Consider the following 57,671-nt stretch of genomic DNA (forward strand, 5'->3'; position numbering starts at 1 on the left):
CGTGCAGGTGGCGTGCCGACGGGCCTCGCCACGGGGTCGTGAGTGGCGATTCGGGTTCTAACCCGAATCGCCACTCACGACCAACCCGACCCGCTCCCGATCCGCCAGGCCGACATGCCGATCCCGCTCGGCTCGAGCGAGAACTTCGGCGGCTCGGGGGTGCTGAGGCGTTCCAGCTCCTCAGGCGTGTACCGCACGCATTTCCGGTGCCATTCCAGGATGCCGGCCATCCAGTCCTTCATGTTGTCCGCGTACCTGGTCAGCACCGCGCGGGCGTCGTCGTCGAGCGCGAGGTCGTCGCACATCCGCGGCAGGTCCTCGTCGGCGAGCTGCTCGAACTGGTCCATCCGCGCGTTCATCAGCCGGGCGGCGATGTCGCGGGCCTCGATCCGGTCGACCTCCAGGAAACGCTCGACGACGTAGACGAGGTTGTGCACCTCGCCCTCGTATTCGATCTCCTTCTGATAGGAGAAGAGGTCGTTGGCGAAGGTCGCGTAGTCCTGGGCGGCGGTGTCGAGTTCGAACAGCACCCTGTTCTGGTAGATCTCCGGCGGTACGACGTCGCCGAGCCGGAGCCGGGCGAGGCTCTTCGTCAGATCCGAACCGAACGTCCGCCGCCGCATCTCCACGTAGTCGACCGGGTCGGGGACGCGGTTCTGCGCCTGGTTCGCCACCTCCCAGACCCAGCTCGCGGTCATCCTCTCGATCGCCTGCCGGAACTCGGCCCGCGCGGGCGGGGTCAGCGGTCCGGCGGTGCGGGCCCACAGGTCCTCGAGGCCACGCTCGACCGGGTTCGACGGCTTCGGCACCGGCTCGCCGTCGAGCGGCATGAAAAGGGAAAGGCGGTCATTGCACAGTTTCGCCGCGACAGGGTCCCTTCTCATCCCGAAGACGACCGGGAAGTAGTCGTCGCCGTAGGTGCCCCAGGTCAGCCAGTCCGACGACAGCTTGAGCTGGTCGAGATCCGAGTCCGCGTGGATCATCGCGGCGCAGTGCGGCAGGTCGATGCCGTGCATCCGGCGCTCGTCCCAGATCCCGCCTTCCTCGAACATCCCCATCTCCCGCGCCCAGCCCGGCGCGTACTCGCGGGCCGCGGCGAGATGCGGGCTGGTGCGCACGGGGTACGGCATGCGGAATTCCGGCAGCGGCAGATGCCCCACCTTCGCGAACGGCGGCGGCGCCTGCTGCCGCACCCGCTGGACCAGCCCCAGCCTTCCCGGCGAGAGCCGCAGCGATCCGGTGCCGAGCCCGCTCGGCCCGTTGGCACCGGACACCGGGCCCTCGTTCATGTACCGGCTCGACCGCGCGTGCCATTCGTGACCGCCGGACTGCCAGTCCTGCAGGCCTTTGACATACAGGCCGACCCCGACCTGTTCGGCCAGTGACACGTCGCGTTCGGCCAGCAGCGCGGGCACTTCGACGAGAGCGGTGTTCTCGAACTGCTGCAGCCGCGAGGTCAGCAGGTCGTTGGTGAGTTCGGCGGCCTCCTGCGTCGGCCAGCCGAGGAACTTCTCGAAGACGAGGACGGCGTTGGAGTTCTCCCCCTCTTCGCGCACTTCTCGTTGGTAGGAAAAGAGATCGTTGCGAAGGTGGACGGCGTCGGCGAAGGTGTCGCGCAGGATCTCCATCGGCCTGGTCGCCGCGATCTCGTCCGGCACTTCGGCGCCGACGGCGTACTCGATCAGGTTCGCCGACCATGGCGCGCCGCCGACGCGACGGCGCATCTGGATGTATTCGATGGGATTCGCGATCCGGCCGCGGTCGATGTTGTCCAGTTCCCAGAGCGATTCGACCATGAGGTTGTGCGTGCTGGTGACGAAACGCCGCCGCCAGGCTTCCGACATCGAGGGAATGGTGCGCGCCCAAAGATCCTTGAGCCCGGCTTCGGCGGGATTTTCCGGTTCCGGAGAGGTTTCCCCCGGTCCGGTCATGAACAGTTCCAGCCGGTCCAAATATGCTTTCGCGCCCTCGGTGTTCCGGGTGTACTTGAATTGCGCGAGGAAATCGTCGTCGAAGAAGAACACCCAGACGTACCAGTCCGTGACCAGATCGAGGGACGGCCCGTCACAGTCCGGATGGGTGTGCGCGCAGAGCAGCGCGTAATCCATTTTCGCCAGCGCCTGCTCGGTCCAGACGACGTCACCGGACGGGGCGGGTGAATCGAGCATGCCCCTTTGCCTGGCCCACGCCATACTGTGCGTTCGCGCCGCTTCGAGGTGCGGATTCATCCTGGCCGGATGCGGCACGTAGAACTCGGGCAAGGTGAAAGCCTGCATCGGCGACGGCCTCCCGCGGGTGTCGGATATGCCCCGACGTTTCCAGCCCGCGGCGGTTCCGGGCAACGACCACCCGAGGGATTCGGTGTGCCATGGAGTGAATCAGTCCCAGATGGACGCCGAATCGACATACGGCGCGAGCAATCCGCTCAATACCCGGTCACCGTTCCCGTTCAATTCGTCCTCGGCGATCCGGCGGGCGACGCCGACCAGGAAATCGGCGGCCTGCACCCGCGGATCGGTCCGCGAATCCACGAACCTCACCCCGGCCGAACCCGGGCTCGACTCGATCCGGGCGAGCCGTTCACCCTTGAGCGACGGTTGTTCGTCGTGGACGAGGAACACCCGTTCCCCGCCCGCGCTCCAGTACTCGACGGCGCGGAGGATCGCGGGCACCAGCGGATCGAGGGGCTTGGCGTCACGCGCCTCGGCGACCTTCGCCCGCAGTTCCGCGGTGTCCCCGACCATCGCGAAGAACGACCCTGTCGCCGGATCCCGGCGGTTCCTGGTCCTCAGCACGTCGTTGAAGGCGGCGAGGAGTTCGTCGTCCGGCCGGACCTGGAGGCCGACGAGTGCGCGGAGTTCGTTCGCCAGCAGCAGTTTCTTGTCCACGAGGTACACGTGCGCACGCCCGTGGACCGGGCCGCGCGGGCCGAGGAACCATTCGAGGACCCGCCGGTGCTTCGTGCGGAGGAGGTGGTTGGCCTTGTACTCGAGCGCGGGCGAGCGGATCCTGCGCCGCAGTTCGGCCAGGCAGGCCGCGGCCTCTTCGGGGCTCAGCCGGACCCCGGCGTGCGCGAAGACGTCGGTCTGCCCGCCGATCAGCTTCTCGCCCTCGGACCCGGACTCGTCACAGGCGATCTCCAAGGGCACGTCGCGCATCGTGCCCGATCACGGCGGTTCCGTCGAACGGGTTACGCGGGTTCGGGCAACGGCTCACCGGTCTCGAGCAGCGTCTTGAGGCTCGACAGGATCGACGGCCAGCCGCCCTTGACCATCTCCAGCGCGGTGCTGCCCTGGTCGAAACCGTCGTGCACGACGGTCAGCTTCACCGTGTCGCCGACGGGTTCGAGGTCGAACGTGACCTTCGACCGCGACTCGGCCTGGAGCTTCGCCGACACGTCGTCGTCGAGGCCGACCGACTTGGCGAACTCCGGGGTGAAGGTGTGCCACGTGTAGGACAGCCGCCGGTACGGGTCGGACTCGAGGATGACCTGTTCGGGGTCTTCCAGCTTCACGCCGAGCTGCTCCCACGCCATCGTCGACCCGGGCTTCCAGTCCGAAGTGAACTCACAGCCCCAGTACTGCTTGGTGAAGACCGGATCGGTGAGCGCCCGCCAAAGCCGCTCCGGCGTCGTCCTGATGTAGCTGGTGTACACGAATTCGTCGGTGCTCATGGGTTGCTGCTCCAATGCCTTCTTGAGGTCGGCGAGCGCGTCGACCCGGCCCTGGTGGTACCGGTCGATCCAGCGTTCGGCGATCGCGTTGATCGGCTCCGCGTTCACGTAATGCAACTTCTCTCGGCCGCGGCGGACCGTGGTCACCAGGTTGGCCGCTTCCAGTACGGCCAGATGCTTGCTGACCGACTGCCGCGCCATGTCCAGCCCCGCGCACAGCTCGCGCAGGGTCTGCCCGTCGCGCGCGTTCAGGTCGTCGAGCAGCCGGCGACGGCTGGCGTCCGCCAGCGCCTTGAAGACCTCGTCCATGCCGCTCTCCCTGATATGCAGCCGTGCGGCTGCCTGTCTAGATTAGGCAGCCGCACGGGTGCATGTCAAGGACTCCGGATCAGAAGCGGCCGCAGTTCCCGTTGCCCGCCTGTCCGTTGAACACGCTCTTGAGCCACTCGGTGGCGTCGCCGGGAGCGGTCATCATGCCCAGGGCGTGGGAGAAGAACGGAGCCAAGGTCGCGAGGTCCTTCCACTGGACGTTGGCGCCCTTGCCGCACCAGTCCTTCGCCATCTGCTTGCCGACGGCGGCGGGGATGACGTCGTCCATCGGGCTCTGCTCCACCATGACCGGCATGGCGGGCTTGACGGTCCCGATCCTGTTCTCCGCGACGATCGCGTCGAACGGCGGCTGGGAAAGGAACGAAGAGACCGGCTGGCCGCTCTTGGTCAGCGAACTCGTCTGCTTGCCCATGAACTTGAAGATCGAGTCCATCGTGCAGGTCTGCCGGGCCTCCAGGAACAGCTGTGCGCCCGCCGGGTTGGCCAGATCCATCATCCTGGCTTCGGGGTAGGCCTGGTTGATGCCGATCAGCGCGTAGCCGAGGAACCCGACGTACATGCCGCCGTCCAGCGACTTGGCCAGCGCGGCCTTGTCCGCGGGCGGCGCACCGGAGTAGACGCCCTTGACGTTCAGCTCGGGCGCGTAGGTGGACGCCAGCTCCGCCGCCGCCGCGGCAGCACTGCCGCCTTCGGAATAGCCGGCGATGCCCACCGGGCCGTTGGCAGGCAAACCGCCTCCCGGCAGCCGCTGCGCCGCGCGGATCACGTCCAGCACGGTGTGCGCTTCGGACAGCCGGTTCACGTACGGATGCTCACCACTGCCTTCGACCCACGGCCCGAGGTAATCGGTCTGCGCCACCGCGAACCCGGCGCCGAGCAACGCGTTGACGAAACTACCCTGGAAACCGGACACCATGTCCTGCGAGCCCTCGCCCGCCAGCGTTTTCGAGGGCGCGCACTGTGGACCCATGCCGAAGGTGAACGGCGCGTAGGCCACGATCGGCCGTTCCCCGGGCCCGCTCCACGCGGCGTTCGGCACCAGGACCGTGCCGCTGACCGCGACCTGCTTGTTCTTGTTGTCCCGCGACAGATACTGGACGCGGGTGGCCTTCGCGCCGTTGTAGTTCGAGGGCTGCGACTTGAGCACGTCACCGTTCTGCCCCGCGGGCAACGGCGAAACCGGGCTGTAGACCGAAGTCGTGTCGGCGACGGCCGACGGCGCGTTGAGCGCCACCGCGACCAGCGTCGCGGCGACGGTGGCGATCAGGCCACGGCGAAAGGGAACGGACATACGGCAGCTCCACGGTGAGTCGGGACCGGGCAGGCGCCCAAGGGGAACCGATCGACCGCGGACTTTCAAGAGATGAAGACCGACCGGTCTTCAAGTTGTCAACCGCGGCCGACCGGCCGTTATCCGCTTTGTCACCGGGAAACGATCGGGCGGTTGATCGACGCGACGATCGCCGCCATCGCCGCTGTCTCAGTGCGGAAGGCCGTGCTGATCGTGGGCGCCGTCAAGGGTCCGCTTGATGACATCCAGACCACGGGACATCGCCTCGGCCATCGGCGCGGCCAGCTCGTCGGGGAGCACGTCGCGCGTCCACACCAACCGGCACCGCCGCTCGCCGTCGGCGAAGACCTGCATGGAGGCGCTGTCGTGCTCCGGTCGAACGCTGCCACCGACGACCGAGTAGACGATCCGGCGCGTGTCGTTATCGACGGTGACCCGCCTTTCCCGGACCACCGTGCCGTCGGCGAAGGTGACGACCCGGTGGTCGGTCTCCGCCTTGGTGTCCAGCGCGAACCCCGGTGCCATCCGCGAGGGCCCAGCGCCGAAGTCGCCGATCACCTCCCACACGTCGTCGGCACCGGACTCGATCACGATTTCCTTGCTGATGGACGCCATGTCCGTTCTCCCTCGGTCGGATGCGCTCAAGCCTGTCCCGTACCGGCCCCACAGGTCTTGAAGATCCTTGCGGAAACTGTCGGACCCTCCACCTAACGTCGGCGAGTGCTCTCCTTCGTCGATCTCGCCACCCGCCCGGAGTTCGCCGTCGCGACGGTCGACTGCCGGGACGATCACCGCGGCTGGTCGATCGAACGGCCGCGCGACGACGTGCGGCTCGTACTCGTGCGCCACGGCGGATTCCGCCGCCGGGTCCGCGGTGTCGGCACGGACCTCGACCACACCGTCGGCTACCTCGGGATACCCGGCGAGGAGGAACACTTCTCCCATCCCGCGGGCGGCGACCGGTGCACCTCGATCAGCCTGAAACCCGTGCTCTGGCGCACCCTGGCCGGCGACACGCCAGTGCTGGAGCGCTCGTCGCTGTACGTGGACGGCGCGCTCGACCTCGCCCATCGACGGCTCCTGGCCGCCACCCGCGCCGCCGACACCGGCTATGCGGCGGCCGAGGGCCTGGTCGGCCTGGTGGCCACGATCGTCAGCCAAGTCGTGGCCACGACCATCCCGGCCGTCGACCGGGCAAGCGCCGGCGACCAGGCGCTGGTGGCCCAAGCCCGAGGTGTGATCGGCGACGGCCATCCCGCCGCGGCAGGCCTGATCCCGCTCGCCGCCCTGCTGGGTGTCTCGCCGTACCGGTTGAGCCGGGTCTTCACCCGCGAACTGGGAGTGTCGCTGACTCATTACCGCAACCGGGTCCGCGTGGGCCGCGCGCTGGACCGGCTGGAGAACGGCGACACCAGCCTCGCCGTACTCGCCGCCGACCTCGGCTTCGCCGACCAAGCCCACCTGTGCCGAACCGTGCGCGCACACCTGGGACACACGCCGACCGCATTACGCGGACTGCTCGCCTGATGCCACGAAAGAAGTGACGGCTTTGGTGGGGCACCATCACCGCATACAAGGTCTTCGCTGGGACGAGGTCAGAAGCTTCTTCGACCCGGATCAGATGGGGGCGCTCCCCGACGTGTTCGTCCCGGCTGCCTCCGCAGAGGACTGGCAGTCGGTCTTCGATCTGGTCGAGACACGCGGTTGGCGGTGGGAATTTCGTCAAGGCGCCACCGCGTCGCCCCCGCCTCACGTCGGCCGAGGAGATCGACTTCGACATCGATCTGCGGGACTGCGGGGGCAGGCCGGCGTCGACACCCTCTGCGGGTTCCTCGCGGAGATCGGGCGGGAACTGCGCAAGCCGGTGCTCATGACGCCGGAAGGCGGAAGCCAAGCCCACCCGGTCCTCGGGTTCGATCCGACGCTCGACCGAGTGGTGTCGATGGCTGACCCACCCTCGGGCAGCTGACTCAGGAAAGAGGCGGAACGGCCATACCGCGCAGGTTGAACCGGATGCCGAACCGTTCCGCTATTCCGGGCACGGTGATTTCGGTGATCAGCTTCCCGGTGACGCGATCGAACCGCTTGATCTTGATGGGGGTCTCGCCGTCGAACGTCTCCTGCGTCAGGTTGATCGACCGGTCCGTGAAGATCGCCTGGCTGGACGAATCGCTGTCCGAGGTGAACCCGGTGTCGAACCGCGGCGCGGTGACCCCGGAGGCGATTTCGGTACTCATGATCCGGCCGTCGGCGGCGAGCCATTCGAGGTGGCCTTCCCGCACGGCTTTGGCGTCGTAAGTCTTCTGGGAGAACGTCTCGGGGTCGACCAGTTTCTCGGTGACGGGGCGTCCCTCGGCGTCGACCAGGGGCTGTTCGGCGTACTGACCGTTGCCGGTATTCCACGAAACGATGGTGATCCGGGGCTTGCCGTCGGCGTCGGCGTAATCGGAAAGGAACGTGATGACACCGTCGTGACAGGGCACGTGACGGTTGTGGTCTCCCGCGTCGAAGGCTCCTCGCCAGGCGAGAACCTTTTCCCGGCCTTCGGTTGCCGGGTACAGCTGGGAAAGCAGCTCCGGCTGCGCACCGGGATCGGCCTTCGAGCGCATGCCGGGAATCTTGGCCGAATCCGCGAAATGAGCTCCACCGTCGGTGGCGATTCCATTGAGGACACCGCCGCAAAGCGCGTTCATGAAGTAGTTTCCTTCGACCCGGTAGAGCCGGGAACCGGTCGAAGTGGTGACGGCCACCTGATTGGTGTAGCCGGATTCGGAGAAGCCTTCATTGTAGACCGAGACGAAACCCTTGTCGCCGGGCAAAGCGAAAGCCGACTGCTGATGCCCTGCCTTCTTGTTCTCGAAGCGGACCAGACCGTCCTTGCCGAGGATGTAGTCGCGGGTGTCGTCGCTGAAGAACAGCCCGGTCTCCGACCACGCGATATGCGACTCGGCCATGCCGCTGGTCTCGATCAGCTGGTTGCTTCCGTCGGCCCGCACCAGGACGAGATAGGCAGGCTGCCGCTTTTCCGGCGGGTTGTCGACCGAGGTGTCCGGGCTGAGGTAGAACGCGACGACGGTTTCGCCGAGCTTCACCACATCGGGATCGGTGATGTTCACCTCTGCTCCGCCATCCGGTGATGTACAGGCCGTCACGGCCAGAAGTGCGCAGGCGGCGAGCGCGACGAGTCGGGGGAGGCGCACCGGGCCGAATCCTCTCAGACGGTGGGCGGTGCGACCCGCACCCGGCAGGCCGCACCGTTCATCGAAACGTCGTTACTTGATGGTCTGGTAAACCACGGTGCTGCCGTCATCCTTGATGTTGTCGGGGTAGACGCCCAGCCCGCCGTTCTCGTCCAGGTCGATGTCGACGGAATCCTTGTAGGCCTTCCACACCAGCTCGGAGCAGTTCAGCTTCCCGTTGTTGTTGTACTTGTTGTTCGCGAAGTCCATGTCGTAGGCCAGACCGCGGAACTTGTTGTAGGCGTGGTTGGCTGCCTTGTCCCGGCTGGACTGCTTGGCGTTGACGGACATCTTGTAGATGGGGCCGCACTTTTTCAGCGTGGACGCCGTGACGGACCGGCTCGTGCTGCCCTTACCGGGCGCCTCGACGATCGTCTTCGTCGTGTAGTAGATGCCGACGTGGTTGTGCTTGAACACGGAGGTCTTGGCGTAGGAGTGGAAGACATCTCCCTTGTTCCGCGCGTTTCCGACCGTTTTCTTCGCCGTGCAGGCACCGTCGTCGGAGGAGGCGATGCCGATCTCGCTCGACGCGGCCGTTTCCGCGGCCTGGGCGGGCGCGGCGAGCAGGCCGAACATCGCCGTTCCCGCCATCACGGCGGACGCCGCGGACGAGACCAGAATTCTCCCGATCTTGGACATGGATATCCCCTCTTCAAGCTGTGGACAGACGAATTGTGTTCGCACACAAGACTTCCGATGGGCAGACGTCATCGGAATCGGAGTTGCTACCGGGCCCCCGTCCGTTGACAGACATGAACCTAACCGCTCGGGAGAGCCTTGGGAGTCCAGCGAACACCTGACAGACCAGGCCGGACCACGACGCTAAGGTGGGAGTCAGCACTTTCGTCGCGATGAAAGTGCTCCGAAAACGCGAGCCGCCATACTGCCCCTGCCGAAGGTCCGCCCTTCACCACCCGCCGGTGTCGGTCCCTGGAACCGGCCGTGTCGCGAAAGTGGCCTTCGCAACGTTGAAGGTTGCCGAAGTGGCTTTCGCAACCCGCCACCTTTGCCATACCCCTCAACAGATCACCGGAATCGAGGGCGGACATGACCGGACCGAAGGCCCGCGTCGCCCGGGCCGGAAGTGATCACTCACGCAGGACGTACCCGACCCCCCGCACGGTGTGAATCACGGGCGGCGGTCCGAGCTTGTGCCGCAGCTGCGCGATCAGCACTTCGAGCGCGTTGGGCGTCGGGGGCACCAGTTCGTCCCAGCCCGCATCGGTCAGGTCGCGTCGCCGGACCGGCTCGCCCGCCGAGACCACCAGCCGGTGCAGGACCGCGAACTCCTTACCGGTCAACGTCAACGTGACGCCACCTCGTCGCGCCTCGTGCCTGCCGATGTCCAGTTCGAGGTCGAGGAACACCAGCACCGGCGCCGCTCCTGAGTCGCCACGGCGGCACAGGCTGCGTACTCGCGCGATCAGTTCGGCCATCGCGAAGGGCTTGACCAAGTAGTCGTCGGCCAAAGCCAGCCCGGCGATCCTGTCGGCGACCGTGTCGCGCGCGGTCAGGAACAGCACCGGGACCTCCCAGCCGTCCCGGCGGCGTTCGCCGACGTAGCCGAGGGAGTCCCCGGCCGGCAGCATCCGGTCGAGCACGACGCAGTCGTAGGCATTGACACTCAGGGCCTCGTCGGCGTCAGGGAGGTCCTTGGCGACGTCGACGGCGAACCCGGAGCCTCGAAGTGAAGCCTCGACGGCTAACCGGAGATCCTCGTCGTCCTCGGTGACCAGTACACGCACCAGACGACCGTAGCGCGATCACCCGGCGAGCTCTATCAACCAACCGCGGTCCGCGGCCTTCGCACCGGCCTGGAAGCGGCTGCGCGCGCTGAGCCGGCTCATCAGATCGGCCACCATCCTCCGCACGGTCCGTTCGGAGATACCGAGACGGGCCGCGGCGGACTCGTCGGTGTAACCGTTCATCAGCAGCGTCAGCAGGTCCAACTCGCGCCGGGTCGGCCCCGACCCGGCATACGACGGATCGGGGGTGCGTGGCGTCGAGGCGCCGCAAGGCGTTCCGGAGGGCCGCCACAATCGTTCGAACAACTCGGCCACGACCATCACCACGCTGGGCGCTCGGAACTCGGTGAGCTCACCGCACCGGCCCCCTGGAAGCAACGCGAGCGTGCCGTCAACGACCATCGCGGTCATCGGGACGGACGGCACGGCGCGGATTTCGGCGCCTCGGGAGGCGAACATGTCCAGCCGCATGGCCGCCTCCGGGAGGTTCCTCGCCTCGATCGGCACGAGTACCCGGTAGCGCACGCCGCGCCGCAGGTTGTCGAGGTCCTCGGTGTGGAGCATCGGCTGCGGCCCGGCCATCGCCACCAGGACGAGCACCTCACGGATCGCCGTCGAAAGCGTCATGTCCGCACGCGTCGCCCGTCCGCCCGGTGGGGCGGGACGCGACCGGTCGAGTCCATAGTGGACGGTGTTCATGCCACTCGCTCCAGCTGCCTGGCCGAAGCCCGCTTAGGTCCCAAGTGGACGGTCATGGCCCCGGCGAGCGAGAAGTCCCGCACGCGCGTCGTGACGATGGCGGCGCTGCGGCCGGTCGCGGGCAGTAGTGCCGCCACCTGGCCACGGGCCGCGGCGTCGTCGAAGACCACCAGCACCCGCCGCCCGGCCAGCTCCGAGCGCCACAGCGCGGCTCGTTCGTCCGCATCGGCCGGGATCAGCGCGGGCGGGAACCCGAGGCCGCGCAACAACCGCTCCAGCACCGCCGCGATGGCCAGTGGCCGGGATCCGCCGTGCAGATCGACGAAGAACTGGCCGTCGGGAAAGCGTTCGCTGACCCGATGGGCCGCGGCCACCGCGAGCGCTGTCTTTCCCATCCCCGCCGCACCGGTGACGACGACCGCGGGCGCGCACCCGGTCAGTGCCCGGTCCAGGACCACGAGCTCCCGCTCCCGGCCCACCAGCGGCTCGACCGCCCGCGGCAGCTCCCGTCGCGGCCGGTCCGGTGCCCCGGAACCGTGCACCGCCTGGAACGCCTTCATCAGCTCGGGTCCCGGGCGCACCCCCAGTTCGGCGGCCAGGAGCCGCCGCGCCCGGTGGAACGTGGCCAGTGCCTGCGCCGGCCGTCCCCTCGCGTGTTCCGCCCGCATCAGCCGCGCCCAGACGTCCTCTCGCAGCGGGTCGTCCACGGTCAATGCCTGCAGCGTGGCTACCGCGTCGGCCGTCCGCCCGAGCCCGAACTGGGCCTCGGCAAGCGATTCCCGCAGCTGCCGGTGCAACTCGTCGAGCCGCTCGACGGCGTCGTCGGCAAGTACGTCCAACCCCTCGAACGGCCGCCCTCGCCACAACCGCAAACCCTGCTCTACCAGTGTCAACGCGGTTCCCGGCGTCCCCGCGGCCAGTGCCTGCGCGGCATCGCAGGCAAGAGCCGCGGCACAATCGGCGTCCAGCTCACCAGGGCCGACGTGCAGCCGATAGGCCCCGGCCCGCCCTTCGATGCGGGGGCCGGCGTCGTGTTCCGGCAACAGCCGCCGCAGCTGCCACATGTACGTCTTCAAGTTCGCTTCGGCCGAAGCCGGCGCGGCCTGTTCCGGCCATGTGTTCTCGATCAGCCGGTCCACCGCGACCCACGCGTTAGGCTGCGTCAGGAGCGCGGCCAGCACAGTGGCGGGCTTTCCGCCGGCGGGCCGCCCCGTGACTCCGTCGCGGCCACGCACCTCGAGTGGCCCCAGGACCTGGAAGAGCACCATGCTCGCACCCCCTCGCTTCGTGTCTCCCTACGATCGCGCCATGTACCTGAGGTTCCGATGACAACAGAGCCAACAGGGCCAACCGGGCCAAGCGGGCCGACGGCGCGCGTGCTGGTCGTGGAAGACGACGAAGACCTCCGTGTGGCGATCACCGCCGAGCTGCACGGGAGCGGCCTGCCCGTCCTCGAGGCCGGTGACCTGGCACAGGCCGACGCCGAGCTGGCCGCGGGCGGGTTCGCGTGTGCGGTATTCGATCGGATGCTGCCCGACGGCGATTCGATCGAATACGTCCACCGCCGCCGTCAGGAGGGCTGGGCGGTACCGGTGCTGTTCCTGACCGCGCGCGACAGCCTCGCCGACCGGGTCGCCGGGTTCGAGCACGGCGGCGACGACTATCTGGTGAAGCCGTTCGCGGTGGCCGAGATGAGCGCCCGTGTCCACGCGCTCTACCGCCGCGCGGGCGCCGGACGGCCGTCGGTGCTGCGCCACGAGGACCTCGAAATGGACTGCGCCCGGCGGCAGGTGCGTCGCGGCCGCACGCTGCTCACCTTGAGCGACAAGGAGTTCGCGGTGCTGGAGTACCTGCTTTCCCGCCCGGATCAGGCTGTTGGACGTGACGAGCTGATCGAGCACTGCTGGGACATGAGCACCGATCCGATGTCCAACGTGGTCGACGTGGTGATCCGGCGCCTGCGGGTGCGGCTCGGCGAGCCCGAGGTCATCCACACCGTCCGCGGCCGCGGCTACCGGATCGCGGACCGGTGAAGGGCTCCGCGGCCGATCGCCTCCGCCGCCTGCGGTGGCTGCTCACCTGGCTGTTCACCGGGCTGAACGCCGCCGGGCTGATCGTCTTCGCCTGGCTCGCCGTGAGCGCCGACCTGAAGCAGCGCGAAGTCCAACTGGACAGCGAGCTCGTACGCGTCACCGCACCGGTCAAACGGCTGATCATGGGCGAGGGTGACACCATCACCACCGCCTACGTCGGCCAGGACGAAGTGAACCGGCAATGCCCGCAGTTCGTGATCCTGCCCAGCGGCGCGGGCGGGTTCCCGCCCTACACGAGCGGCCGGACCTGCGTGCCGGTCGACGCCAAGCGACTACAGACTTTCGCCGACCTGTCGGTGCGGAACGGGGCCGTGCTCAACGGCTACAGCAGCGGAACCGCGGGCGAGATGGTCCGCGTCGGCGTCGAGCCGTTCCGCAACCGCAACAACCAGGAGTCGGGCGCCATCGTCGCGGTCGTCGACGCGCGAGACGCCCTCGCCGCGCATGACCAGCTGAAACTGCTGGTCATCGGCGGATGTGTGCTCCTGCTGGGTGCGATCGGCGTGACCGGGCACGTGCTGTCCGGACGCGCGATCCGGCCCGCGACCACCGCGCTGCAGCAACAGGAGGTTCTGCTCGCCGAGACCGCGCACGACCTCCGCACACCGGTCGCGGCGCTGCGCGCGTTGGCCGAAGCGGCGCTGCGCAACCCCGCCGAGAGCGACGAACTGCTGCCACGGACCGTCCGGCTCGCCGCGCGGATGGGCGGCATCATCGACGGCCTGCTCGTGCGTGCACGGCTGGCCGCCGGAGTCGAATCGCTGGCCATCCAGCCGGTGCGGCTGGACCAGCTCGTCGCGAGCGTCGTGGCGGAGACGCCGGCCGAGGGCGCGCAAGTGACGCTGGTGGCGGCGCCGTCGACTGTCTCCGCCGACCCGACACTGGTCCAGCGCGCGGTGGCCAACCTGCTCGACAACGCGCTGCGCTACGGACGGCGTCCCGGCTACGAGGCCATCGTGCACGTCACCGTCGCCGGTGGTCAGGTGACCGTCGCCGACAGCGGACCGGGGATCGACTCGTCCGTCGCGGAGGAGAAGTTCGACCGGTTCACCAGCGGCGGCGGGTCGAGCGGGCTCGGCCTGTCGATCGTGCGGTGGGTCGCGCTCGCGCACGGCGGCAGGCTGCGCGTCTACAACGCCGAGGAGGGCGGCGCGATCTTCGAACTGAAGCTGCCGGAAGGGCCCTGACCGCGAAATGTATCCGAGCGGCTCCATTCTGTACCTCGTTCTTCTATGATCGGACGGTGCCGGAGAGGGGATTCAAGCGGCGGCTGCCGCTCACTGTGCTGGCTGCGACCTGCGTGGCCCTCGTCGTCGCCGTCGCCACCGGAGCGGTGAAACCCGTCCCCGGCTTGGGGCTCACGCAAGCCGGCCATTGGGTCGCCAGCCCCGCTCTCGGCTTGGTCTTCCTCGTCAACGGCGCCAACCGGAGCGTGGATGCCCAGGCCGCCGTGCCGGGTCTCGAACCCGGCTCCGACGTGGTCCAGGGCGACACGAGCGCCTACGTGGTCGGCCAGCGGCGGATCATCGAGTTCGGCAAGTCCGATCTCACGGTGAGCCGCACGGTGGACCAGCCGGTGACCGGGGAGCGGCCGTTCCTGCTCGAAACCGCGGGCGGGCCCTACCTCGTCTTCCGCGAGGCCGGGCGCGTCGTCCGGCTCGGCGACGCCTTCACGTCGATCGACACGGGCGGCTCCCTCGGCGATCCGGTCGCCACCTCGGATGGCACGGTCTGGCTGCAGCGCACGGGCGATGGGAAGCTGTGCCGGCTGGCAAAGGGCGCCGGCGCCGTCGGGTGCACCGTGCAGGCCGCCCGCGGGCATACCGGTGCGCTGACCGTCGTCGGTGACACCCCGGCGTTCGTCGATACCACGGCGAGCACCCTGCAGACCGTCACCGAAGCCGGGCTCGGAAAGCCGCTGCCCTTGAACGCGTCGTTCAGCGCGGGCGCGCAAATCGCCTCAGCCGACGCGGCCGGACGGATCGCGGTCCTCGAGCCGGGCTTGCGCAAGCTGTACCTCCTCGACGCGAGCGGCCTGAGCGCCGGGCGCGATCCCGGCCCTCCCAAGACCATCGACCTGTCCGATGGCCAGTACTCGCGACCGACCGCTTCGTCGTCCGCTGTCGTCCTGCTCGATCTGACCCGCAACACCGTGGTCACCTACTCCCCGGACGGCCTGCCGCGGCACTCGATGCCGATCCCACCGGAGAACGGGTCGCCGAAGCTCTCGCGCGGCGAGGACAAACGGGTCTACATCGAAGGCGCGCAAGGCAACCACGTCCTGGTGGTCGATCCGGAGGGCACGGTCGCGAAGGTCGCGGTGACCGCCGACAAGCCGCCGGTCCCCCAGCCGACGACGGTGCCGCCGTCGTCGACGGTCCAGCTCCCCCCGCAGCGGGGGAACGGAGGCGACCGGCCACAGTCGCAGCCGAAACCGAAACCGCAGCCACCCGCGACGTCCCCCAAGGCGCTGGCAGCGAGCCCACCCGGCCTTCCCAGCGGTCTCCGCGCCACCTTGGCGGGCACGACGGCGAGCGTCACCTGGGGTGCGGCGGCACCGAACGGCGCGGCGGTGACGGGATACCGAGTGTCGTGGACGCCGTCGTCCGGATCGGGCGCGGGTTCGGCCGCGCTCGGCGGTGGCGCTCGGTCGACGTCGATCCCGAACCTGCGCGACGGCGTGACGTACACGATCGCGGTCACGGCGGAGAACCGCGCGGGACGAGGCGCCCCGGCCACGACGAGGGTCTCCCCGCCCGCGGGGCCGAAGCCGACGATCACCATCAGCCGCGGCAAGACCGGGACCTACGACGAGACGTGCGAGGCGCCGGCGTGCGCCAAGATCCGCGTGGTGATGAAGGGCTTCACCCCCGGCACCCGCGTCAAGGTCAGGCCGTGGTCGAGCGATCCGGACTACAGCAACGAGGGCCGCGGGTGCGACATCCCGGCCAGCGGGAACCTCACCTTCGAGGCGTTCGACTTCGGTCAGGTCGGCAACCAGGTGTGGGTGGTCACCGACACCGGTGTGAAGTCCAACGTCATCACCTGGAAGTCGGGCTAGCTAGCGAACGCAGCGGGCGCCGCGAACGCCCTTGCTCTCGCTTTCGTAGGAGTGCACGCCGTCGGTCGCCTGGACGACGAAGCAGTACTGCCGTCCGGGCTCGACATCGACCCGGTACGCCGTGCCGCTCTCGACGTAGTGAGTCTTCCGTGGCAGATCCACGCCCGCGACGATGACGGCGTAGTGCAGCGTGGATTCGGTGCTGCGCCAGGAGAGTTGGACGTACTTGCCGTGATCGACGGGATCGGCGAGGTCGAGCCGCACGGGATTGACGGTCGTGGCGGGCGCGCTGGACCCGGCGTCGGCGCTCGCGGGCGGCACGCTCAGCTCACGCGGCCGGTTCTGCAGCACGAAAACCACCGCCGCGGCGAGGACGACGGCCCCGGCCGCGACGCCGGCGATCAGCCGGGTTTTCCCCCTGCGGCGGGATTTCGCGTGCTCCGGGCCATAGTCGAGGATCGGCGCGCCAAGGGGGCGCGGAGTGGCCGCGGTGCCGGGCGTCGCGCCGAGCCGGGTGGCGACCAGGGTGGCGTCGATCGGGCGGGCACCGGGGTCACGTGCCAGCAGTGAGGCCACAAGCGGGCCCAGACCGGCGGGGAGGCCGGGCCGATCGATCGGCGCCGCCTGCCCGCTGAGCACGCGCAGGGTCAGCTCGTCCACGGTGTCGCCCGGCTCTTCCCGCACAGGGGAACGGCCGGTGAGCGCGAAGTACAACAGGGCGCCGAGGCCGTAGAGATCGGTACGTTCGTCGCGGGTGCCGTCGGTGATCGTTTCCGGCGCGAGGAATCCGACGTCGGAATCGCCGGGGAACGACTGCCGCAGCGCGAGCCCGAAGTCCGCCATCACCGGTGCACCGGACGCGCGGAAGAGGACGTTGCCGGGCGTCATCCCACCGTGGACGACGCCCGCCTGGTGCGCCGCGGCCAGCGTCGTCGCGAGTGCTTCGCCCAGGGAAAGCACGTCCTGGATGGAAAGCGGCCCGAATGTCCCGACGAGTTCGGCCAGCGATTGCGTGCAGAGTTCCATCCGGACGGCGAACCGGCCGTCGGGCAGTTCCTTCGCCTCGGCGGGGATGAGGACCGTGCCGAGCTCGCTCAGCGAGTCCAACGCGGAGAGTTCCTTCTCCAGCTCACCGCGGGTGCGACGGTCGACGCGACCGGGATACACCTTGAGCGCGAAGGCCTCGCCGGTCATCTCGTCCATCCCGGCCAGCACGGTGGCGGACGGGCCCTCGCCCAGCGGCACCAGCTCGTCGTCTTCCATCGTCCCCAGTCTGTCATCCGCGGGCCGTCGACGGCGAGCATGTCCGGTTATTGCCGCCTCCGCCCGATGTACCGCGGATGTATTCGTCATGGACCCCGGTGGGTCACTCTTGCCGCTGCGGCGGTGGTTTCCCCTCGCCCATGACCAAAGGAGGCGAACATGAAGCGGAATCTGCGGCGCGCGGCCGTCTACGGGGTGGCCGGACTGGCGACCGCCGCGATCGGCGCGACGACGGCGAACGCGTTGGTGGACAGCTCGACCGACAGTGCGGCCCCTGCCCCCGCACCGGCACCGGCGCCGGTTCCCGCGCCGGCGCCTGTGCCCGGGACCGCGCCGGTCGCGCCAAAGCCGGTGAACGTCTTGCCGAAGGCACACACGGCGCCCGCACAGCCGGCCGCGCCCAAGCCTGTGCATCACGTCAAGCCCGCTGCGGCCCATCGCGCGACCGTACCGGTCGCGTTGTCGAAGCCGCAGGTGAAGAAGGTGCGACAGGCGCCTCAGCAGAAACGGTTCGTGGTGCAGGCGGCGGCCAAGGCTCCGACGGTGTCTCCGGTGAAGCTGACCATCGCCCCTGCCACGCCGAAACTCGACACCGCGATCAAGGCCGTCGACGACGCGCGCAAGACCGTCAAGAACGTCGAAAAGACGTTGCGTGACGCCAAGAAGCGGCTCGCACAGTCCGAAAAGGACCTGAGGAACCTGCGCGAGTCGATGAAGCCGACGTCGGGCAAGAAACCTTGCCACGACCACAAGGCCAGGCACGACCGGATCAAGAAGGCCGACCTCCCCGGCGATCTGGCGAAGCGCCTGGAGGCCCTTCGCACGAAGGGAAAGACGACCTCGAAGTCCACGCACAAGTCGGGCAACACGGTCACGAAGACGGCGAGCTCGTCGGGCAACGGCGCTTCTTCGTGGTCCAGCGCGACGTCGACCAACGGCACCGTCTCCGCCAACGCCTGGTGACGCGATGACCGCCACGCTGGAACCCACCCGGTACATCGTGATCCCGCAGGACGTCTGGGAGCGCGAAGACGCGCCACCACCTCCTCTCGACGAGTTCGAGCCCTGCCCAGAAGATGAAGCGGAATACCCCGCAAGCGAAACCGAACCGCTGAGCTTGGGCGCATACACCGGCCTCGGCGGCGCTACGGGCTCGTTGGTCTTCGGCATCGCGGCGGGCGTAGTGGTGGCGTCACCGATGGGCTTGGTGGTCGGTGTGGCGGCGGGCGTCTTCGGCGGCCTGATGGGCCATTCATTGGCCGAAGAAATCTACGACCGGAAGCATTGAGCCGAGGATCGCGAAGGTCTCGGAGAGGGGGATCGGGAGTGGTAATGACGATTCTGACCGTCATTACCACTCCCGACGCGCAGAAGTGCGCCCGCTTCGACCAACCTCGGCATTGACCGAATGCGCAGTCGAATTCCCATTGGGTGCAGCGGCGCGAAGCGCGCCGAGAATAGGAGGTCCGATGGAAACCGCAGGACGCCCACTGACCAGGTCGATACTGTATGGCCTGTCAGGCGGAGCGTTGTCAGTTCTCTTTGTTCTCGCTGCCGCACAACAATCCGAGGCGGCTCCCGCCGCAGGTGGTAAAGGTGGCTCGGGCGCCCCCGTTGACCTGCACAAGGTGCGCGAGCTTGCCAAAGGTTCGGGCCAACGGCGGGAGGCTGAGCAGGCGCAGCGGAAAGCCGAGGAACCCAAGGCGGAGAAGCCGAGGGAGAACCCCGCACCACGCCGCACTGTTCCCGTAGGCGGCAAAGGCGGCACAGGCCAACCAGTAGACCTACGCAAAATACGAGAAATCGGCAAGAACTCGGACAAACGACGACAAGCCGAACAAGCACAACGCAAAACCGAAGAACCCAAGACAGAAAAACCAAGAGAAAACCCCGCACCACGCCGCAGCATTCCCGTAGGCGGCAAAGGCGGCACAGGCCAACCAGTAGACCTACGCAAAATACGGGAAAACGGCAAAAACTCGGACAAACGACGACAAGCCGAACAAGCACAACGCAAAACCGAAGAACCCAAGACAGAAAAACCAAGAGAAAACCCCGCACCACGCCGCAGCATTCCCGTAGGCGGCAAAGGCGGCACAGGCCAACCAGTAGACCTACGCAAACTGATGAAGGTCGGTAAGGATAAGGACCCGAAGGACCATGTCGCCGGCAACGTGCTCGACGAGGCCCGGGAAACCATCGTGGAGGGTTTGGAGTCGGTTCCGGCCGCTGTCGGAGGCTTCATTCGGGCGAACCAGGACGCCACGACGTGGTCCGAGGCTGATCCGGACAGTGAGGAGTGGCGCGCGGCCGACAAACGCATCAAGGAACGCGGTGAGGCGGTCGCCGCGGTAGTGCGAGATCCCGGCAAAGTGGTGGAAGAAGTCATCCGTCCTTACAAGGAGGACTGGAACAGCGACAAGCCGGAACGTGTCGCCGGCCGGGCGGCGGTCGACATCGGCACCATGTTCATCCCCGGTGTCGGCGTCAGCAAGAGAGCGCTCAACGCGACCGAGGCGTTGTCCGGAGGGCGGGGACCCGATGTGGGCACCATCGCCAGGCCGCGCCCGGACAGTGAGTCCGGCAAGGAATCGGCGACGGCAAGCCCCCCTACCCGCCCGGACAGTGTCACTGGGACACCGAACCAACAGAATCCGCCCGATCGAGCCGACAGTGCACCGTCGGCCGGCACTCAAGGCTCCGAAGCGGGCACGACCGCATCCGGGACAGCTTCCCGCTCACCGAACGATGGCGATCGGCGCGCTAGCAGGGTGCTCCCGAACCCGGTGACGCAACTGCCCACGCTGCCCCGCACCAATTCCCCTGCCCGTCGCCCGGCCGACACATCCCGGCGGGACACCGACACTCCGGCGTCGCGGACGTCCGACGCCGGCGAATCCAGGCAGCGGCCGAGCGACCGCACGCCGGAAGCCGGAAAGGCGCGGGACAAAGCAGACGCGGATACCCGGTGCCTTACGCCGAACAGCTTCGTACCCGGCACTCCCGTCCTGCTGGCCGATGGCACCTACAAACCGATCGAACAAGTCACCCTCGGCGACCGCGTACTCTCCACCGACCCCGTCACCGGCCTCACCGAGGCCCGACCGGTGATCGACCTCATTCCCGGCCAGGGCCTGAAGGAACTGGTACGGATCACCGTCGACACCGACGGCGACCGGGGTGACGCCACCGGCACCGTCACCGCTACTGACGAACACCCGTTCTGGGTCGCCGACACCGGCCGCTGGACCGACGCCGAAGACCTGGGCCGCGGCAACCTGCTCCGCGCCCCCGACGGCCGTTTGCTGGAAGTCGTCGCCGTGCACGAGTGGACACAACGGCAGCAGGTGCACAACCTCACCGTCGAGGGCCTGCACACGTACTACGTCAACGTCGGCGGCCAAGACGTTCTCACCCACAACGCGGGTGGCGAGGACTGCTCCAGCGATTCCGACCGGTCCATGACCCGGGAGCAATGGCAGGCGGACCAATCTCGCCGGCGTGCCGAGCGGTCGGTCGCCAACGTCGATCAACCGCTGGAGAACCCGCATCCGAACGCCGCGCAGGAGGGTCACGGTCACAGCAGACATGGCTACCAAACGACGGACGCGGAGCAGGCCACGCGAGTACGCACCGGCATAGCCCCGGATGGGCTGCCTGCGAAAGCCGGCCGCGCCTCCCGGTTCCGCAGCGCACAAGCAGAAGCTGAAGCGCTGGGGCGGGGGCGCACCGAGCTCGAAGCTCACCTCCGCGATGGCAAGGTGCCTTCCTACACTGATCCCGTGACAGGTCAACAGCTCTATGTGCATCCGGTTACCGGGAGACCGGTCCGGCACCCGGTGAGTGTGACCACGAACGACCTTCGGGGGTTCGGCGAGTCAGCGCAAGTCGCGCGCCGGGTCGGCGGGCCGAGTAGTCCCCCCGTGCTGGACGCGAACGGCGAACGCATTCCCGATCTCGTCGTAGGACCCCAAATGACCGCCACTGTGAGCTACGAGTACGTACCGAGCACGAACGAGTGGCGCCCAGTCACCTACTACCCGGAGCCGTGAGCCCAATGACACCTACCCCACAGGACGCGCTGCTCAACGAGTTCATCTCGTACTACAACTCCGACGAGCTCGAATTGTTCATCCACGACAACCTGGAGGAACAAGCCGACGAGTCCGCGGAACGGATGGTGCACATCCTCGGTGATCGCGCCGTCGAGGTGGCGAGTTTGATGCGGGAAATGGCCGCCGACCCCGCTCATCCGTTCTACCGGACCATTTGCAAGCGCACGATGTACGACTGGGACGAAGATCAGGACTCGTGGGCCAAGTTCCAGCAGCTCGCACAGCGCGTGTCCGACGGGATCACCAAGGCCACCAGCGGCTGAGAAGGCAGACTCAGATGGTCGTGAGTGTTTTGTGTCGTTCTGGCGAGCCTCCTCTTAAGTACCTACTGCGTGGCCTGCGGCGCTTCTAGCGTGAAGTACATGAAGGCCTCCTTCATGTACTGGGGAAGGGGCCCTTCACGCGCTGTCGCTGTAGTGCCGGGGCTCAAGATGGCGTTCCTGCCCGCCCTGCCTCACGCCGGGCCAAGCTCAGCCCAGCATGCCGTGAGGGGCCCCTTCCCTACCCTCAGAGTAGGGAAGGAGCCCTTCACGGACCTGCGATCCCGGCACGCCGCCCGCCGTAGGTACCTGGAACACGATTCGTTCTAACGACACAAAACACTCACGACCCCAAGCCACCGATGTACTGGGGATATCCCTTTCCTGTACCTAGCCGATTACGCTGAGCCGGTGGCATGATGAGCCGAACGGTCCGGCGGGATCGACTTCGCAGGGGGCAAGGTGAGCAAGTCCAAGGCCGGGGAGGCCTTCGAACTGATCGCGGCGAACATCCAGGGGGTGATCCGCGGCAAGCCGGAGGTCGTCCGGCTCGCCGTGGCCGCGCTCTTCGCCGAAGGGCACCTGCTCATCGAAGACGTGCCCGGCCTCGGCAAGACAACGCTGGCCCGCTGCCTCGCCCGCAGTATCGGCGGCAGCTGGAGCCGGATCCAGTTCACCCCGGACCTGCTTCCCGGCGACATCACCGGCGTCACCGTCTACCACCAGAAGGACGAGCGGTTCGCGTTCCATCCCGGCGGCGTCTTCTCCAATATCGTGGTCGCCGACGAGATCAACCGTGGTACCCCGAAAACGCAGTCCGCGCTGCTCGAGGTGATGGCCGAGCGGCGGGTCACGGTCGACGCCGTCGGGCACGAGGTGCCACGGCCGTTCCTCGTCATCGCCACCCAGAACCCGATCGAGATGGAGGGCACCTACCGGCTGCCCGAGGCCCAGCTCGACAGGTTCCTGATGCGGCTTTCGGTCGGCTACCCGGATCTGCAATCCGAGGTCATGGTGATCATGGGTGACTGCGCCGGGGTCTCCGCCGACGACCTGCCTGCCGTGGTCGACATCCCGACGCTGCTCGACGCCATCGCCGAAGTCCGCGCCGGCCACCTCGATCAGGCCGTCTGCGAGTACGCGGCCCGGATCGCCGCGGCCACCCGAGTGCACTCCGCCGTCCGGTTCGGTGCGAGCCCGCGTGGCAGCATCGCGCTCGTCCGGGCCGCGCAAGCGATCGCCGCGACCGGAGGCCGCCAGTTCGTCACTCCCGACGACATCAAGGAAGTCGCCGTCCCGGTCCTCGCACACCGGCTCGTGCTCACTGCGGAGGCCGAGCTCAACCTGCGCGGCCCCGCGGACATCGTGGCCGAAGTGCTCGCGTCCGTCCCGGCGCCGGCGATGAACCACGCGGGCCGCTGACCATGCGGCTGACCGCCCGCGGTGTGGTCCTGCTCGTGGTGTCGATATTGCTGCTCGCGGTCGCCGAGTGGGCGGGCTATCCGTTGTTCCGCGTCATGGGCGCGGTCGGGCTCGCCGTGGTGGCCGCCGCGGTCGTCGTCACCGCACGCGGCCTGCGCGTCGACGTCTCCCGCGAGATATATCCGGACCGCGTCGAACGCGGACGCCCGGCGCTCGCGAAGCTGACAGTCCGCAACCTCGCCGGACGTCGCCAGCGCGGGTTCGACGCCTGGGACAAGGCAGGCGCCGCCGTCCAGACCGTCCGAGTCCGGTCGCTCGCTCAGAACGCCGAAGCCACCTACCGCTACGAACTGCCGACCGGCCGCCGCGGCAGGCTCCCGGTCGGACCGCTGACGCTGCACCGGGTGGACCCGTTCGGCTTGGCAAGGAACCGGCTTTCAGCCGGGGAGACCGCGGAACTCTGGGTGCATCCGCGCCGTCATCCCGCCCGTGCCCTGATCGGCGGCTACCCGCGCCATCACCACGACGGAAGGACGACCGACTCGCTGCGCGGCTCACTCGATCTGCGCGACGTCCGCGAGTACCAGCCAGGCGACGAAGTCCGGCACCTGCACTGGAAGGCCACCGCGCGGACTGGCCGGATGATGGTCCGCGACTACGCCGATCCGCAGCAGCCGCGGTTCACACTTCTGCTCGACACCCGCCGATCGTCCTTCACACCCGAGGTCTTCGAAGAAGCGGTCGACCTCGCAGCGTCGGTGCTGCACGCGTCCGCGATGGCCGGGCATCACACCCGGCTCGTCGGTTCCAGTGGTCTCGACCTCACCACCGCCGGCGGCCCGCTCGGTTCGCGGCTTCTGCTCGACGAGCTGTGCCAGATCGGCCAGGACACCGGGGAAACGCTCGTGACCCGCGAGCTGGCGGCCGCACGTGACCAGGGCGGCTGTCTGATGGCCGTCACCACCGGCAGGGTCGACGGGCTGACCACCTTGCGGCCACGCTATTCCTCGCTCTTCCTCGTCGACCTCGCCGCGGCCGAGCCGATCGCCGTTCCTGGCGTCCGCGTGATCAGTGCCGCCGACGCCGCGCACGCGGTCCGCAGATGGAACGAGGTGGTGGGATGAACCGCCTCACCACCGCGTTGATCCTGCTGGCCGCCGCGGTCGCGGGACTGTTCTTCGCCCCGGTGTTCGGCGTGACGGCGTTGCTCGCACCTATCGGCGTCCCGCTGATACTGGCCTTCGGCGTCACCGAGCTGTGCTCACGCTGGGAATCCCTGGTGCCGTGGCGGACGTTGCTGCTGCTGATCGTCGGGCTGGCCGGCGTGGTCGAGACCGTGCTCTACTCGACGACAGCCACCGGTTTTCCCACCGGGGCAACGTTTTCCGCGCTCGCGGACGGCGTCACCGAATCCTGGCGGCTCGCGCTGCAGTCGACCTGGCCGGCGCGACCGGAGCCGTCCACGCTGCTGTTCGTCCCGTTGCTGGTGCTGCTGGCCGGGGTGCTCGGTGTCGAGCTGCTCCGGCTGAGGCGGCCGATCCTGGCGCTCCTTCCGAGCTTTACCGTCGTGGTGGTGAGCCAGCTTTACCAGGCGACGTCCGGATTCCCGGCCCTGTTCGGCGGGCTCGGGTACGCGGCTGTCGCGGGCGGGGTGTTCGTCCTGATGCCGCAGGCCGACGTGGAAGGTCACCGCAGGAAGGTGTCCGTGCTGGCGTTGGCTGTGCCCGCGTTCGTGCTCGGCGTCACCGGCGCGCTCGTCGCGAACCTGCTCGTGCCCGCTCCCGGTCCGGCCTACTCGCTGAAACAGGATCAGCTCGCCGAACTCGACGCGCGAGTCGCGAACCCGCTGGACGACCTGGCCTACCGGCTGGAACATCCGGACACGCCGGTGTTCTCCTTCCGCGGCGACGCCGACACCGACCGCTGGCCACTGGTCGCCTTCGACGACTTCGACGGCGTCAACTGGAGCCCCGGCAGCCGCTACCGGCGGCTCGGCACCGAACTCGCGCCCGGTCCGGCGGTGGCCGTGCCCACGCACCGGCGGTCGGCGACGATCACCACGAGCGGCCTGGCCGGTCCGTGGCTGCCCAGCCAGACGTGGCCCGCCGCGGTCGGCGGGATCGCGCCGCTGGTCGAGGAATCGCAGGGCAGCCTCTGGCTGCCACGCCCCAATGACGGCCCACAGCGGTACACCTTGAGCTGGTGGTCACCGGAGATCCGCCCGGCGGATCTGCTCGACGCGGCGCTCGACTCATCCGCTCCCGGCGGTCTCGCGGGCATCGGCGACGTGCCACCGGAAGTCGGTCAGCTCGCGCGTGGAGCCGTCGGCGGGCTGCGTCCCAGTTTCAGGATCGCGCTCGCGCTGGAGCGGTTCTTGCGCGAGCACTACCGGCTGGCCACCGGAGCCGACCTGCCGAGCGGGCACAGCTGGCCGCAACTGCGGAAGTTCCTCTTCGAGACCAAACTGGGCACGAGCGAGCAGTTCGCGAGCGCGTACGTCGCGCTCGCGCGGACCCTCGCCATCCCGGCCCGGCTGGTGGTCGGTTTCCGGACACCTGACAAACCGGATGCCGACGGCGACTACACCGTCCACAACGGCGATGTCGTGGCCTGGCCGGAGGTCGCCGTGTCCGGCGTCGGCTGGGTGGCGTTGGATCCGACGGGCGCGGCGCGCACCGCGACCGGTAGCGCGAACAGCCTCGCGGCGGTGACCGCGCAAGCTCGAACGCAGCTGCCACCGGCCGAGCAGCTACAGGACCGGCCGCTGCCCGGCGGCGATTCCGGCCCCGGGGACGACGGCACCGGAGACGGCGGCTGGACGTTCCCGTTCGGTCCGGTCCTGGTCGCGCTCGCGGCGCTGGTGGTGGCGTGGTTCGCCGGGATCCCGCTGGCCAAGGGTGCGCGTACGTGGCGGCGGCGACGTCAGCCGGGCATCGGCGCGGTACTCGGTGCCTGCCGGGAGGCCAAGGATCGGCTACGCGAGCACCGCGTCCCGTGCACCGCGGGCATGACGGTCCGCGACCTGGCGGCGGTCGCTCACGGCACCGTCGACCAGTCCACAGTAGACGGCTTGCACCTGTTGGCGTCCACAGTGGACGTCGCACTGTGGTCGGGCGTGGGCACCGGTCCACACTCCGGGCCGCAGGCGTGGGCAGCGGTGCGGGAAGTCCGACGCGGCCTGGCCAAGCGTGGCCTGCGCGCGCGGCTACGTGCCGCCGTGAGCCCCCGCACTTTGTTGCCCGCTCGGTGAACGCGGGGCGGTCCGCCCTGTCTTACGCCTCCGAGGCGTGGCCACACGGGCCCCAAAGCCGCAACTTTCGGCACAGCGGTGAAAACGGAGCCCACTGACCAAGCGCACACGTAGATCGCCCGAACGCATATCGACGAGTACCAGCCTGATCGACTACCAACGCCACCTGTCACCAGCGGGACCGACATCAGCCGCCTACAGCGAGAACAGATCGACCGTTGACGCCTGCGTGAGCCTACGAATTCCTCGCCGCCACGCCACCGAAAGGCGGGCAACGACTGTCCACGACAAGGGGCAGCCACCAATAACGCTCGAATATCCAGGCCGCAGGCTGCATAACCCAAACCAGTGCGGCTATCGCGAGGTGCCCGTCCGACCGGAGCACCGTCACGGCCGGCGTCAGCTTCCCGAAGCCGTCTCCCCGAACGCGCTGATGATGGACCTTGTCGACCGTCGCCACGGACGCGCTGTCGTGGGCCGCACGATGGAGCCGGCCTGGCTCCTGCCGGGAGGCGCACCCGGCCGCCCGATCAGCGCCCGGCAACTCATGCGGCGGTTGAACCGGCTGGGCATCCGGGCGAGGCTGAGCCGCAACACCGCGCTGATCGATCTGGCCGCTCAGCTTCCCGCGACGCTGCTGTCCGACTTGCTCAACCAGGCCCGAAGGTCCCGGCGTGGTCACCACGCTGGGCCTTCGTGGCAACTTTTCCAGAGAGCAGCTGGTGGGTGGCCCCGCGACGTCACGCCGGGGGTTGATGAACGATGGCCGGGAAATCGCTGGACGTCGAGGCCGCTGCCCCGACCGTGGGTGGCTTTGCGGATGGTGACGATTCCGCGGCAGGTCTCGAGCATGCATTCGTAGCGGCGGGAATGTAGCGGCGAGGCCTCACCACCCTCGACGTCGCCGCCACTTTGCCTGCTATTCGGTGATCGTGCCGCTTCGGCACTCGACGATCGCACCATCGTCCCAGCTACACGCGGACCAGTACACGTAGTCGCCGTTGGGAACGTTTCCCACGCCCATGCACACGGTGGCGCCGCTGTAGATGTGCTCGTAGTACTCCTTCCCGGTGGCGTGGTTCTTCACCCGGAGGGAGACGGACTTTCCGTCGCCAGGTTTGTCGGCGAGTTCGAAGTTGTCTTGGTCGTCTCCGGTGTCCTGGTTGTAGTCGTGCCAGCGAACCGTCCCAGCCGGGTCGCCATCACCGGGGACATTCCAAGCACCTTCTGCGCGACCGCGGCAGGATGCCTGGGCATCTGCGGCCTGGGCTGTCGTGGTGACGAGGGCCGGAGCGGAGAAGGCAGTGGCAGCGAACGCCACGATCGCCAGGCCGGCGAACATGCGGTTCTTCATCATGGTGTTTCTCCTGTGTCGTGGAAGTACCTCCAGGAGAGTGGGAGCAAGCGGCTGGTCTGGCCAGGCCTTTGCGGCACAGCGAAAACCTCCATCGCCCACAGTTCCGGCCAATTGTCTGATAATGACGTATTATCTGACAAGCAGCGGAACGGCTCCTGCGGGAGCGCGTTCGCGGGAGCCACCCTTTTCGCGGGTATTAGCTGACAAGTAGGTAATCGAGGGCCCGGTGGGCGCCGAAGGGCACCTCGCCGTCGCCGCGGAGAGACGTCCTCCGGCGTGCCGGCGGCCGACGCGCTCGCCTCGTTCCTGCGGCACCTCGCCGGGCGGCGAGGCCGATCCGGCCGCATCACCTCGCCGGAGACCGTCCGCTCCTACACCTCCGCACTGCCCACTGCCTTCGCCGGGATCGCACACCTTGGCGAGTTCGCCGTCGGCGGCGGTCGCGAACGGGCTGCGCCCGAACATCCGCACCGCGTGGGGAGACGCGGCCCCGGCGACGTTCAATGCCAAGCGCGCCGCCGTCGCCACTGCCTGGCCTACTTCGGTGACCAGGACTGGCTCGGGACCCGCCCGCGGTGCTGGCCGGGCTCAACCGCCAGCCCCAGCCCAAACCGGACGACACTCAAGAACTCGTGCGTGCTCGCTCCATCGGCCTCTTGCCTGAACCTGAGCCGCTCGCGGCGTGGACCTCTGCCCACGCGAGACAGCATGCCTCGCCAGAGCCCAGGGAGGCACGTCCTGAGCGCCGGCCTCATCCTGCCCAGAACATCGCCCGTACCGCAGGCAGACTCGACCCAAAATCGGCACAGCTGTGAAAACGGAGACGAAACGGAGCCCAACGGCGCTGAGGAAAATATGAATAGGACTCGCGAACTGTGACATATCGGCAGTTCAGACGCCATCTTGATCTTGAGCCGCCAAGGGGGCTCGAACCCCTGACCTTCTGTTTACAAGTTCCAGCGTTGCTTTGCCGTTACTCGGATCCCCTGGTCACTAGAGGTGCCAGTTGTACGAATCTGGGCCCCTCGGGCACCAGTGGGCAGCAGTTCGTGGACCAGAGCGTGGACCAAGATCGAGGCCGGCAGGCTGCAAGTTTCACGGCGCGCGCCCCACTCGATACCCGCCGACCCACCTACACAAAGAAGCACTAGTAGAACGCTTGTTCGATGGACTACCCTGTCGACATGTCAGCCAAGAGTACGATCGAGTGGACCGAAGCCACATGGAACCCTACTACCGGCTGCGATCGCGTATCGACAGGCTGTGACAACTGCTACGCGCTGACCCTAGCGAAACGACTTAAGGCAATGGGTGTCGCCAAGTATCAGACTGATGGCGATTCACGAACAAGTGGGCCAGGGTTCGGAGTTGCACTACACAAAGACGCGCTATCGACACCGTACACATGGCGCCAGCCGCGTCTCGTCTTCGTAAATTCAATGAGTGATCTATTTCACGCCAAGGTGCCGCTGCCTTTTGTTCAAGACGTTTTTCAAGTTATGCGCGAGACGCCGCAGCATACCTATCAGATTCTCACGAAACGCAGTAAGCGCCTGTCAAGAATGGCACCCAGTTTGCAATGGCCTAGCAATGTCTGGGTGGGCGTGAGCGTTGAATCAGAAGATCAGTACGATCGCGTGCGGGATCTCATGTCCGTTCCAGCCTCCGTTCGCTTCCTATCCTGCGAGCCGCTATTGGGACCGATACCAAAAATTCCACTCGCCGGGATCGATTGGCTGATCGCAGGAGGAGAGAGTGGTCCAAGCGCCCGGCAGCTAGATCCGGAATGGGTTAGAAACGTACGTGATCGGTGTCGCGACCACTCAGTCCCCTTCTTTTTTAAGCAATGGGGCGGCCTTCGCCCGAAGAGTGGAGGGCGAACCTTGGACGGCAGGCTTTGGAGTGAAATGCCGCGACCTAACCACGTGCGACGTACGCCCGCTGCAACTTCCCCTTAGGAACATCTTTTACCACCCTGCGATCCTTTAAGATTTTTAGCGCCTGTCGAATATGAGTCTCACGCGCCAGCCCCAGAGTGCGCCCCAATACTTTGCCAAGCCTGGCTTCAACAACAAAGCCTTGCTCGCCCATTAAAATTCCTTCAATGTTTTTTGCAATTTCTGCTACCCAAGCGTCTTCGTTATCATCAAAGCTGAGGCCGCGCAGCTCCTCTTGACCACCCGAAGCAGCTTCCCGACGAGCAGAGAGCCAGCCTCGCCACTCTTGCCGCGCCATGGACATGGACCGCGCCATCTCCCACAGGCCATCCCAGTGACGCGTGAAGAGAATCAGCTCATAAACCGGTTTTGCTTCTAATGAATCCGCAACATTGGCTGTGATCGATCCATAGCCAGCCGCCTCGCACACACGCTTTGCGTACCCCAGCAGGACCTCCTGCACCCAGCCTTCGGCTTCATCGCGAGCCAGGTCCCGCCACCAGTCGCCACCCAACGCCTCATCAAGCGCGCGCAGTTGCCCTTCCTTGGCCGCATATTCTTTGTCACTGCGGACGACTCCGGAAATTCGCCGTACAGCCTCATATGAAAAGTTCATCAGAAGCTCAGTCTTTGGCTGCTGATAAGACGAGACACCTTGCCTATCCCGAGACTTCAAAACAGCGACAACGCGATCAAAAGAAATAGTTAGGCCATACGGATCAAGGAACACCAATATTGGCAAGTCGCCAGCGGCGCGCAAAACATCATCCACATGCTTCTCGACTGGACCTTGTCGCACTTCATAGGTAGCAGGATCGACCGATTTTCTTATCAGTAGCTCTTTGAGCCTATTGCAGTAATCCTCTTCTTTCTCACTGAACACGGAATAGACAGACCGCAAATCTGCCATAGCCACCGCGGTATCAACGAGCAACTCAGGCGATCCTGGATTCTCGTCGTCATAGCGCCCCGGCCCCGAGTAGGCGTCATAAACGACAATCTTATTATTGGCAGAAGTTGACCCAACCTTGCCTGCCCAGGCGGGCGTGTAGCTCTTGAGCAGCTTATGTTTGTAAATGGCCGCCGCTTGAGGAGACAGAAAAAAGTTTTTGTTGCTGCTCATCGTGTCATTCTCCCCTTGCCTCGCCGTGGACAGACCAGACTAGTTGTTTGCTCGAATATAATCGATACTCCACTCCGGTGGCAGGACCTCGTCCACGTATCGCTTGTCCACAGCCGCCGACATGGGTATCCATGTGTGTCAAGTCGCGCCCGTACAGGTCGACGAAGCTTTCTCGGGTTCACGCAGCGGGCGGAACAAGCTTCGGCTTTCTGCTGGACGCTAATACGGGGGAGGGCCGAACCGGAGCCGCTCGCCAGAAAGCCCGGCCCCCATACAGGTGGGAGCCGGGCTTTCTGTGGGAGGGGTCCCGTGGATCAGTCTTCGTCCTCGTCTCCGAGGTCGTACTCCTCCTCGTCGTCCTGCTCCTCGTCAGGATCCTCGTCGAGCGGCAGCTCGTCCTCGGGGAACGTCGCGAAGGGGTCGTCGTCCTTGCCGTACTTGTTGTAGAGCTTGGTCAGCTGCTTCGGGAAGTTCTCGTAGACCTCGTCCTTCTCCATGCCGAGCCGGGCCATCACGGGCCGGCCCTGCTCGTCCTTGAGGGCGAACATGTCACGCAGCAGCGTCGTGGACAGGCCGAGCTCATCGCGCAGCTTCTCCTCCTTCGCCGCGTATACTTCATCGGGAGTTTTGGGGGTTTCGCCCTCGTCCTCGGAATCGTCCGAAGACGTCGGGAGCTTGCCGCCGGTGAAGGCGAGCGCGCGGATGCCCATGTTGCCGTCGGTCCATTTGGCGGTGTAGTGCACCACGTCGCCGTCGCGGTTCTTCTTCAGGCCGCCTTCGACGTCGAACACCCTGGGCCGGTAGGGCTGCTCGCCGTCGGCCCAGGCGATCGCGTCGGCGAGCACGTTGACGCCGCCGGCAGTCTTGGCGAGCCCCTCGACGACCTTCTCCACGCTCCCACGCAGCGCGCTGATGGCCTTGACCGTGGACTCCTGATCGCCGAGAAGCAGCCCGGAGGCACAGAGAGCCGGGCCGCCGCGGGCCATCAGCTCGGCGAGCACCGGGCTGTCGAAACGGCCGGCGTTGACTTCGGCGACCGCCTTCTTGCGAAGGACCGCGCTCTTCGCGCCGCTGATGTCCCAGTCCGCCTGGATCAGCAGTTCCGGCGTGAAGGCGCGCATCAGCGCCCGCTCGGCAGACGGGGCGACCTCGTCGAACTGCCGCACGACGAGAGGGCCGATGAGCTTGGCGCGCTTGACCTTCGTGAGGTACTTGCCCACGTCGGTGATCACGAAGTCCCGGACCAGCGGCTCGTTCTCCGCGTCACACACGGCGTGCACGAGGGTCGCGGCACGGACGGACGGCTTCCCTTCGACCTCGGGCGTACGCCCGAGGATCGAGTCGGCCATGTCGTCGTCCAGGCGGTCGTCGCCCCGGAGGCTGAGGACGAACCGTTCACCGATGACGTTGGCCTGCGCGACGTCGGTGAAGGGCCGCGGCTGCACGTGGACGGACTCGACGTAGTCGTTGATGACGGTCGGGAACCCGTGGTTGATCGGCGTGACCATGTCGCCGTCGACGGCCGCGACGACCACGAGGGCTGGCATCGTCGCGGCACGGGCCGCGTGAAGCGTGTTCCGCGACATCGGGGTGCTGTGGAACCGCTTCGTGATCCGGTCGTAGGAGTCCCGAAGGTGGTCCAGCGGGGCGTCGCTGCCGAGCAGCGGCGCGTCCGGGGCGGTGTCGGTCAGCTCGTGGCACGCCTCGGCGCGGGTGCTGCCGTCGATCGTGTGGAGGAACCAGTGTTCTTCGACGGAACCGTCGTCGTTGGTCACGTACGCCCGCGCGATGACCACGACGGGCGGGTTCCACACGCCGCGGGGGCTGCGCCGGATCTGCGTGATCAGGTCCTGGGACCTGATGGTCTCCGCGCTGAGCTTGACGGCTTCGAGCATGTCGGTCAGCGACGCCGGGTGGTAGTCGATGATCGCCGGCTTGTGGTGCCGACCGATCGGCCAGGGGCGATACGTGCCGCCGTTGTGGGTCTGGATCTCGTAGCGGCTCCGGCCGTTGCCCCCGTCACCGGAGATCGTCGGGGTCCACACGGTGGTGCGGTGCGCCAGCAGGAACTTGCCGTCCGGCGTCTGGATCGCCTGGAGATGCCCGAAGGGGTGCTTCACGTCGACCTGGTTGCGGTCCAGCGCCGGATCGACCATCGCCGTCGCCAGGCAGAACGCGGCTTCCTGGGGAAGCCCCCAGGCGCTCGCGAACCGGGTCGCGGAGTTCTTGATCGCGCGGCCGTCGGCGAGGTCGGGGAACGGCACGTCCTCGCCGCCGATGTTGTACGTCGTGGTGGGGCTGTCAGCCATGATTACGTCCTTTTCGCTCGGATCTGAATACGACACCCAGACAGTGGGCGGATCCGAAAAGGACTCGTCCCAGCGGCCCTTCCAACGCGTGGCGTGGGTCCTATCTGGCGACTGAGCTACCACGAGGCCTGTCCGCGAAGAGGAGAACCAGCCGGGCACGAGGACGGCAATCCGTGGAGCGGAAACTCCGTGAACTCCGAGTCGTACGTCGACCTTCAGGTTCCCGTTCGTCAACAGCCCGAGCAGGTCGGTCGTCGATCAGCCTAGCACCGCTGCTGAGACCCCGATCACAGGGTCTGCCGGGATAGCCGCGAAGGGCTTCGAGCCAGCGAGCAGCAGGGGTTTCAGGACGGCGGCGGCCAGGGGCGGCGGGACGGCGTTGCCGACCTGGAGTTGCCGGGAGGTCGAGCCACCTGCCCACGGGTAGTCGACACGGAAGCCTTGCAGCAGCCCGGCTTCGGCGACGGTCATGTTCCGACGGGTCCCGTCGGGCCATTCCCACTTGTTCCGTCCACAACGGCCGGTCATGGTGAACGCGGGTCCGGTCATCGGCCGGCGGCCGCGGCGTTTCGGGTCGCCGCCGGTGCCGTAGTTCGACACCAACACCGCTCCGTCCCAGCCGAGCACGTCGGCCATCGACACCAGCCGGGCACTATGCGGGCCAGGTGCGAGCGCGCCGTCGTCGAGACGAGCGGTCAGCACCGCCCGCCGGCGGGTCTGCGCCACGCCGTACTGTTCGGCGGCCACGACGCCGGTCCACGTGCGGTAGCCGAGTTCGCGCAACAGCGCGGCGGCGTGCTGCCACAACGGAAGAACCGCGGGCACCTGCTCCAACGCCACCCACCTCGGACGAAGCCGAGCGACGTAGCGGAGCGGCTCGGCGGTCAACGGCGACCGCGCGTCCGCCCACGTAACCTCCTGGTCCGGAACGCGACCCTGCGCGAAGTCGGTCATCCTGTCCGCGACCTCGGCCTGATCGATCCGTCCGCGACCGGCACCGGAGGCCGACCACGGCGGGCACGGCGGCGACTGAACGACGCCGTCGACCGCCTCGAACTGGTCGAGGTCCACTGTGGCGACATCGGCGACCAGCCGGCGGTGGCCTGCTTCCGTAGCGGTCGCGGCCGCGTCGCGATCCAGCTCGATACCGACAGAGTCGCCGCGGAACCCGGCCAAGCGCAGCCCTTCCGACCAGCCCCCGGGACCGGCGAACCCCTCGACCACCAGTCCGCTCCCAGTCGAGGTCATCGGCGCAGCTCCTTTATGTTTCCCTGCTTCGCGAGCACATCATCGAACACTGCGGGCTCCTTTCCCCTCTCGGGCGGCCTGGGCGTGTCATCGATCATGTTTCGTCACCCCTCGGCCGGCGGCGCCTCCTTCCCTGCGGCCTGCACAATCTCGTGGTGCGTCATCCGCGCGGCGGCGTCGGGATTGGCGATGATCCACGCGGCGATCCGCTTCGCGCGTGGAAGGTGCCGACGCCCTGGAGGCGCGATCCAGCGGCCGTGGTCGAGTGGAACCGTCCCGGCCACCCAGCCCACGTCCTCGGATTCCGGGTAGGCCCGGTGCAAGTGCCACTCATCCGTGCCCGACCAACCGCTCTTGCCGCGGCGGACGCTGTGGGCTCCCAATGCCCAGACGGTGTCGTTGTGCTCGGTCAGGTAGAGCCCTTGCTGGTCAGTCCACACGAGTTCGGCGGGCGGGTTCGTCATCGCTGGTTCTCCTCGGTGACGTCGAGCGGGTCTTTCGTCAGGCCGGCGCCGACGAGAAGGTCGTTCAGGGCGTGGTCACGCAGCTCGACGAGCTGGTACTCGGTGTCGCGGATCGCGTCGAGCAGCTCCTTAGCCTCGGCGGGACGGAGCCGTCCGCAGCGGGAGTAGTGAAAGGTGTCCTCGACGGCTTCGAGCAACGCGCCGGCGAGCTTGACGGCGTCACCGCGGGTCAGCCGCACGGGATGTTGACTGTCGCGGGTGGGCTTGTAGTTGGTGTCGATCTCGACGAGGTGGCGCTCTTCGCCGCAGTCGGCGTACTCCAGGGCCTCCTCGGAGACCTCGCCGGTGAAGGTTGGGTCATAGCCCTCGACCACCTCCACGCGGACGCTGTTGGCCCACTGCTCCAAGTCATCCGGGTCGGGCGTCCAGCCCTCGAAACTCGTGGAGAACGCGGGAAACGGAACGTAGGCGGGCTGCTGCTTGGTCACGACGATCAGTCCTTTGTGGTCGAAGAGTGGCGGGGGTTGGCGATGCCGATCACGGTGTGGTTCCAGGTGCCGCTTGCGCGGTCGCCGTGCTTGTTCACGCGCAGTCCGAGGAACCGCACCCAGGCGTCGAAGGTGGTGTGAGGGTTCTTGTCGAAGGGGTCGTCGATCTCGCCGTGCAGGCACGATCCGGCGGCGGTGCTGACGCTCCAGCGCAGGGGAGGGATTTCCGCCTGCTCGGCAGCTGCCAAGAGGTTCGCCAAGACGCGGGCACGACGTGCCTGCTGCTCGCGCTCGGACCAGCGCTCGTCACTGGGATTGCTCACGTGGTTCTCCCTTCTCAGATGTGCCACTGGTGGCCGCAGTCGAGGCACGTGGCCAGACCGGCGAGGACGTAGAAGCTCCAATGCGTGCAGCTCATGACCTGACCTCCTGGCGAAGGATTTCGGTGATGACGTCAGCGGCTTCAGCACCGGTCTGGGCCCATGCCTCACCGTCGAGGACCTGGTCGAGGTACTGCGCGATCTGCGTCTTGGCTCGCCGCCACTGCTCGCCGGACATCGCGAGTTCGTCGGCTGCCTGGTTCTTCTTTCCCTGTGCTGCCATGGCGATCTCCCTCGTGTGTGGTGATCTGTTGGTGTGCCGGGTGGTTTTCTTCGCTGCCCGTAGGGCGGGGCGTCGGCTCTGCCGCTGCCCCTTTTCGGCGCACCGCGCGGCCCCAGAGGCTCGCGGTCAAGGGGTCAGGCCGAAAAGTTTTTGAGCGCACGCTTTTCGCGCTCAAAAAGTTTTTGGAATGCGCCCCTTTACCGTGAGGTTGGGGCCGTGCTAAGCCGGGCTGCGAAGCTCAAAAGCACAGTCCGCGCTTGCGCGGACCTTGTTCCGCCCGCAGAGGGCGGTCATCGGTGAAGGCGACCGTGCGCCGGCGGATTGCCCCGGTCGGTGGACGGTTTCTGTCGGGGGCGCGTGTCACCATGGATTCCATGGAGCTGACCGGACGCGACTTCGACCGGATCCCCCACGGCAACGTGCGGGTCCCGGTGGTGGAGTTCGCGCGTCTGTGGCTCGCTGCGGAACGCCAGTACGACCGCGAGCGCACCTGGGCGGCTCTCGGCGTGGTCGACGTGTGCCGCTGGATCGCCTGTGCGGCCGTCCGCCTCGAAACCGGCCGCACGTTCCTCGCCTACGCCCCAATCACGGAGCGAACCGGGCTCGCGCACGAAGAGACCATCGAAGCGGAATGCCTGGCCGCTCAGTGTCTCGCGCTGCGCCGGCCGGTTCCCGGCTACGTCGCGAACCGGCCCGGCTGGCTCGATTCGATCGTGGCCACCCTGGAGTGGGCGTGGCACCGCAGCGGCGTTCCGCCGCTCGACGTCCCCGCCCACTCTCAGGGCTGACCAGTTAATTCGCTTAGACCCACGAGAATTACCAGCTAGCATTTGGCTGCAGGTCGAGCAGCAGGTAATGCCGGGCAAGGAAGAGAGCTGCCTAGCACTCCCCGGAACCTCCTCAAGGCAGTCATCTCTGGGGCCTCAAATCCCAGACTCGCTCATCGCCCGTACACCGCGCCGTCGGCGTCGGCCTGCTCGGCCGCGTCGGCGGCGTCGCTGGAGTGGCGGCGGTAGAGCTCCGCCGCCTGGGCTTCCTCTTCGGCGTGCCGTTCCTCGGCGGCCTGGCGGGCGGCGATCTCCTTGAGCGCGCGCTGTGCCTGCTCGACTGCTCCTGCGGTCTCTTCGGCCGTCGGCACCCGGACCTCGTCGGACTCGACGACCGGGTCCTCGGCGGCCGCGACCTCGCGCACGTCGGCCACCTCGACCTCCGCGATCACGCCCTCGACGTCGTCGGCGGTGGTGACGGTGTCGACGTCGGCGGCGCGCTGCTGGGCGACGTCGGTGAGGTCGTGGTCGGCGGTGACCTCGCGGTGGACGTCCTCAGCGGCCATGTGCTCGTGGTGGACGTCGAGCCACTCGTCGGCGGTGACCAGCGGCGCGGGTGTGGTGTCGAGGTTGCGGGCGGAGATTTCCGCGCTGGCGCGGTCGGCCGCGGCGCGGGTCTCGGCGGTGTGGGCGTACCACAGCGCCCGCGCCTCGTCGGCGCCTTCCAGCTCGGCCGCGCGAGCGGCGAGGGTGTCGGCGAGCGCCTCGGCCTCGGCCGCCTCCTGGAGCATCCGCTCCCGCTCCTCTTCGTCGGCCGCGGCGTCGGCCTCGGCGCGGCGCATGGCCGCGTCCCGGCGTCGGGCGTCGAGGGCTTGGTGGGTTCCGGCGAGTTCCTGGCCGACGAACTCCGGCCCCCACGCCTTCTCCCGTTCCCACGCCCGCATCCGGACCAGCAGCTGGCCGTCGGACATCTCCAGCTCGTCCCGCCCGGACTCCGGACGTCCGAGGACGCGCCAGGCCGAGCGCCACGACGCGTACGCCTCGACCTGGCCGGACTTCGGGGCCGGGCCCAGCGCGGTCTCCTCGTCCTCGTGGCCGGTCAGCTCGCGGTGCGCCGCGACCATTCCGGCCTGCTTGCTCCACTCCTTCACCAGGGCGGGATCCTCCGGCACCGGTCCGAACGCCTCGATCGCCCACTGCTGCGGCTCCGCCGCCAGCTGCTCACCCAGCTCCAGACGGCGAGCATCCGCAGTGTCGGCCAGCGTGCGCAGGTAGGTAGCCCATTGGGAGTCGTCGACCTTGGGTAGCCAGTCGGCGTAGGAATCGCCGACGGGGTCGAGGGTGACGGTGTCGGTGATCCGGTGGTGGATGACGTTCGTCAGCTGCCGCGATCCGGACAAGGTCCGGGCGGTGACGGCGTGGTCGAGGACTTCGCGTGGGTCGTGCCCGGCGAGTTCGGCGCGGCGTAGCAGCCGCGCGAGCGTGGGGCCGCCGTCCTCGGCGGCGATCCTCGCGCGCTGGTTCTCCGTCAGCTTCCCTTCTTCCACCAGCTCGTCGAGCCACCGCTGGGTGCGTCCAGCGGTAGCGAGCTCAGTGGCGTCAGCGAGGAGTTCGGCCGGGGTACGGATCGCGTCGTTGTCCGCCGCCGCCTCGGTCGCCTCGGCCAGCGCGGACCGTTGCGGGCCGGTGCCGTCGAACGCGGCGGCCAGCACCGCGGCCGGACTGCGTTTCACCGCCTGCAACGCCGCGCCCTCGGTCGCGTCGGCCGGGACTGCCAGCGTCGTCACGTGCGCGGTGTTGCCCTCGCGGCCACGGGTGAGCCCGACGTAGAGGGATTCCTGACCGGTCGCCTCGGTCACGACGGCGTGACTGGTGTCGACGGTGAGTCCCTGAGCACTGTGGACGGTCGAGGCGTAGCCCAGCGCCACATGCTCCGACACGTAGGCGCCAGGCAGCGTGATCCGCTCCCCCAGCACCTCGCCGACACCGTCCTCGTGTCCGAGGACGCGGGCGACGATGAGGCCGCCGTCGTCGCGGGTGTCGAGGACGCGGTACTGCTTGCGGTTGATCGGCGCCTCCGGGTTGCCGTCGAACCCCGTGAGGTGCCAGCCGTTGCGGCGGGCCTGGACCAGGTCCCCGACGCCGGCGTAGGTGCCCTGCATCCCCAGCGGCACCCCGGTTTCGGCGACTTTGCCGAGCCGGACGAGTTCGTTGCGGAGTTCGGCGGACAGGTGCGCGGCCTGCTCGTTGGTGTCCACGATCAGGATCGAGTGCTTTCCCGCGAGGGTGTCCGCGAGCCACGCCTTTCCGGCCGCGGCTTCGGCTTGTTCGCGTGTTCCGCCGTCGAGGATCCGGCCGTGCTTGTGGTAGTCGCCGAGCACGGTCTCGTCGCCGTCGCGCAGCCGCAGCGACGCCGACCGTTCCCACTCGGCCTGGAACCGGCGGACCTCGGTCAGCTCGTAGGCGGCGCCGGCGGTGGCCATGAGGTCCATGCCGCCTCCGGCGCCGACGGCGGCGAGCTGCCGGTGGTCGCCGGTCAGCAGCAGTTTCGCCCCCGCCGCCTCGACGTGGCGGTGGATGCGGGCGAGGTCGGCGGTGTTGGCCATGGCGGACTCGTCGACCATGACCAGGTCGCCTGGGTTGAGCTTCCATTCGAGGTGCTCGGGGTGGGTCGAGCCCTCGGCGAGCTTCTCCTGCACCCCGAGCCACCGCGCGATGTTCCGCGCGGTCAGCCCCTCACCGGCGAGGACGTCGGTCGCGACCTGACTCGACGCCAAGCCCACGACGCGGCGGGACTGGCCGCCCCACAAGTCGTTGTCCTGCCACGCTTTCGCCAGCGCGCCGACCACAAAGGACTTCCCGGTCCCGGCCGGGCCGACCAGCGACTCCACCGCCGCGCCGGAGGTCAGCACGCCGCGCACCGCGGCAGCCTGGTCCGCGCCCAGCACCATCCCCGCGTCGGCCAGCGCCGACACGAATCCGTCCACGTCGGACACATCCAGCGCCGGGGCGCCGCCCCGGGCGGTGGCGGCGGCGAGCGCGCGTTCGGTGTGAACATGTTCCGGGGTCGCGTACAGCTGCCCGGCCGGGGCGGCGTAGGCCGAACGCCCGTCGGCGAGTTTCAGCACGTCGGGCAGGACGGCGACGCCGGGCCGGTTCGACGACAGCGGCGTCGCCAGCTTCACGCCCTCGGCGGTGAGGGTGTCCAGCAGCCGCGCGACCTGGACACCGTCCAGGTCGCCGAGCTGGTCCGGGAGCGCGTCGGAGATCGCGCGGGTCAGGTCCGGTGCGGTCCATCCGGCCTTTGTGGACTGCACGTCCGCCAGCGCGGTCTTCAACACCTCGTCCGGCGACCACTGCGCGGCCTCGCGCGGACCGTGCGCGAGGTTCAGCACCTCGCGGGCCACGCCTTCCAGGCCGCCCGCGATCTCGGCGCGCAGCTCGCGGTCCCACCGCTCCAGGCGCGCCTCGGTGGTTTCGCCGTCGTGGGACTTCGCCTTGCGCGTGGCGAACGTCGCCTGCCGCTGCAAGCGGTCCAGTTCCAGCGAGTTCGGCTCCCGCCCGAACTTCGCCTCGAACGCCTCGACCAGGGCGGCGGTCTTCTTCGTCACCGCGCGGCGGCGGGAGCTGAACAGGTCCATCGCCCGCTGGTCCATGCCCACGATCTCGCGGGCCTTCCCGTCCGGGCGGGTCGCCACCCGCACGCCGAGCGCGCGGGCGAGGTGTTCCTCGGTGGTGCGCTCCCCCACCGCCGCCGCGGCGCCCCGGAACTTGTGGATCGCTTTCGAGTCCAGCGTCCGCCACTTCCCGTCCGCGCCCTGGACACGGTTCAGGATCGGGTTGTGGATGTGCAGCTGCGGATCGTGGTTGCGGGAATCGTGCTGGAAGAACGACGCGATCACCCAGTCGTGCGCGTCGATGAACCGACCCGCGGCCCCGCCATGGTGCCCCACCCGGGAGTAGCCGGCGTGCTCGGCGAGGTAATCCAGCGACGCCCGGTTCCCGGCCCAGATCGCGTCCTCGACCGCGTCCCGGTGCGCCGCCCACGACGCCGCCGCGGTGCGGGCGTCGTCGCGCTGGCGGGCAATCTCGGCGAGTTCGGCCGGGGACGCGCCCGCCGCCGTGGCGGCGGCGAGCGCGTCGTTCAATCGTCCAGCCGTCCGGGCGGCGTTCACTTGCTGCGCCTCGAACGCGGTGTGCAAGACGGTCACCGACTTCTGGACGCTGAACGTCACGTCCAGAAACGGGACATTGCGGCGCGCGGACTTGTTCGCGTCCAACCGCAACTGCTCGCGACGTTCAGCCGTCGCGCCCGGCTCGGCGTCCAACGCGGCCGCGTACAACTCGTCCGCCGTTGGATACTTCCGCCCCGTGTGACCCAGAGTGGACGCCTCCGCCCACCGGGCTGGATCGCTGAACGCCTCGTCACGCGGATCGATGAACTGCTCGAACACCGCGCGCATATCCTGCTCGTCGACCAGCCCCGTCAGGCCGAGTTTCTCCGCGCCGCCGCCGTACCAGCGGCCCGGCGGCTCCCCCTCCGACACCGCACCCGTGTAGTAGTTCTCCCGGCCCTTCGCGATCTCGTCGAGGACGTAATCGACCGAGTACCCCGTCGAAATCGACAGCATCACAACCCCCTCACAAGATCAACACGCGGGCCTTGAAGATCAACAACGGTGGTCGTGTTCCCGGGCGCCCGCCAGGGCGCACCGGCCCGACAGATCGTGATGCCTAGGTGTGCATTCCTTCTTTGGATCGGTGAGTACTTGCTGGGTGAGGTGCTGATAGGTGTCTTGGGCTGAATTCGTGGCTTACTGACTTGCGTTGTGCTGCTGGGTGACTTGCTGATCATGAGTTGGCCTTGGTGGCGCTGAGGTTGGTGATGACATGCAGATGGTGAGGCTGTTCCCGGAGTTCTTTGAGGACGGTTCCGGCGGTACCTCGGGAGACCTCGGCCGTTTCGGCGAGCTGATCGACGGTCGGCAGACTGCCGTGCAGCGCCTGATGCTTGCGGGCCTCATGCAAGGCGCGGTCCCGCTTCGGCGACGACGGCACCACCGCTGGACGCTCCGGCGTCGGCTCCACCGCGCCACGCGACACAGGCCGCTCCGGCTGAACGGAAGACGGTGGCGGGACTGGACGTTCAGACGGCTCGTCGGTCGCGGACTCATCCAACGGCCTCGGCTGGACACGCCCGGATTGGACGGACGACGACTGGACGGAGACACGCTCCGGACGGTCCAGCTGGACGGACTGCGCATGGAAAGCTGTCGGATGCGGGACGGTGGTGGCACTCGCGGCGACACCCTCGGATGCCTGGCCGGTGCTCGTGTCCGGTGCGGTGGACGCCTTCCGGCTGCCGCGAAGCTCGCTGAGCATGAACAGCAGGTGCGCCACGATCGCCGCCGCGATCGCCGGCCACGCCCCCACCCAGAACCGCAGCAACTCCGGCGGCGGATTCCCCGCCGAGCCCGGCGTGGGCGCGGTGAACCCGCCGACGAAGTAGATCGCCTGCGCCAACCCGGACAGCCCGGCCGCGAGGATCACCACCGCCCACGCGTACCGACGCCCCGCACCGGACAACCGCGACGTCGCCACGTAGGCCACGATCGCCAGACCGTCGGTGATCACCGGGTAGGTCCACGCGATACTCGCCAGCACCCCGGACGCCACCACGACCTCGAACAGGCCGTGCGCGGTCGCGACCGCGGCGCAGATCGCCACCACTAGACCCGGCAACCAGAACCCCGCCGTCGCCCACGTGCTCGTGGACTTGCTCATCGCTACCACCCCTCGGCGATGTAGTCGTCCAGGTCGTCGTCCTCGACGTCCTCGTCCTCGCTGTTCCAGTGCGCGCAGCGCTCGGCGCGGTCCTCGTCCTCGTCGTACTCGTCGGCCACGTCCTCGACGGACTCGACGGACTCGACGGACTCGACAACGTCGTCCACGGCCTGTTCGCACTCGGCCATCCGTTCCGCCAGCGGCGCAGCCTCGGAGTCCGCCGCTGGACTCTCGTCAACGTCGTCGTTCGTGTTCTCACGCCCGGATCTCTCCTCGACCAGGGCGTAGCCGCGCTCCTCGGCGAGCACCTCGTCGATGCTGTCCAGCACGTATTCCGTGGCGTCGCGCTCGTCGGCCTCAAGCTCGTCTTCGCGGGCCTCGATCAGGTCCTGTAATCGATCGCCCTCGTCTCGTTCGTACGTCGAGTCCTCGGGGTATTCAGCAGCAGGAGCCGGAAGGTTGCGGTCGATCCAGCTGCCCGCTTCCGGAGCACGGTCGACCTCGGGTGCCCGTTCCTCGATCATGAGCCGGTCGTACTGCTCGGGCGTGACGCCTGCTCGTGCCAGGTCTTCGTCCGTGATCGGCCCATCCGGCAGGCTCCGCACCGCATCCCGTGCGCGTTCCATCTCCTCCCGGTCGGAGACCGGCAGAACGTCCTCGTCGAGGACCTGGTCGATCCGGTCGACCACGTCGTCGGCGTCATTGGTGACCTGGCTGGTGTCGTCCTGGTCCACGACCGGCCACTCGTTCGCCTGGCCGTCGTCGGACGGTGCGGTCGACAGCTGCGCGAGAGCCTGGTCGACGTCCGCGTCGGCGGCATTCAGCACGGTGCGATAGGCGGTGCGGGTCGCAGCGCTCTCGACGACGCCATGGATGTCTTCCACGTCTAGTTCCCGCGCCATGGCGGCGGCCTCGCGAGCGGTCAGACCCTCGTCGCCGGACTCGATACGGCTGTCCTCGGTGACCAGCTCGAGCGCTGTCCGCAAGTCCATGTCCGGCAGGCTCGTGGTCACGCCGGCGTCCTGGGCAGGCAGGTTTCGCTCGATCCAGCCGCCCGGTTCCGGGGCCTGCTCGGGAACCTCGGGTGCCTCGATTTCAGCGGCCTCGTCGAGGACGTCATGGGGCGTGGCCACGTGGGTCTGGTCCACCAGCCGCTGGATCTCCTGTTCCTCCCCCGGCTCGTTGCCGGCGGCCATCTCGGCGGCCTTCGCGTCGTGGCTGTCGGCGGTGGCGGTGGCCTCGGCGGCCTCGCGTTCCAGCCGCGCCCGCACCTCCGGGTCGGTGGCGCTGGCCGCGGCCGTGGAGCGCAGGGACGCGACGTGGCGGTACCGCTCGGCGGCGAGCCGGGTCCCAGCCTGGGCCAGCTGATCCGGAACCTCGGCGGTGGCGGTGTCGGCCACTGGCCGGGTTCCGCGCGGCATGACCGCGGACCAGGGCTCGACCTGCCAGTTCTGGGCGGCTTCGTCCTCCGCCCGACGAAGGGCGGTGACCATGTCGACCCCGTCCCTGATCAGGGCTTGGTAGCGCTGCTCGACCTGGGACTGGTACAGCTCCTCGTCGTTGCGCCGCCGGACGGCAGCGGCTTCGGCCTGCGCGGAAATTCCCGGTTCGTTGGTATCCACAGTGGACTCCTCTCCGGTGTCGTGGGCCACCGCGTGCTCGGCAGCTGCGTCCTCGACGACGGCGGCGTCCGTGGGAATGGGGTCCTGGGCGGCGGTGTCGGCGGCGATCGCCCGTGCGTCGTCGGGCTCGTAGCCGATGGTGATCAGCTGTTCGTAGTCGCGGACGGCCTTCGCGCCGATCGGGGAGACTCGCTCCAGCCGCTGCGCGATCTCCTCCGCCGGGACGCCGTCCTGCTGCCAGGCCTGATAGGACCGCATGGTCGCGTCGGCGATCTCGCGCTGCCGCAGCTGCCCGGCCGTTTCGCCGACATCGTCGAGGACGTCGTGGGTTGCGGCCACGCGAGTCTGATCAACCAGCCGCTGGATCTCCTGTTCCTCCCACGGCTCGTTGTCGTCGGCCATCTCGGCGGCCTTCGCGTCGTAGCCCTCGGCGGCGGCGGTGGCCTCGGCGGCTTCGCGTTCCAGCCGTGTCCGCACCACCGGGTCGGTGGCGCCGGCGGCGGCCGTGGAGCGCAGGAACGCGATATCGCGGTACCGCTCGGCCGCGAGCCGGGTCGCGGCCTGGGTCAGCTGATCCATCCATTCGCTCATCGCCGGACACCTCCGTTGCGGCGGCGCGCGGCCTCGGCGGCGCGGGCATCAGCGACGACGTCGGCGTCCGGTTCCGGCGCGGTCTCGGTACGGGCGGCGCCCCACCATCCGGCGATCGGCGCGAGCGCGGTCCCGGACGGAACCCGAGGTGCGGGCAGGCACAGGGTGCCGCCGTCCTGGTGGTTCTCCAGCGAACAGTTCGCCGTCGCCACCTTGATCCGCTTCACCACACCGGGCCGGTACCGGTCGTGCCAGTCCGCGGCGCGGCCGACGGTGGCGTCCTTGTCGACGTAGGCCGCGAGCCACGACCGCATCAGGCACACCAGTTCCTCGACCACGTCGGGGTGCCACCACCAGCACTCCGGGAGCTCGGCGCCGTGGTAGCGCAGATACACCCGGGGCAGCCACAGCGACAGCTCCGTGAGCACCGTCTGGGCCTCGTCGACACCGTCGGTGTCCTCGCCGTCGGCCAGATCGAGCCACGACAACGGCCGGGTCTTCGTCCCCGGCTCCTCGTCGTTGAGCTGCTCCACCAGGCCCTTGACGACCTTCGCCAGCTTCGTCACCTGCTCCGGCAACGACTCGACAAGATCGTGCAGCGCTTCCACCTGCTGCGGCAGCGGCGTGACCGCCTCCATCGTCATGCGCAGGCCCTCGACCTCACGGGCCAGACCAGCGACCGCGGCCGACGTCGCGAACTCGGGCTCTTTCTTCTCGTTGCCGTTCATCGGGGGACCTCCACGAGGTCGAAGCGGGCGTGAAGTTCGGTCCAGGCGGCGTGGTGACGGCCGTCGGCGGTGTGCCACAGCCCGTCCTCGCCCGGGAACCACAGGTGCATCAGGTCGTCGCGGACCACCGGGTGATCGGCCGGAGCGGGCTTCTCGGCGACGCCGGCGGCGAGCCACACACGCGGTGCCGTGGGGGCGCTCATCAGAACGTCACCTCCGGGAACACCTCGGCGGCGGCCGACCAGTCGATTGCGTCGGACTCGGTCCCGGCCGGGACAATCAGGTAGGTCAGGGAGAGGAACGCGGCGAGGTCGTCGCGGCGGAAGATCGCCGAACCGGAACCGTCCGGAGTGGACAGCGCGAGCACCACGAGGTCGCCGCGGGCGGTGATCCGCACGTCACCGATCCCGGCGGCACCGGTGTTGAGGGCGTCCTCGAGCAATTCCCGGCCCAGCACCCAACGGGCTTCGTCCGGTTCGATCGGGAACGACAGCGCGACGGCGAACGGTTCGCCGCGCCGGTACTCGGCGGTCACCTGGAGCCGCTGCGAATCGACCAGAGCGAGCAGGTGCAGCTTCATCGCGCACCCCCACCCGAAATGGAGCCCAGACGGCGGCCGGTTTCGGAGACCACCCAGGCCACGAAGTCGTCCCGCACACCGGGCGCGATGTGCGCGTTCAGGAACGCGGCGATCTGCTCGGCGGGCTGACCGTTCACCGTGCGCCACACGATGATCTCCACCAACATCGCGACCAGGCGCTGCGGTTCGCCGCTGTGCACGGCGAACTCGTAGGCCAACTGCTCGATCACCGACGTAATCCGGAACGTGTCGACCGGGACGAAAGGCGGGTTCGGGTTCATCGGTTCCCGCCCTCCCCGCGCTCGTCACGGCCCGGGAACTCGCCCGACCCGGCGATGTGCGCATCGAGTTCGGCGTCCAGCGCCGCCAGCGGATCCGTCTTCCGGGTGTCGCCGGCGACGGGCTCCGGTTCGGTGTCCAGGCGCACGGCCTCGACCCGGACGGCACCGGCCTCGTGCTCGGCCTGCGGCGGCACGACCGGCTCGACCCGAGCGGCGCGGCGGGTGGCGGCCCAGTCCTGGGCACGCGCGACCCACGGCTCGACCCGGTCGGCCAGCATGTCGACGAACGCCCCGGCCTTCGTGAGCCACAGCTCGCGACGGTCAGCCCACCGGATCATCAGCTCGGCGTAGCGCCAACGGCGCTCGATCGCCTTGACGTCGCGGCGCTTCCACGCCATCTGGAGCCGCCCGATCGCAGCGGGCATCCCCCGCCGCACGATCACCGCGTGCAACTCCGGCAGTTGCGAGATCTGCCCCGGCGAGAGCACCGGCACCCGCTGCGGGGTCCGCCCGGTGACGTGCCCGTCGTTGTCCTCGGTGGCGACCATCTCGTGCCGGTCGGAGGTCAGCAGCGAATACGCCTGGAGGTCGTCGGGGTCCTTCTGGTTGGCCAGCACCAGCAGCGTCGAGGAGTTCGTCAGGATCGCCGCGCACCCGGTGTCACCCCACCGCTTCCGCAGCTGCGCGCGGGACTGGGCTCCGATGTGGATGGTGACGTTGCGGCCACCCATGTCCGAGGTCCAGTTGTCCAAAGGAACCGGGCAGATCAGCGCCGCCTCGTCGAGCACCATCGTCAACGCGGGGTCCAGCCGCCCACCGGCGGACTCGGACGCGATGCGGCGGGCCTCGCGGGCGATGTGCGCGGTCAGCGCCGCCACCAGCGGGGCCGTGTGGCCCTCTTCGGCGCCGAGCATGTAGACGGTGCCGCGCTTGTCGAGCAGCTCGGCGACGTCGAACGCGCCACCCGTCGCGGCGGCCCGCGCGGTCGGGTCGATCAGCCACCCCAGGGCGGGCATGATCGTCGTGGTGATCGACGACCGGGTCCGGTCGTTCGTGCTCAGGAACTGCCGCGCGGTGGTCTCGAACGCCGGTTCCGGCGAGCGGCGCAGCAGCCGCAGCACCTCATCCGCCGAACCGTCCGGGTCCGCGACCCACGACTGCACATCCACCATGTCCAGGCCGCCCAGGGCGGCGGCGTGCATCAGCGCAGCCAACGCGCGGCGGGCCTGCGACACCCAGTGCTCCCGCTCGTCACTGCCACCATCGGGCAACAGGTCCGACGCGCGGTAGGTCGCGGTCACCGGGTTCGCGCACCCGGCCAGCGGGTCGAACGCGATCGTCGAGTCCAGCTTCCCCAACCCCGACGGGTTGAACACGAACACCGGGCCGTGCTGCTCACGCAGCTGCGCGGTCAGCTCGATCAGGTCCGTCCGCGTCGAGGTGGCGATCACCGCGCCCGGGGCGTCGAGGATCCGGCACGCCAGCTCCCCCGTCTTCCCCGACCGCGGTCCACCCAGCCGCAACGTCACGTCCTCCACCGGCGACCAGATCCGCTGGAAACCCACCCGCGCCACCGCCGTCGCGAACCCGGTCACCGGAACCCGGCGGCGCGTCCACCACGGCGACTTCCGCAGCGACGGCTTCAGCACCTTCGCCTTCCGGCGCATCGCGGACTTCGACGCCACCCGCCAGATCTGCCAGCGCGACGCCACACCACCATTCCGGCGCGACCGGCGCGACCACTTCCCGATCAGCCCCGCCGAACCATTCCGGCCCCGCAGACCCACGAACGCCGCGACCGCCAGAACCGGGCCACCGATCAGCAGCCCCCACGGCCACACCTTGTAACCCGGCGTCTCCTCGGGAACCCAGCCCGCGAACCACACCGACAAACCGGTCAACCCGGCCGCCACGGTCACCAGGCGTGCCGCGTTCCCCCGCACCAGCTCCGCCAGACCGAACACGCCGGCCGCTACACCCGCGACCACGAACCACGGCCACACCACAGCGGCCTTCACATGCCAGTCACTCAACAAATTGCCCAGCGCGATCAACACGACCGCCGTCAAAAACGCTCCGAACGTACGCATCAGGCCGCACCCCCAGCCGCGGCCGCCTGGTCGCGCCAACGCGACGCCCATTCGGCGACGTCTACGCACTGGCCCACGGCCAGCACGTCGCTGATCAGGCGTTCGACGACGACCCGGGGCACGACATAGCGCCCGCCGATCTTGAGCCCCGGAAAGCTGCCAGAACGGAGATGGCGATACATCGTCGACTGGTCGAGGCGGAACAGTCCCGCTGCCTCAGCGACGTTGTAGAAGGTCGGTTCGGTTCGAAGGTGCGCAGGTAACGACGGCTTTTCCGGCGATCGACCTGCCTGAACTGCGTTGTCCACGTGAGAGCCCTTCCCCTGGACCGAGCGGCCACTCCACCCGGTGTTTACTCCCCCTAAACTTCGTGAGCCGCATGTTGGGCATCGCGTTGTTTAGGGGGGATAAACGGCAGAGTAGGCCCCCTCCGCGAGAGGTGTCAACCCCCTCTAAACTGACGGCCATGGCGGATGTGGATGACTTCGACGCTGTGCGCGGGGACAACGATCCGATTCGCCGCGCGCGCCGCGCGGCGGCGCTACAGACGCACTACCAGCAACGGGCCACCGAGTTGTCCCGCTTGCGGAAAGCCGCGATCGAAGAAGCACACCGCGACCTGAACCTGAGTTACACCGAGATCGCGAAAGCGCTCGGCATCACGAAGGGTCGGATCACGCAAATCCGAGGCAGTGCGCCTGCTCCGGAGCGCGCGTTCTTTGGCGTGGGACCGGTGAGTGTCGGAGTTCCGCTCCGACACGGCACCGACCACCGGATGCGGACGTACGTCGACGCTGCGGACATGACCGCTCAAGCGCAGGCCGAAGGCATCCTTGCAAGCCTCTCGCTGGCCGCAGAGACCTTCAATATCGAACCGGATCTGGAGACGCCGCCAGCAGGCGACACGATCGTCATCTGCGGCCCGCGCTCAGCTCCCGTCGGATCACGGCTCCTCGCTCGCGACAACCACCTCGGCTTCACGCGCGAGGACGAGCGCTGGCGAATCGACGATCGCGACTCGGGCGAGCACTACTTCTCACCTCGACTCGAAGAGCCTCCGCGCGACGAAGAGTTCGGCTACTTCGCGCGACACCGCGAGGAAGATCGCGTCGTGATCCACGTGGCGGGCATCACCGCGGTCGGCTCCAGCGGCGTGCTGCACTACCTGCAAACAAACGTGAGAGATCTGTTCACGAAGCAAGGCGACGTCTCGTTCAGCATGATCGTCAAGTGCAGCTTTTCAAGCGACACAACGGTTACGTCGAGCGAACTGGTCGCAGGCCCGTACAGGTGGTGACGTGTATGCGGACGGCTACAGCTCAAACGCCTCCCCCTTCGGAAAGTCAGGACCGGGTGCTGGCAAACGAGCGCATGGCGCTTGTTCTCGACGGAGCCAGCGCCTTCGAACCCGTTGACGTGTCGACGGCGCTCTACGTTGACTACCTCGCAGCCGCGATTCAGACCAACCTTGAGGAAGAGCACGACGTCGACCTGCGAACGGTCGTCGCCGACGCGATCCGAGACACCGCAAGCAGGCTCGGACTTCACCCAGGCAACTCACCGTCCAGCACGATCAGCCTGCTCCGCGCCCGCGAAAGCCATATCGATCTGCTCTGCTTAGGCGACAGTGCGATCTACTACGGCGCGGACAGCGTTGAGGTCAACATGCTGACCGACGCTCGACTGTCCAAGCTCGGGATTCCCGAGCACAAGGCCTACCGCGAACGAGTGGCAGCGGGCCACGGCTACGACTCCCGGCACCGCGAGTTGCTCGCGGCATTGCAACGCGAGCAGCGGAAGCGGCGTAACAGAGCGGGCGGGTACTGGATAGCCGAGGCAGACCCGGATGCCGCCTTTCACGCGGTTGTGCAGACCGTTCCACGAAAAGAAATCTCGTGGGCGGTACTCGCGACGGACGGCGCTTACAGTCCAATGCTCCACTTAGGACTCGCGAACTGGGCACGCTTGGCACACGGAAGTGAAGCTGAGCTGGCAAACGTGCTGGACATCTGCGCGGTTTGGGAGAAACGAGACGACCCAAACGGCCATGCACTCCCGCGAGCGAAGGTCAGCGACGACAAGGCGTTGGCGGCAGTCGTTCTGTAAGCCCCTAGTCTTCGGATGCAGCTCGGGGCTGCCGAAGCTTCGGCATCGTGCTACCGATCGTTTCTGCCGCGGCTTTGTCGGCAGCTCCGACCCACGCCGCGTAATGCCGAAGCGTGGTACTGCCGTCCCCATGTCCGAGTCGACCGGCTACCGTCCGAAGGTCTACGCCGGCGGTAAGCAGCTGTGTCGCCGAATAGTGACGTAGCTCCTTGAGCTGCGTCTTCACGCCGAGCTTCCCAACGAGGCGGCCATACCGGCGGGTGATCGAACTGGGGTCCCGGGGCTTGCTGAAGTCAGGTTGCGCGGAGAAGACCCAAGTTTCACCGCTCAGTGCGAGCCCCAAGCTCGACAGCTGCCGAATCGTGGCAGCCCTGAGCTGTTCGAGCAACCGCACGGTCTCAGGGTCAAGAGACACTCGTCTTCCCTGGTGAGTCTTGGTGTCCTTGAGGATCATTCCGTCCGGCCCACGGACGTAGTTCTCATCGAGAGTCACGACCGCGGCATCGAGGTCGACGTCCTTCCACTGAAGCGCCGCGACCTCGCCGCGGCGAGCACCTGTCACCGCGGACAGCCAGACATAGGTTCCCCACTCGGGGCTGACCTCGTGTGCGGCTTCGATTATCCGCGCCATCTCTTGGCTCGATGGCGGGCGAGGTTGCGTCTTCCGCTTGGCGGGCAGGCGAACACTCGGCGCCGGGTTATATGGGATCCGCTTCCAACGCACAGCCGAACTCAGCGCTCCGCTGATGACGCCATGGATCGAACGAATCGACGACGCCGAGTAGGGCTTGCACACATGTGGCCGGCACTCGACCGTTTCACAGCCCGCCGAATCGCAGTTGTGATTCGCCAACTCCTCGGCAGTCGGTCGCCCAGGTCGCCGACAATGTTTCAGCACAACTCGGCACTCATGCTGACCGTCGACCCGATGCTCGACGAACGGCTTTCCGTCGCAACGCTGGCGACAACGACGCAAGTCCGCGTAAAACTTCTCCAAGCGCTCAGGCGCGTCACGCATGAGCAGAACCAACGGAAGGTCGCCGAGCACAGGGCGGATGTGATCCCTGATCATCCACTCGTAGTTCATGCGGGTCGTGGGATCGATCTCGGCCTGCGGAAGCCACTGATCGAGGAGCGCGCCGAAGGTCGACCTTGTCCGGGCGACTTTCAGGGAGTCCGCTTCATGCTGAAGCCGCGTCCTGACCTTCTCCGCTTCCTTCAATGCGGTCCGCTCGGACCTCTCGTTTCCCGGCTTCTCGATCGACACCGATTCCGTTAGAACGATTCGTTCCCCTGTCACGGGGTCCTTCCCGGCGGATACTCGCACCTGGAACGCGTCGCGGTGACGGCGAACGCTACCGCGCTGCCGCCCGCCTTCAATCGAGCCCATGGTCGCCACGAATGCAAGTTAACAGGGCTGGTGGACCAGCTCGTGGACCAAGATCCACAATGACCTGATTGAAGGTGGCTTCTCGGCTGCGTTCATGCTGGTCAGCGATACTTTTGATCTGGAGCCGCCAAGGGGGCTCGAACCCCTGACCTTCTGTTTACAAGACAGATGCTCTACCAGCTGAGCTATAGCGGCCTTGCCCAGGGCAGCCCGGGCGAGCCCAGTATATCGGCGCCCGTTCAGCTCGTCGCAGGGCGCACCCGGGGCTCGCCGGCGACGGTCCGGAAGGCGTGCGCGAACGTCACGGCGGTCGCCGGGTCGCGGCGGTCGGTGACGTAGTACCAGTTCATCCGGACGGCGTCCGGTGTCACTTCGAGGACGCCGGGGCCGTGCGAGTCGAGTTCCACGAAGCGCACGTGCGGGTTCAGCGCGCGGATCGCGGCCTCGACCTTCAGCGAGCCGGTCCGCGGCGGGACACCGAGTTGCTCGTCGATGTTGTCCGAGGTGACCGACGGGCAGACGAACTCCACCGCGACGCTCGTCCCGTCCCGCGGCACGTCGTTCGCCCACGAAGAGTGGACGTCGCCGGTCAGGAACACCGTGTTGCCCCGGCCTTGTGCGGCGATCGTGTCGAGGACCCGGCGGCGATCTTCGGTGTAGCCGTCCCACTGGTCGGTGTTCACCGTGGTCGGCTGGCCGTCGAGCAGGTCGCCGAGCGCGAGCCGTTCGCGGGTCGGCAGCGCGGGGATCTTGATCGGCGTGACCATCACCGAGTTCCCGATCAGGTTCCAGGACGCCGTCCCGCGCGCGAGGCCGTCCAGGAACCACCGCCGTTGCTCGGCGCCGAGGATGGTGCCCTCCGCCGAAGCCGCGCCGGGCTGCCGGGTCCGGTACGTCCGCAGGTCCAGCATGGTGAGGTCGGCCAGCGTCCCGAACTTCAGCCGCCGGTACAGCCGGTCGCCGCGGTGCCGCACCGGCATCCATTCGAAGTACGCCCGGTGCGCGGCCCGCATCCGGTCGCGCCAGTCACCCTCGGTCGCCGGGTCGTGTGACGGCGACCCGCCGGACCAAGCGTTGTCGGCGGCCTCGTGGTCGTCCCAGGTCGCGACCATCGGGTGACGGACGTGCAGCCGTCGGAGGTGCTCGTCGGTCTTGTACATCGCGTGGCGTTGCCGGTAGTCCCCCAGGGTGATCAACTCGTTGGGCGGTACCGAAGGCCGGAGATCACCCGCAGGGTTGGGATTCCCTTCGTAGAGGTAGTCACCCAGGTGAATGAAGGCGTCGAGGTCGTCACGGTCGGCCAAATAGCCGTAGGGGGCGAAGTGACCGACTGCCCAATTGGCACACGAGACCACGCCGAATCGCAGGCTCGCGACGTCCTCGTCGTGCGAAGGCGCGGTGCGTGTCCGCCCGGTCTGCGAGACCTTCCCCTGAGCCGTGAAGCGGTACCAGTACGCCGTCGACGCGCACAGTCCCTCCGCCGTCACCTTCACCGTGTGGTCACGTTCCGGCCCGGTCCGGAGGTGACCGCGCGCGACGACGCCGGCGAATCCGGCGTCCTTCGCCACCTCCCACCCGACGTCCACCGGTGCCCCTTTTCCGGATCCCGGAACGGCCTCGGCCGAGGGCGTGACCCGGGTCCAGAGAAGCACCGAATCGGGCATCGGGTCGCCGGAGGCCACGCCGTGCGCGAAAACCGGGGCCTCCGCCCCGCTAGATGCCCCCGAAAGGGTGAATGTCGCCGCAGTCCCGGCCGCGGTGAAACCGGCCGCCCGAAGGACGGATCGCCTGCTCACGGAGGACGCCATGGCATGCAGTGTGCCGCAAACCCACCGAGTGACGATGATCTTCCTCTGACGTGGTGGACGCCACTTCGGGTTTCCTGCAACGGTCGGGCCACCGCCCCCGATGCTCCTCGGGAATGTACCGGCGAAGAGAGTGAGGAGGTGGATCGATCATGAAGATCAACGAGCACACCAAGGGAGCCCAGCGCGGCGAACGTGGTGCCGAAAAGAACCAGGACGAAACACCCGAACGCGGCGAATGGCTGCTGGAGGCCCCGCGCCAGCGTGACGGAGAGCGATCGATCCACCAGGCCCGCTCGCACCGGCCGAATCTGCTGCGCCGCCGCGCCTGGCAGATCCTCGAAGCCCCGACGGCCGAGCAGCCCGCCGTCGAGAGCGACGAGGCGATGGGCCCGAAGCCGCCCGACGACTCGACGGTCAACTTCGTCCTGGACCTCGCCCTGCGCATCGGCGAGGTCCAGATGTCGAGCGGCGCCGGCGCCTCCGACGTCACCGCGACGATCATCGCGCTGACCTCCGCGCTCGGCCTTCCGCACTGCGAGGTCGACGTGATCTTCACGTCGATCACGGTGACCTGCCACCGCGGCACCGACATGGCACCGGTGACGGCGCTGCGCGTGGTCCGCTCGCGCAGCCTCGACTACACGCGGCTCACCCAGACGGAGACGCTGGTCCGCCGGATCGTCCGCGGGAACATCGCCGCCGAAGAAGCGCAGCAGGAACTCCAGCGGTTCACGACCGCGCCGCACCCGTACCCCCGTTGGGTGGCCACGGCCGCTTGGGGCGGGCTGGCCGGGTTCATCACCCTGATCCTCGGTGGCAGCATCGACGTCGCGCTGGTCGCGCTGGTGATCAGCGCGGTCATCGACCGCCTCGGCCGGTTCCTCAACCGCTTCGCGCTGCCGTTCTTCTTCCAACAGGTGATCGGCGGCTTGTTCGCGACCCTGTCCGCGATGGCGATAGTGAGCAGCAACCTGCTCACCACGGACAAACCCACGCTGGTCGTCGCGGCGGCCGTCACCGTGCTGCTGTCCGGTCTCTCCACGGTTTCCGCCGTGCAGGACGCCATCACCGGCTATTACGTCACGGCGGCCGGGCGCACGATGGAAACCGCGCTGATGAGTGCCGGACTGATCGCGGGCGTGGTGCTGGCGCTGAAGATCGCGCTGTTGCTCAAGATGCCGCTGACGCCGCTGCCCGAGGTCATCTCCTCGACGCCGCAGGACCTGCCGGTCATCATCCTCGGCAGCGTCGGCGCGTCGGCCTGCTTCGCGCTCGCCTCGTATTCGACGCTGCGCGCGATGATCGTCGCGGGAGCGGCCGGCGCCATCGGCGGTGCGGTGTACGGCGCCTTGATGCTGACCGACTTCCAGGCCGTCAGCTCGTCCGCCGTCGCCGCCACGCTGGTCGGTTTCTGCGGTGGCGTGCTCGCCAGGCGGCTCAAGGTGACGCCGCTCGTGGTGGCTGTGTCCGGCATCACGCCCCTCCTCCCCGGTCTCTCCACCTATCGTGGTCTATACCAATTGGGCGTCGAGCCCGGCGGGAACATCTCGACGCTGATGACCGCGGTCGCGATCGGGCTTGCCCTGGCAGCGGGCGTGGTACTCGGCGAATACCTCGCGCAACCGGTGCGGACGGGGCTCGGCAGGCTCGAACGCAAGTTCGCCGGACCGCGAATGGCGGGTCCGATGGAACCCGCCGAACGACGCTTGGAGTGATCGCTCGCCGACGGGCCGCGGCCTCCTCGCGCGATAGGGTTTCCGCTTAGGGCAGCGACCCGCGAATCGAGGGAGCGGCTGGTGGACGAAGTGATTGCCGAGACGAGCAGAACGGCCTCCGCGGATTTCGTGGTGGTGGCGAACAGGCTCCCGGTGGACCTCGAACGGACCGCCGACGGGAGCAGGCGCTGGACGGCGAGCCCTGGCGGGCTGGTGTCGGCGCTCGAACCGTTCCTGCGCTCACGCAAGGGTGCCTGGGTCGGCTGGCCCGGCGTGCCCGACGTCGAGGTCGAGGAGTTCGACGACGACGGCTTGGTCCTCCACCCGGTCTCCCTGACCTCGGACGACGTTCGCGACTACTACGAGGGCTTCTCCAACGCGACGCTCTGGCCGCTGTACCACGACGTGGTGGCCAGGCCGGTGTTCGACCGGAGCTGGTGGGAGTCCTACGTCCGGGTGAACCGGCGCTTCGCCGAGGCGAGCGCGAAGGTCGCCGCCGAGGGCGCGACCGTGTGGATCCAGGACTACCAGTTGCAGCTGGTACCGGCGATGCTCCGCGAACTGCGCCCCGACCTGCGGATCGGCTTCTTCCTGCACATCCCGTTCCCCCCGGTCGAGTTGTTCATGCAGATGCCGTGGCGGACCGAGATCGTCCGCGGCCTGGTCGGGGCCGACCTCGTCGGCTTCCACCGGCCGGGTGGCGCGCAGAACTTCCTCTGGCTGGCGCGGCAGCTGGCCGGTCTCGAGTCCAGCCGCGGCGCGGTCGGCATCCGCACCCGCCCCGGCCTGATGCAGGTCGGCGACCGCACCGTGCGGGTCGGCGCGTTCCCGATCTCCATCGACGCCATCGGCCTCGACAAACTCGCCAAGACCAAGGGGGTCGCCGAACGCGCCGCCCAGCTGCGCCGCGACTTGGGCAATCCGAAGAAGGTCCTGCTCGGCGTCGACCGGCTCGACTACACGAAGGGCATCGACCTGCGGTTGCAGGCGCTGCACGAGTTGCTGCACGAAGGCCGCGTCCGCCCGGAGGACGTCACGTTCGTCCAGCTGGCCACGCCGAGCCGCGAGCGGGTCGAGCACTACCAGCGGATGCGCGGCGACATCGAGCAGATGGTCGGCAGGATCAACGGCGAATTCGCCCGCGTGGGTCACCCGGTCGTGCATTATCTGCATCAGTCCGTGAACCGGACGGAGCTGGCCGCGTTCTTCTCCGCGGCCGACGTCATGGTGGTCACTCCCCTGCGTGACGGGATGAACCTCGTCTGCAAGGAGTACGTCGCCTGCCGCCACGAACTGGGTGGCGCGCTCGTGCTCTCGGAGTTCGCCGGCGCCGCGGCGGAGCTGACCAGTGCACTCCTGGTCAACCCGCATGACCTGGACGGGGTGAAGAACGCCTTGGAGACTGCCATTACGCTCGACCCCGCAGAGGGACGCCGCCGTATGCGCGCCATGCGTCGACAGGTCCTCACGCATGACGTCGACCGCTGGGCGCGCTCGTTCCTCCAGGCGCTTGGTGCCGAACCGGCCGACTGACTGTGTCTCCATAAACACCATCCAGTCCCCCGCTACGCTCCCGAGGAGAAATCGTTGACCGCCGAGGCACTGCCCGCCGAGCTGAGGCGCGCGATTGTCCAGGTCGCGCGCACGCCGCGGCTGCTGGTCGCCTGCGACTACGACGGCACGCTCGCTCCGATCACGGCCAATCCGGACGAAGCCCGGCCGCTGCCCGAATCGGTAGGCGCGCTCAGGTCGCTGGCCGGCCTGCACGAGACGACCACCGCGGTCATCTCCGGCCGTGCGCTGCGCGATCTCGCCACCCTGTCCCGTCTCCCGGCCGAGGTGAACCTGGTCGGCAGCCACGGATCCGAGTTCGACATCGGCTTCATCCACGCGCTCGACGACAAGGCCCGCGAGCTCCACAGACGGCTTGAAGCCGAGCTGGAGAACCTGGTGCTCGACGTGCCGGGCGTCTCGCTCGAGGTCAAGCCCGCGAGCATCGCGGTGCACGTCCGCCGCGCCGAGCACGAGGCGGGCCGCCGGGTCCTTCGTGATGTCCACAATGGACCGTCGAAGTGGGAGGGCGTGTCCACGACCGACGGCAAGGAGGTCGTCGAGCTCGCGGTCGTCCAGACGGACAAGGGTCGCGCGCTGGACACCCTGCGTCACCAGGTCGGCGCGACGGCGGCGATCTTCCTCGGCGACGACGTCACCGACGAGAAGGCGTTCGCCCGGATCTCCG

48 protein-coding genes and 1 tRNA gene (1 of these 49 running past the window's edge) are annotated in these 57,671 nt (G+C 68.0%); 18 read left to right on the forward strand and 31 right to left on the reverse strand.

Going from position 1 to position 57,671, the window contains the following annotated elements:
• Positions 1 to 74 precede the first annotated feature (74 nt).
• The 5 genes from DL991_RS21060 to DL991_RS21080 form a co-directional block, all read right to left on the reverse strand.
• Positions 75 to 2,276: a germacradienol/geosmin synthase gene (locus tag DL991_RS21060; RefSeq protein WP_125786059.1), complete on the reverse strand. Its 2,202-nt coding sequence runs from the start codon at positions 2,274 to 2,276 to the stop codon at positions 75 to 77.
• A gap of 102 nt (positions 2,277 to 2,378) precedes the next feature.
• Positions 2,379 to 3,158 carry a DUF3800 domain-containing protein gene (locus DL991_RS21065; RefSeq protein ID WP_125786060.1) on the reverse strand — a complete coding sequence of 260 codons (780 nt, stop codon included), beginning with the start codon at positions 3,156 to 3,158 and terminating at the stop codon, positions 2,379 to 2,381.
• 32 nt (positions 3,159 to 3,190) lie between these two features.
• Positions 3,191 to 3,982, reverse strand: coding sequence for a metalloregulator ArsR/SmtB family transcription factor (locus DL991_RS21070; RefSeq protein WP_125786061.1), 792 nt, complete (start codon positions 3,980 to 3,982; stop codon positions 3,191 to 3,193).
• 79 nt (positions 3,983 to 4,061) lie between these two features.
• Positions 4,062 to 5,294 (reverse strand): lipase family protein, encoded by a 1,233-nt coding sequence (locus DL991_RS21075; RefSeq protein ID WP_125786062.1) that lies wholly within the window; start codon positions 5,292 to 5,294, stop codon positions 4,062 to 4,064.
• Positions 5,295 to 5,483: 189 nt separating this feature from the next.
• Positions 5,484 to 5,909 (reverse strand): SRPBCC family protein, encoded by a 426-nt coding sequence (locus DL991_RS21080; protein ID WP_125786063.1) that lies wholly within the window; start codon positions 5,907 to 5,909, stop codon positions 5,484 to 5,486.
• Positions 5,910 to 6,014: 105 nt separating this feature from the next.
• Here DL991_RS21080 and DL991_RS21085 point away from each other — a divergent pair, with 105 nt between their 5' ends.
• On the forward strand, positions 6,015 to 6,821 hold the full coding sequence (locus DL991_RS21085) for a helix-turn-helix domain-containing protein (protein WP_125786064.1): 807 nt from the start codon (positions 6,015 to 6,017) through the stop codon (positions 6,819 to 6,821).
• Positions 6,822 to 7,264: 443 nt separating this feature from the next.
• Here DL991_RS21085 and DL991_RS21095 read toward each other — a convergent pair whose 3' ends face one another.
• The 5 genes from DL991_RS21095 to DL991_RS21115 all read right to left on the reverse strand — a co-directional run bounded on the left by DL991_RS21095 (position 7,265) and on the right by DL991_RS21115 (position 12,245).
• A complete protein-coding gene (locus DL991_RS21095; RefSeq protein ID WP_125786065.1) occupies positions 7,265 to 8,494 on the reverse strand; it encodes a hypothetical protein in 1,230 nt (409 codons plus the stop codon).
• Positions 8,495 to 8,566: 72 nt separating this feature from the next.
• On the reverse strand, positions 8,567 to 9,172 hold the full coding sequence (locus DL991_RS21100; RefSeq protein WP_158632688.1) for a YiiX/YebB-like N1pC/P60 family cysteine hydrolase: 606 nt from the start codon (positions 9,170 to 9,172) through the stop codon (positions 8,567 to 8,569).
• Between the two features lie 449 nt (positions 9,173 to 9,621).
• Positions 9,622 to 10,278: a response regulator transcription factor gene (locus DL991_RS21105; RefSeq protein WP_125786067.1), complete on the reverse strand. Its 657-nt coding sequence runs from the start codon at positions 10,276 to 10,278 to the stop codon at positions 9,622 to 9,624.
• Positions 10,279 to 10,296: 18 nt separating this feature from the next.
• Entirely contained in the window at positions 10,297 to 10,977 is a 681-nt protein-coding gene (locus tag DL991_RS21110; protein ID WP_125786068.1) for a helix-turn-helix transcriptional regulator, read from the reverse strand.
• Positions 10,974 to 12,245 carry a BTAD domain-containing putative transcriptional regulator gene (locus DL991_RS21115; protein WP_125786069.1) on the reverse strand — a complete coding sequence of 424 codons (1,272 nt, stop codon included), beginning with the start codon at positions 12,243 to 12,245 and terminating at the stop codon, positions 10,974 to 10,976. Before DL991_RS21115 ends, DL991_RS21110 begins: the two co-directional genes overlap by 4 nt.
• A 57-nt stretch (positions 12,246 to 12,302) precedes the next feature.
• Between DL991_RS21115 and DL991_RS21120 the strand changes: the two genes are divergently transcribed.
• From DL991_RS21120 to DL991_RS21130, 3 genes are read left to right on the forward strand one after another with little or no spacing between them, the layout of a single operon-like run.
• Positions 12,303 to 13,010, forward strand: coding sequence for a response regulator transcription factor (locus DL991_RS21120; protein ID WP_199754021.1), 708 nt, complete (start codon positions 12,303 to 12,305; stop codon positions 13,008 to 13,010).
• Positions 13,007 to 14,257 (forward strand): sensor histidine kinase KdpD, encoded by a 1,251-nt coding sequence (locus tag DL991_RS21125; protein WP_125786070.1) that lies wholly within the window; start codon positions 13,007 to 13,009, stop codon positions 14,255 to 14,257. Before DL991_RS21120 ends, DL991_RS21125 begins: the two co-directional genes overlap by 4 nt.
• Positions 14,258 to 14,313: 56 nt before the next feature.
• The gene (locus DL991_RS21130) at positions 14,314 to 16,131 is read left to right on the forward strand and encodes a fibronectin type III domain-containing protein (RefSeq protein WP_125786071.1); all 1,818 of its coding nucleotides are present in this window, start codon (positions 14,314 to 14,316) and stop codon (positions 16,129 to 16,131) included.
• On the opposite strand, the gene DL991_RS21135 is transcribed toward DL991_RS21130, so the two are convergent.
• A complete protein-coding gene (locus tag DL991_RS21135; protein WP_125786072.1) occupies positions 16,132 to 17,394 on the reverse strand; it encodes a protein kinase in 1,263 nt (420 codons plus the stop codon).
• A 159-nt stretch (positions 17,395 to 17,553) separates the two neighbouring features.
• Between DL991_RS21135 and DL991_RS42655 the strand changes: the two genes are divergently transcribed.
• The 7 genes from DL991_RS42655 (at position 17,554) to DL991_RS21175 (ending at position 26,441) form a co-directional block, all read left to right on the forward strand.
• Entirely contained in the window at positions 17,554 to 18,357 is an 804-nt protein-coding gene (locus DL991_RS42655; protein ID WP_158634439.1) for a hypothetical protein, read from the forward strand.
• Positions 18,358 to 18,361: 4 nt separating this feature from the next.
• Positions 18,362 to 18,682 carry a hypothetical protein gene (locus DL991_RS21150; protein WP_125786075.1) on the forward strand — a complete coding sequence of 107 codons (321 nt, stop codon included), beginning with the start codon at positions 18,362 to 18,364 and terminating at the stop codon, positions 18,680 to 18,682.
• Between the two features lie 181 nt (positions 18,683 to 18,863).
• A complete protein-coding gene (locus tag DL991_RS21155) occupies positions 18,864 to 21,446 on the forward strand; it encodes a Hint domain-containing protein (protein WP_125786076.1) in 2,583 nt (860 codons plus the stop codon).
• A gap of 5 nt (positions 21,447 to 21,451) precedes the next feature.
• Positions 21,452 to 21,772, forward strand: a complete 321-nt coding sequence (locus DL991_RS21160) for a hypothetical protein (protein WP_125786077.1) — start codon at positions 21,452 to 21,454, stop codon at positions 21,770 to 21,772.
• A 459-nt stretch (positions 21,773 to 22,231) separates the two neighbouring features.
• Positions 22,232 to 23,191 (forward strand): MoxR family ATPase, encoded by a 960-nt coding sequence (locus tag DL991_RS21165; protein ID WP_125786078.1) that lies wholly within the window; start codon positions 22,232 to 22,234, stop codon positions 23,189 to 23,191.
• Between the two features lie 2 nt (positions 23,192 to 23,193).
• The gene (locus tag DL991_RS21170; RefSeq protein ID WP_125786079.1) at positions 23,194 to 24,315 is read left to right on the forward strand and encodes a DUF58 domain-containing protein; all 1,122 of its coding nucleotides are present in this window, start codon (positions 23,194 to 23,196) and stop codon (positions 24,313 to 24,315) included.
• Positions 24,312 to 26,441 carry a DUF3488 and transglutaminase-like domain-containing protein gene (locus DL991_RS21175; RefSeq protein ID WP_158632687.1) on the forward strand — a complete coding sequence of 710 codons (2,130 nt, stop codon included), beginning with the start codon at positions 24,312 to 24,314 and terminating at the stop codon, positions 26,439 to 26,441. Before DL991_RS21170 ends, DL991_RS21175 begins: the two co-directional genes overlap by 4 nt.
• A gap of 919 nt (positions 26,442 to 27,360) precedes the next feature.
• On the opposite strand, the gene DL991_RS21180 is transcribed toward DL991_RS21175, so the two are convergent.
• Positions 27,361 to 27,798 carry a hypothetical protein gene (locus DL991_RS21180; protein WP_125786081.1) on the reverse strand — a complete coding sequence of 146 codons (438 nt, stop codon included), beginning with the start codon at positions 27,796 to 27,798 and terminating at the stop codon, positions 27,361 to 27,363.
• A gap of 1,184 nt (positions 27,799 to 28,982) precedes the next feature.
• Between DL991_RS21180 and DL991_RS21185 the strand changes: the two genes are divergently transcribed.
• On the forward strand, positions 28,983 to 29,756 hold the full coding sequence (locus tag DL991_RS21185; RefSeq protein ID WP_125786082.1) for a DUF5131 family protein: 774 nt from the start codon (positions 28,983 to 28,985) through the stop codon (positions 29,754 to 29,756).
• Here the strand turns inward: DL991_RS21185 and tcmP are convergent.
• From tcmP to DL991_RS21225, 7 genes are all read right to left on the reverse strand, one after another.
• Entirely contained in the window at positions 29,716 to 30,858 is a 1,143-nt protein-coding gene (tcmP, locus tag DL991_RS21190; RefSeq protein ID WP_125786083.1) for a three-Cys-motif partner protein TcmP, read from the reverse strand. The two genes, DL991_RS21185 and tcmP, sit on opposite strands and share 41 nt — an antisense overlap.
• Positions 30,859 to 31,172: 314 nt before the next feature.
• A complete protein-coding gene (locus DL991_RS42660; RefSeq protein WP_158634440.1) occupies positions 31,173 to 33,167 on the reverse strand; it encodes a hypothetical protein in 1,995 nt (664 codons plus the stop codon).
• A 258-nt stretch (positions 33,168 to 33,425) separates the two neighbouring features.
• Positions 33,426 to 34,415, reverse strand: coding sequence for a DNA cytosine methyltransferase (locus DL991_RS43390; protein WP_233598928.1), 990 nt, complete (start codon positions 34,413 to 34,415; stop codon positions 33,426 to 33,428).
• Positions 34,416 to 34,519: 104 nt separating this feature from the next.
• On the reverse strand, positions 34,520 to 34,879 hold the full coding sequence (locus DL991_RS21210; protein WP_125786084.1) for a hypothetical protein: 360 nt from the start codon (positions 34,877 to 34,879) through the stop codon (positions 34,520 to 34,522).
• Positions 34,876 to 35,367: a hypothetical protein gene (locus DL991_RS21215; RefSeq protein ID WP_125786085.1), complete on the reverse strand. Its 492-nt coding sequence runs from the start codon at positions 35,365 to 35,367 to the stop codon at positions 34,876 to 34,878. Before DL991_RS21215 ends, DL991_RS21210 begins: the two co-directional genes overlap by 4 nt.
• Before the next feature lie 5 nt (positions 35,368 to 35,372).
• Entirely contained in the window at positions 35,373 to 35,690 is a 318-nt protein-coding gene (locus DL991_RS21220) for a hypothetical protein (RefSeq protein ID WP_125786086.1), read from the reverse strand.
• A 91-nt stretch (positions 35,691 to 35,781) separates the two neighbouring features.
• A complete protein-coding gene (locus DL991_RS21225; protein WP_125786087.1) occupies positions 35,782 to 35,970 on the reverse strand; it encodes a hypothetical protein in 189 nt (62 codons plus the stop codon).
• 374 nt (positions 35,971 to 36,344) lie between these two features.
• Here DL991_RS21225 and DL991_RS21230 point away from each other — a divergent pair, with 374 nt between their 5' ends.
• Positions 36,345 to 36,758 carry a hypothetical protein gene (locus DL991_RS21230; protein ID WP_125786088.1) on the forward strand — a complete coding sequence of 138 codons (414 nt, stop codon included), beginning with the start codon at positions 36,345 to 36,347 and terminating at the stop codon, positions 36,756 to 36,758.
• 152 nt (positions 36,759 to 36,910) lie between these two features.
• Here DL991_RS21230 and mobF read toward each other — a convergent pair whose 3' ends face one another.
• The 9 genes from mobF to DL991_RS21270 form a co-directional block, all read right to left on the reverse strand.
• A complete protein-coding gene (mobF, locus tag DL991_RS21235; protein ID WP_125786089.1) occupies positions 36,911 to 41,368 on the reverse strand; it encodes a MobF family relaxase in 4,458 nt (1,485 codons plus the stop codon).
• A 220-nt stretch (positions 41,369 to 41,588) separates the two neighbouring features.
• A complete protein-coding gene (locus tag DL991_RS21240) occupies positions 41,589 to 42,521 on the reverse strand; it encodes a hypothetical protein (protein WP_125786090.1) in 933 nt (310 codons plus the stop codon).
• Between the two features lie 2 nt (positions 42,522 to 42,523).
• Positions 42,524 to 44,734, reverse strand: coding sequence for a hypothetical protein (locus tag DL991_RS42665; RefSeq protein ID WP_158634441.1), 2,211 nt, complete (start codon positions 44,732 to 44,734; stop codon positions 42,524 to 42,526).
• Positions 44,731 to 45,462: a hypothetical protein gene (locus DL991_RS21250; protein ID WP_125786091.1), complete on the reverse strand. Its 732-nt coding sequence runs from the start codon at positions 45,460 to 45,462 to the stop codon at positions 44,731 to 44,733. The genes DL991_RS42665 and DL991_RS21250 overlap by 4 nt, the downstream gene beginning before the upstream one ends.
• Positions 45,459 to 45,665 (reverse strand): hypothetical protein, encoded by a 207-nt coding sequence (locus DL991_RS21255; protein ID WP_125786092.1) that lies wholly within the window; start codon positions 45,663 to 45,665, stop codon positions 45,459 to 45,461. The genes DL991_RS21250 and DL991_RS21255 overlap by 4 nt, the downstream gene beginning before the upstream one ends.
• Positions 45,665 to 46,042, reverse strand: a complete 378-nt coding sequence (locus DL991_RS42670) for an SsgA family sporulation/cell division regulator (protein ID WP_158634442.1) — start codon at positions 46,040 to 46,042, stop codon at positions 45,665 to 45,667. The genes DL991_RS21255 and DL991_RS42670 overlap by 1 nt, the downstream gene beginning before the upstream one ends.
• Positions 46,039 to 46,323 (reverse strand): hypothetical protein, encoded by a 285-nt coding sequence (locus DL991_RS42675; RefSeq protein WP_158634443.1) that lies wholly within the window; start codon positions 46,321 to 46,323, stop codon positions 46,039 to 46,041. The genes DL991_RS42670 and DL991_RS42675 overlap by 4 nt, the downstream gene beginning before the upstream one ends.
• Complete coding sequence (locus DL991_RS21265) at positions 46,320 to 48,413, reverse strand: type IV secretory system conjugative DNA transfer family protein (protein ID WP_158634444.1); 2,094 nt, start codon at positions 48,411 to 48,413, stop codon at positions 46,320 to 46,322. The genes DL991_RS42675 and DL991_RS21265 overlap by 4 nt, the downstream gene beginning before the upstream one ends.
• Positions 48,413 to 48,721, reverse strand: coding sequence for a helix-turn-helix domain-containing protein (locus tag DL991_RS21270; RefSeq protein ID WP_125786095.1), 309 nt, complete (start codon positions 48,719 to 48,721; stop codon positions 48,413 to 48,415). Before DL991_RS21270 ends, DL991_RS21265 begins: the two co-directional genes overlap by 1 nt.
• A gap of 158 nt (positions 48,722 to 48,879) precedes the next feature.
• Here DL991_RS21270 and DL991_RS21275 point away from each other — a divergent pair, with 158 nt between their 5' ends.
• On the forward strand, positions 48,880 to 49,710 hold the full coding sequence (locus tag DL991_RS21275; protein WP_125786096.1) for a hypothetical protein: 831 nt from the start codon (positions 48,880 to 48,882) through the stop codon (positions 49,708 to 49,710).
• 56 nt (positions 49,711 to 49,766) lie between these two features.
• A complete protein-coding gene (locus DL991_RS21280) occupies positions 49,767 to 50,519 on the forward strand; it encodes a protein phosphatase 2C domain-containing protein (RefSeq protein ID WP_158634445.1) in 753 nt (250 codons plus the stop codon).
• Positions 50,520 to 50,523: 4 nt separating this feature from the next.
• On the opposite strand, the gene DL991_RS21285 is transcribed toward DL991_RS21280, so the two are convergent.
• The 3 genes from DL991_RS21285 to DL991_RS21295 form a co-directional block, all read right to left on the reverse strand.
• Entirely contained in the window at positions 50,524 to 51,909 is a 1,386-nt protein-coding gene (locus DL991_RS21285) for a site-specific integrase (RefSeq protein WP_233598936.1), read from the reverse strand.
• 119 nt (positions 51,910 to 52,028) lie between these two features.
• Positions 52,029 to 52,104 (reverse strand) — tRNA-Thr (locus DL991_RS21290).
• 44 nt (positions 52,105 to 52,148) lie between these two features.
• A complete protein-coding gene (locus tag DL991_RS21295) occupies positions 52,149 to 53,717 on the reverse strand; it encodes an alkaline phosphatase (protein WP_233598929.1) in 1,569 nt (522 codons plus the stop codon).
• Positions 53,718 to 53,866: 149 nt separating this feature from the next.
• On the opposite strand from DL991_RS21295, the gene DL991_RS21300 reads away from it, so the two are divergent.
• The 3 genes from DL991_RS21300 to otsB all read left to right on the forward strand — a co-directional run.
• Positions 53,867 to 55,432, forward strand: a complete 1,566-nt coding sequence (locus tag DL991_RS21300) for a threonine/serine exporter ThrE family protein (RefSeq protein WP_125786099.1) — start codon at positions 53,867 to 53,869, stop codon at positions 55,430 to 55,432.
• An 81-nt stretch (positions 55,433 to 55,513) separates the two neighbouring features.
• Positions 55,514 to 56,965, forward strand: a complete 1,452-nt coding sequence (locus DL991_RS21305) for a trehalose-6-phosphate synthase (RefSeq protein WP_125786100.1) — start codon at positions 55,514 to 55,516, stop codon at positions 56,963 to 56,965.
• A gap of 54 nt (positions 56,966 to 57,019) precedes the next feature.
• On the forward strand, positions 57,020 to 57,671 hold the beginning of the coding sequence (gene otsB, locus DL991_RS21310) for a trehalose-phosphatase (RefSeq protein WP_125786101.1). Its footprint extends 1,877 nt past the window's final position; 652 of the gene's 2,529 nt are visible here — the first part of the coding sequence; it begins with the start codon at positions 57,020 to 57,022; the stop codon falls past the right edge of the window.

Origin of the sequence: Amycolatopsis sp. WAC 01375 (genome assembly GCF_003947325.1) — a bacterium.
Taxonomy (GTDB): domain Bacteria; phylum Actinomycetota; class Actinomycetes; order Mycobacteriales; family Pseudonocardiaceae; genus Amycolatopsis.

Bases quoted from the DNA above. Each gene is read 5' to 3' on its own strand.
- DL991_RS21060 (WP_125786059.1), bottom strand. From the start codon at position 2,276: ATGCAGGCTTTCACCTTGCCCGAGTTCTACGTGCCGCATCCGGCCAGG.
- DL991_RS21065 (WP_125786060.1), bottom strand. From the start codon at position 3,158: ATGCGCGACGTGCCCTTGGAGATCGCCTGTGACGAGTCCGGGTCCGAG.
- DL991_RS21070 (WP_125786061.1), bottom strand. From the start codon at position 3,982: ATGGACGAGGTCTTCAAGGCGCTGGCGGACGCCAGCCGTCGCCGGCTG.
- DL991_RS21075 (WP_125786062.1), bottom strand. From the start codon at position 5,294: ATGTCCGTTCCCTTTCGCCGTGGCCTGATCGCCACCGTCGCCGCGACG.
- DL991_RS21080 (WP_125786063.1), bottom strand. From the start codon at position 5,909: ATGGCGTCCATCAGCAAGGAAATCGTGATCGAGTCCGGTGCCGACGAC.
- DL991_RS21100 (WP_158632688.1), bottom strand. From the start codon at position 9,172: ATGTCCAAGATCGGGAGAATTCTGGTCTCGTCCGCGGCGTCCGCCGTG.
- DL991_RS21110 (WP_125786068.1), bottom strand. From the start codon at position 10,977: ATGAACACCGTCCACTATGGACTCGACCGGTCGCGTCCCGCCCCACCG.
- DL991_RS21115 (WP_125786069.1), bottom strand. From the start codon at position 12,245: ATGGTGCTCTTCCAGGTCCTGGGGCCACTCGAGGTGCGTGGCCGCGAC.
- DL991_RS21120 (WP_199754021.1), top strand. From the start codon at position 12,303: ATGACAACAGAGCCAACAGGGCCAACCGGGCCAAGCGGGCCGACGGCG.
- DL991_RS21135 (WP_125786072.1), bottom strand. From the start codon at position 17,394: ATGGAAGACGACGAGCTGGTGCCGCTGGGCGAGGGCCCGTCCGCCACC.
- DL991_RS42655 (WP_158634439.1), top strand. From the start codon at position 17,554: ATGAAGCGGAATCTGCGGCGCGCGGCCGTCTACGGGGTGGCCGGACTG.
- DL991_RS21150 (WP_125786075.1), top strand. From the start codon at position 18,362: ATGACCGCCACGCTGGAACCCACCCGGTACATCGTGATCCCGCAGGAC.
- DL991_RS21155 (WP_125786076.1), top strand. From the start codon at position 18,864: ATGGAAACCGCAGGACGCCCACTGACCAGGTCGATACTGTATGGCCTG.
- DL991_RS21160 (WP_125786077.1), top strand. From the start codon at position 21,452: ATGACACCTACCCCACAGGACGCGCTGCTCAACGAGTTCATCTCGTAC.
- DL991_RS21170 (WP_125786079.1), top strand. From the start codon at position 23,194: ATGCGGCTGACCGCCCGCGGTGTGGTCCTGCTCGTGGTGTCGATATTG.
- DL991_RS21175 (WP_158632687.1), top strand. From the start codon at position 24,312: ATGAACCGCCTCACCACCGCGTTGATCCTGCTGGCCGCCGCGGTCGCG.
- DL991_RS21180 (WP_125786081.1), bottom strand. From the start codon at position 27,798: ATGATGAAGAACCGCATGTTCGCCGGCCTGGCGATCGTGGCGTTCGCT.
- DL991_RS21185 (WP_125786082.1), top strand. From the start codon at position 28,983: ATGTCAGCCAAGAGTACGATCGAGTGGACCGAAGCCACATGGAACCCT.
- tcmP (WP_125786083.1), bottom strand. From the start codon at position 30,858: ATGAGCAGCAACAAAAACTTTTTTCTGTCTCCTCAAGCGGCGGCCATT.
- DL991_RS42660 (WP_158634440.1), bottom strand. From the start codon at position 33,167: ATGGCTGACAGCCCCACCACGACGTACAACATCGGCGGCGAGGACGTG.
- DL991_RS43390 (WP_233598928.1), bottom strand. From the start codon at position 34,415: ATGACCTCGACTGGGAGCGGACTGGTGGTCGAGGGGTTCGCCGGTCCC.
- DL991_RS21210 (WP_125786084.1), bottom strand. From the start codon at position 34,879: ATGACGAACCCGCCCGCCGAACTCGTGTGGACTGACCAGCAAGGGCTC.
- DL991_RS21225 (WP_125786087.1), bottom strand. From the start codon at position 35,970: ATGGCAGCACAGGGAAAGAAGAACCAGGCAGCCGACGAACTCGCGATG.
- DL991_RS21230 (WP_125786088.1), top strand. From the start codon at position 36,345: ATGGAGCTGACCGGACGCGACTTCGACCGGATCCCCCACGGCAACGTG.
- mobF (WP_125786089.1), bottom strand. From the start codon at position 41,368: ATGCTGTCGATTTCGACGGGGTACTCGGTCGATTACGTCCTCGACGAG.
- DL991_RS21240 (WP_125786090.1), bottom strand. From the start codon at position 42,521: ATGAGCAAGTCCACGAGCACGTGGGCGACGGCGGGGTTCTGGTTGCCG.
- DL991_RS42665 (WP_158634441.1), bottom strand. From the start codon at position 44,734: ATGAGCGAATGGATGGATCAGCTGACCCAGGCCGCGACCCGGCTCGCG.
- DL991_RS21250 (WP_125786091.1), bottom strand. From the start codon at position 45,462: ATGAACGGCAACGAGAAGAAAGAGCCCGAGTTCGCGACGTCGGCCGCG.
- DL991_RS21255 (WP_125786092.1), bottom strand. From the start codon at position 45,665: ATGAGCGCCCCCACGGCACCGCGTGTGTGGCTCGCCGCCGGCGTCGCC.
- DL991_RS42670 (WP_158634442.1), bottom strand. From the start codon at position 46,042: ATGAAGCTGCACCTGCTCGCTCTGGTCGATTCGCAGCGGCTCCAGGTG.
- DL991_RS42675 (WP_158634443.1), bottom strand. From the start codon at position 46,323: ATGAACCCGAACCCGCCTTTCGTCCCGGTCGACACGTTCCGGATTACG.
- DL991_RS21265 (WP_158634444.1), bottom strand. From the start codon at position 48,413: ATGCGTACGTTCGGAGCGTTTTTGACGGCGGTCGTGTTGATCGCGCTG.
- DL991_RS21275 (WP_125786096.1), top strand. From the start codon at position 48,880: ATGGCGGATGTGGATGACTTCGACGCTGTGCGCGGGGACAACGATCCG.
- DL991_RS21285 (WP_233598936.1), bottom strand. From the start codon at position 51,909: ATGGGCTCGATTGAAGGCGGGCGGCAGCGCGGTAGCGTTCGCCGTCAC.
- DL991_RS21295 (WP_233598929.1), bottom strand. From the start codon at position 53,717: ATGGCGTCCTCCGTGAGCAGGCGATCCGTCCTTCGGGCGGCCGGTTTC.
- DL991_RS21300 (WP_125786099.1), top strand. From the start codon at position 53,867: ATGAAGATCAACGAGCACACCAAGGGAGCCCAGCGCGGCGAACGTGGT.